54 protein-coding genes, 2 pseudogenes and 1 riboswitch (1 of these 57 cut by a window edge) are annotated in these 55,822 nt (G+C 68.8%); of the genes and pseudogenes, 27 read left to right on the forward strand and 29 right to left on the reverse strand.

Annotated elements, in window-relative coordinates; translation table 11 throughout:
• Positions 1 to 649: 649 nt before the first annotated feature.
• The 5 genes from AB0M65_RS05820 to AB0M65_RS05840 form a co-directional block, all read right to left on the reverse strand.
• Positions 650 to 1,402, reverse strand: coding sequence for a 16S rRNA (uracil(1498)-N(3))-methyltransferase (locus AB0M65_RS05820; protein ID WP_364022020.1), 753 nt, complete (start codon positions 1,400 to 1,402; stop codon positions 650 to 652).
• A gap of 3 nt (positions 1,403 to 1,405) precedes the next feature.
• Positions 1,406 to 2,569 carry a molecular chaperone DnaJ gene (gene dnaJ / locus AB0M65_RS05825; RefSeq protein ID WP_364022023.1) on the reverse strand — a complete coding sequence of 388 codons (1,164 nt, stop codon included), beginning with the start codon at positions 2,567 to 2,569 and terminating at the stop codon, positions 1,406 to 1,408.
• A 40-nt stretch (positions 2,570 to 2,609) separates the two neighbouring features.
• On the reverse strand, positions 2,610 to 3,635 hold the full coding sequence (gene hrcA / locus AB0M65_RS05830; RefSeq protein WP_364022026.1) for a heat-inducible transcriptional repressor HrcA: 1,026 nt from the start codon (positions 3,633 to 3,635) through the stop codon (positions 2,610 to 2,612).
• A 121-nt stretch (positions 3,636 to 3,756) separates the two neighbouring features.
• The gene (locus AB0M65_RS05835) at positions 3,757 to 4,620 is read right to left on the reverse strand and encodes an aldo/keto reductase (RefSeq protein ID WP_364022029.1); all 864 of its coding nucleotides are present in this window, start codon (positions 4,618 to 4,620) and stop codon (positions 3,757 to 3,759) included.
• Positions 4,621 to 4,852: 232 nt separating this feature from the next.
• A complete protein-coding gene (locus AB0M65_RS05840) occupies positions 4,853 to 6,349 on the reverse strand; it encodes a CoA-acylating methylmalonate-semialdehyde dehydrogenase (protein WP_364022032.1) in 1,497 nt (498 codons plus the stop codon).
• Between the two features lie 143 nt (positions 6,350 to 6,492).
• On the opposite strand from AB0M65_RS05840, the gene AB0M65_RS05845 reads away from it, so the two are divergent.
• Together AB0M65_RS05845 and AB0M65_RS05850 are read left to right on the forward strand one after the other, a co-directional pair.
• Positions 6,493 to 8,115 (forward strand): PucR family transcriptional regulator ligand-binding domain-containing protein, encoded by a 1,623-nt coding sequence (locus AB0M65_RS05845; RefSeq protein WP_364022035.1) that lies wholly within the window; start codon positions 6,493 to 6,495, stop codon positions 8,113 to 8,115.
• A gap of 59 nt (positions 8,116 to 8,174) precedes the next feature.
• Positions 8,175 to 8,540, forward strand: coding sequence for an SSI family serine proteinase inhibitor (locus tag AB0M65_RS05850; RefSeq protein ID WP_364022038.1), 366 nt, complete (start codon positions 8,175 to 8,177; stop codon positions 8,538 to 8,540).
• 157 nt (positions 8,541 to 8,697) lie between these two features.
• On the opposite strand, the gene AB0M65_RS05855 is transcribed toward AB0M65_RS05850, so the two are convergent.
• The 3 genes from AB0M65_RS05855 to AB0M65_RS05865 all read right to left on the reverse strand — a co-directional run bounded on the left by AB0M65_RS05855 (position 8,698) and on the right by AB0M65_RS05865 (position 12,382).
• Positions 8,698 to 10,170, reverse strand: coding sequence for a DUF4173 domain-containing protein (locus AB0M65_RS05855; RefSeq protein ID WP_364022275.1), 1,473 nt, complete (start codon positions 10,168 to 10,170; stop codon positions 8,698 to 8,700).
• A 491-nt stretch (positions 10,171 to 10,661) separates the two neighbouring features.
• Positions 10,662 to 11,702 carry a HAMP domain-containing sensor histidine kinase gene (locus tag AB0M65_RS05860; protein ID WP_364022041.1) on the reverse strand — a complete coding sequence of 347 codons (1,041 nt, stop codon included), beginning with the start codon at positions 11,700 to 11,702 and terminating at the stop codon, positions 10,662 to 10,664.
• Complete coding sequence (locus AB0M65_RS05865) at positions 11,699 to 12,382, reverse strand: response regulator transcription factor (protein WP_364022278.1); 684 nt, start codon at positions 12,380 to 12,382, stop codon at positions 11,699 to 11,701. Before AB0M65_RS05865 ends, AB0M65_RS05860 begins: the two co-directional genes overlap by 4 nt.
• Positions 12,383 to 12,624: 242 nt before the next feature.
• Between AB0M65_RS05865 and AB0M65_RS05870 the strand changes: the two genes are divergently transcribed.
• The 4 genes from AB0M65_RS05870 to AB0M65_RS05885 are packed head-to-tail and all read left to right on the forward strand — an operon-like array spanning position 12,625 to position 17,374.
• A complete protein-coding gene (locus AB0M65_RS05870) occupies positions 12,625 to 14,196 on the forward strand; it encodes an NCS1 family nucleobase:cation symporter-1 (RefSeq protein ID WP_364022044.1) in 1,572 nt (523 codons plus the stop codon).
• Positions 14,147 to 14,989, forward strand: coding sequence for a nitrilase-related carbon-nitrogen hydrolase (locus tag AB0M65_RS05875; protein ID WP_364022047.1), 843 nt, complete (start codon positions 14,147 to 14,149; stop codon positions 14,987 to 14,989). The genes AB0M65_RS05870 and AB0M65_RS05875 overlap by 50 nt, the downstream gene beginning before the upstream one ends.
• Positions 14,989 to 16,374 (forward strand): dihydropyrimidinase, encoded by a 1,386-nt coding sequence (gene hydA / locus AB0M65_RS05880; RefSeq protein WP_364022050.1) that lies wholly within the window; start codon positions 14,989 to 14,991, stop codon positions 16,372 to 16,374. The genes AB0M65_RS05875 and hydA overlap by 1 nt, the downstream gene beginning before the upstream one ends.
• A gap of 10 nt (positions 16,375 to 16,384) precedes the next feature.
• Complete coding sequence (locus tag AB0M65_RS05885; RefSeq protein ID WP_364022053.1) at positions 16,385 to 17,374, forward strand: TIGR03842 family LLM class F420-dependent oxidoreductase; 990 nt, start codon at positions 16,385 to 16,387, stop codon at positions 17,372 to 17,374.
• A 254-nt stretch (positions 17,375 to 17,628) separates the two neighbouring features.
• Here AB0M65_RS05885 and AB0M65_RS05890 read toward each other — a convergent pair whose 3' ends face one another.
• On the reverse strand, positions 17,629 to 19,125 hold the full coding sequence (locus AB0M65_RS05890; protein ID WP_364022056.1) for an FAD-dependent monooxygenase: 1,497 nt from the start codon (positions 19,123 to 19,125) through the stop codon (positions 17,629 to 17,631).
• Positions 19,126 to 19,299: 174 nt separating this feature from the next.
• Between AB0M65_RS05890 and AB0M65_RS05895 the strand changes: the two genes are divergently transcribed.
• Positions 19,300 to 20,766, forward strand: a complete 1,467-nt coding sequence (locus AB0M65_RS05895; RefSeq protein ID WP_364022059.1) for an alpha/beta hydrolase — start codon at positions 19,300 to 19,302, stop codon at positions 20,764 to 20,766.
• Here AB0M65_RS05895 and AB0M65_RS05900 read toward each other — a convergent pair.
• The 5 genes from AB0M65_RS05900 to AB0M65_RS05920 all read right to left on the reverse strand — a co-directional run bounded on the left by AB0M65_RS05900 (position 20,742) and on the right by AB0M65_RS05920 (position 23,870).
• Complete coding sequence (locus AB0M65_RS05900) at positions 20,742 to 21,098, reverse strand: hypothetical protein (protein WP_364022062.1); 357 nt, start codon at positions 21,096 to 21,098, stop codon at positions 20,742 to 20,744. The two genes, AB0M65_RS05895 and AB0M65_RS05900, sit on opposite strands and share 25 nt — an antisense overlap.
• A complete protein-coding gene (locus tag AB0M65_RS05905) occupies positions 21,080 to 21,304 on the reverse strand; it encodes a hypothetical protein (protein ID WP_364022065.1) in 225 nt (74 codons plus the stop codon). The genes AB0M65_RS05900 and AB0M65_RS05905 overlap by 19 nt, the downstream gene beginning before the upstream one ends.
• Before the next feature lie 27 nt (positions 21,305 to 21,331).
• Positions 21,332 to 22,567: a serine hydrolase domain-containing protein gene (locus AB0M65_RS05910; protein ID WP_364022068.1), complete on the reverse strand. Its 1,236-nt coding sequence runs from the start codon at positions 22,565 to 22,567 to the stop codon at positions 21,332 to 21,334.
• A gap of 10 nt (positions 22,568 to 22,577) precedes the next feature.
• Complete coding sequence (locus AB0M65_RS05915) at positions 22,578 to 23,378, reverse strand: siderophore-interacting protein (RefSeq protein ID WP_364022071.1); 801 nt, start codon at positions 23,376 to 23,378, stop codon at positions 22,578 to 22,580.
• Between the two features lie 78 nt (positions 23,379 to 23,456).
• A complete protein-coding gene (locus AB0M65_RS05920) occupies positions 23,457 to 23,870 on the reverse strand; it encodes an SRPBCC family protein (protein ID WP_364022074.1) in 414 nt (137 codons plus the stop codon).
• A 112-nt stretch (positions 23,871 to 23,982) separates the two neighbouring features.
• Between AB0M65_RS05920 and AB0M65_RS05925 the strand changes: the two genes are divergently transcribed.
• Positions 23,983 to 24,783 carry an AraC family transcriptional regulator gene (locus tag AB0M65_RS05925; RefSeq protein WP_364022077.1) on the forward strand — a complete coding sequence of 267 codons (801 nt, stop codon included), beginning with the start codon at positions 23,983 to 23,985 and terminating at the stop codon, positions 24,781 to 24,783.
• 114 nt (positions 24,784 to 24,897) lie between these two features.
• Here AB0M65_RS05925 and AB0M65_RS05930 read toward each other — a convergent pair whose 3' ends face one another.
• Positions 24,898 to 25,311, reverse strand: coding sequence for an SgcJ/EcaC family oxidoreductase (locus tag AB0M65_RS05930; protein ID WP_364022080.1), 414 nt, complete (start codon positions 25,309 to 25,311; stop codon positions 24,898 to 24,900).
• 113 nt (positions 25,312 to 25,424) lie between these two features.
• Between AB0M65_RS05930 and AB0M65_RS05935 the strand changes: the two genes are divergently transcribed.
• Together AB0M65_RS05935 and AB0M65_RS05940 are read left to right on the forward strand one after the other, a co-directional pair.
• Positions 25,425 to 26,099 carry a TetR/AcrR family transcriptional regulator gene (locus tag AB0M65_RS05935; protein ID WP_364022083.1) on the forward strand — a complete coding sequence of 225 codons (675 nt, stop codon included), beginning with the start codon at positions 25,425 to 25,427 and terminating at the stop codon, positions 26,097 to 26,099.
• A gap of 111 nt (positions 26,100 to 26,210) precedes the next feature.
• Positions 26,211 to 26,591 (forward strand): annotated as a pseudogene (locus tag AB0M65_RS05940) (hypothetical protein); the annotation flags it as partial.
• Between the two features lie 20 nt (positions 26,592 to 26,611).
• Here the strand turns inward: AB0M65_RS05940 and hemW are convergent.
• Positions 26,612 to 27,826, reverse strand: a complete 1,215-nt coding sequence (gene hemW / locus AB0M65_RS05945; protein WP_364022091.1) for a radical SAM family heme chaperone HemW — start codon at positions 27,824 to 27,826, stop codon at positions 26,612 to 26,614.
• An 81-nt stretch (positions 27,827 to 27,907) separates the two neighbouring features.
• On the reverse strand, positions 27,908 to 28,321 hold the full coding sequence (locus AB0M65_RS05950; RefSeq protein WP_364022094.1) for a VOC family protein: 414 nt from the start codon (positions 28,319 to 28,321) through the stop codon (positions 27,908 to 27,910).
• A 256-nt stretch (positions 28,322 to 28,577) separates the two neighbouring features.
• Here AB0M65_RS05950 and AB0M65_RS05955 point away from each other — a divergent pair, with 256 nt between their 5' ends.
• From AB0M65_RS05955 to AB0M65_RS05995, 9 genes and pseudogenes are all read left to right on the forward strand, one after another.
• Positions 28,578 to 28,664 (forward strand): putative leader peptide, encoded by an 87-nt coding sequence (locus AB0M65_RS05955; protein WP_360907593.1) that lies wholly within the window; start codon positions 28,578 to 28,580, stop codon positions 28,662 to 28,664.
• Between the two features lie 36 nt (positions 28,665 to 28,700).
• Positions 28,701 to 30,395 (forward strand): nitrite/sulfite reductase, encoded by a 1,695-nt coding sequence (locus AB0M65_RS05960; RefSeq protein ID WP_364022098.1) that lies wholly within the window; start codon positions 28,701 to 28,703, stop codon positions 30,393 to 30,395.
• Complete coding sequence (locus tag AB0M65_RS05965; protein ID WP_364022100.1) at positions 30,392 to 30,541, forward strand: Insertion element protein; 150 nt, start codon at positions 30,392 to 30,394, stop codon at positions 30,539 to 30,541. Before AB0M65_RS05960 ends, AB0M65_RS05965 begins: the two co-directional genes overlap by 4 nt.
• Entirely contained in the window at positions 30,538 to 31,233 is a 696-nt protein-coding gene (locus AB0M65_RS05970; RefSeq protein ID WP_364022102.1) for a phosphoadenylyl-sulfate reductase, read from the forward strand. Before AB0M65_RS05965 ends, AB0M65_RS05970 begins: the two co-directional genes overlap by 4 nt.
• A gap of 11 nt (positions 31,234 to 31,244) precedes the next feature.
• Positions 31,245 to 32,165 carry a sulfate adenylyltransferase subunit CysD gene (cysD, locus tag AB0M65_RS05975; protein WP_364022104.1) on the forward strand — a complete coding sequence of 307 codons (921 nt, stop codon included), beginning with the start codon at positions 31,245 to 31,247 and terminating at the stop codon, positions 32,163 to 32,165.
• Positions 32,165 to 33,427 (forward strand): GTP-binding protein, encoded by a 1,263-nt coding sequence (locus AB0M65_RS05980; protein ID WP_364022107.1) that lies wholly within the window; start codon positions 32,165 to 32,167, stop codon positions 33,425 to 33,427. The genes cysD and AB0M65_RS05980 overlap by 1 nt, the downstream gene beginning before the upstream one ends.
• A complete protein-coding gene (locus AB0M65_RS05985) occupies positions 33,424 to 34,173 on the forward strand; it encodes a sirohydrochlorin chelatase (protein WP_364022110.1) in 750 nt (249 codons plus the stop codon). Before AB0M65_RS05980 ends, AB0M65_RS05985 begins: the two co-directional genes overlap by 4 nt.
• A 165-nt stretch (positions 34,174 to 34,338) precedes the next feature.
• Positions 34,339 to 34,808: pseudogene (locus AB0M65_RS05990) on the forward strand (cyclase).
• Between the two features lie 75 nt (positions 34,809 to 34,883).
• On the forward strand, positions 34,884 to 35,657 hold the full coding sequence (locus AB0M65_RS05995; RefSeq protein WP_364022113.1) for an enoyl-CoA hydratase-related protein: 774 nt from the start codon (positions 34,884 to 34,886) through the stop codon (positions 35,655 to 35,657).
• Here AB0M65_RS05995 and AB0M65_RS06000 read toward each other — a convergent pair.
• The 3 genes from AB0M65_RS06000 to AB0M65_RS06010 are packed head-to-tail and all read right to left on the reverse strand — an operon-like array spanning position 35,654 to position 36,710.
• Positions 35,654 to 36,013, reverse strand: a complete 360-nt coding sequence (locus AB0M65_RS06000) for a barstar family protein (protein WP_364022116.1) — start codon at positions 36,011 to 36,013, stop codon at positions 35,654 to 35,656. The genes AB0M65_RS05995 and AB0M65_RS06000 overlap by 4 nt on opposite strands.
• The gene (locus tag AB0M65_RS06005) at positions 36,010 to 36,495 is read right to left on the reverse strand and encodes a ribonuclease domain-containing protein (RefSeq protein ID WP_364022119.1); all 486 of its coding nucleotides are present in this window, start codon (positions 36,493 to 36,495) and stop codon (positions 36,010 to 36,012) included. The genes AB0M65_RS06000 and AB0M65_RS06005 overlap by 4 nt, the downstream gene beginning before the upstream one ends.
• 11 nt (positions 36,496 to 36,506) lie before the next feature.
• Positions 36,507 to 36,710, reverse strand: coding sequence for a hypothetical protein (locus AB0M65_RS06010; RefSeq protein ID WP_364022122.1), 204 nt, complete (start codon positions 36,708 to 36,710; stop codon positions 36,507 to 36,509).
• A 58-nt stretch (positions 36,711 to 36,768) separates the two neighbouring features.
• Between AB0M65_RS06010 and AB0M65_RS06015 the strand changes: the two genes are divergently transcribed.
• The 3 genes from AB0M65_RS06015 to AB0M65_RS06025 all read left to right on the forward strand — a co-directional run bounded on the left by AB0M65_RS06015 (position 36,769) and on the right by AB0M65_RS06025 (position 40,647).
• Positions 36,769 to 37,734 carry a zinc-binding dehydrogenase gene (locus AB0M65_RS06015; protein WP_364022125.1) on the forward strand — a complete coding sequence of 322 codons (966 nt, stop codon included), beginning with the start codon at positions 36,769 to 36,771 and terminating at the stop codon, positions 37,732 to 37,734.
• A 182-nt stretch (positions 37,735 to 37,916) separates the two neighbouring features.
• Positions 37,917 to 38,960: an alpha/beta hydrolase gene (locus AB0M65_RS06020; protein WP_364022127.1), complete on the forward strand. Its 1,044-nt coding sequence runs from the start codon at positions 37,917 to 37,919 to the stop codon at positions 38,958 to 38,960.
• A gap of 208 nt (positions 38,961 to 39,168) precedes the next feature.
• Positions 39,169 to 40,647 (forward strand): amino acid permease, encoded by a 1,479-nt coding sequence (locus tag AB0M65_RS06025; protein ID WP_364022130.1) that lies wholly within the window; start codon positions 39,169 to 39,171, stop codon positions 40,645 to 40,647.
• Here the strand turns inward: AB0M65_RS06025 and AB0M65_RS06030 are convergent.
• Entirely contained in the window at positions 40,622 to 41,671 is a 1,050-nt protein-coding gene (locus AB0M65_RS06030; RefSeq protein WP_364022133.1) for a nitronate monooxygenase, read from the reverse strand. The two genes, AB0M65_RS06025 and AB0M65_RS06030, sit on opposite strands and share 26 nt — an antisense overlap.
• A gap of 154 nt (positions 41,672 to 41,825) precedes the next feature.
• On the opposite strand from AB0M65_RS06030, the gene AB0M65_RS06035 reads away from it, so the two are divergent.
• Together AB0M65_RS06035 and AB0M65_RS06040 are read left to right on the forward strand one after the other, a co-directional pair.
• Entirely contained in the window at positions 41,826 to 43,589 is a 1,764-nt protein-coding gene (locus tag AB0M65_RS06035; protein ID WP_364022136.1) for a family 20 glycosylhydrolase, read from the forward strand.
• Positions 43,590 to 43,647: 58 nt separating this feature from the next.
• A complete protein-coding gene (locus AB0M65_RS06040; RefSeq protein ID WP_364022139.1) occupies positions 43,648 to 44,094 on the forward strand; it encodes a pyridoxamine 5'-phosphate oxidase family protein in 447 nt (148 codons plus the stop codon).
• A gap of 51 nt (positions 44,095 to 44,145) precedes the next feature.
• On the opposite strand, the gene lepA is transcribed toward AB0M65_RS06040, so the two are convergent.
• Positions 44,146 to 45,987 (reverse strand): translation elongation factor 4, encoded by a 1,842-nt coding sequence (gene lepA / locus AB0M65_RS06045; RefSeq protein WP_364022142.1) that lies wholly within the window; start codon positions 45,985 to 45,987, stop codon positions 44,146 to 44,148.
• A 113-nt stretch (positions 45,988 to 46,100) separates the two neighbouring features.
• On the opposite strand from lepA, the gene AB0M65_RS06050 reads away from it, so the two are divergent.
• Entirely contained in the window at positions 46,101 to 46,688 is a 588-nt protein-coding gene (locus tag AB0M65_RS06050; protein ID WP_364022144.1) for a class I SAM-dependent methyltransferase, read from the forward strand.
• On the opposite strand, the gene AB0M65_RS06055 is transcribed toward AB0M65_RS06050, so the two are convergent.
• Together AB0M65_RS06055 and AB0M65_RS06060 are read right to left on the reverse strand one after the other, a co-directional pair.
• Positions 46,685 to 47,059: a VOC family protein gene (locus tag AB0M65_RS06055; RefSeq protein WP_364022146.1), complete on the reverse strand. Its 375-nt coding sequence runs from the start codon at positions 47,057 to 47,059 to the stop codon at positions 46,685 to 46,687. The genes AB0M65_RS06050 and AB0M65_RS06055 overlap by 4 nt on opposite strands.
• A 23-nt stretch (positions 47,060 to 47,082) precedes the next feature.
• On the reverse strand, positions 47,083 to 47,988 hold the full coding sequence (locus AB0M65_RS06060; protein WP_364022148.1) for an EamA family transporter: 906 nt from the start codon (positions 47,986 to 47,988) through the stop codon (positions 47,083 to 47,085).
• A 329-nt stretch (positions 47,989 to 48,317) separates the two neighbouring features.
• On the opposite strand from AB0M65_RS06060, the gene rpsT reads away from it, so the two are divergent.
• Complete coding sequence (gene rpsT, locus AB0M65_RS06065; RefSeq protein ID WP_076166631.1) at positions 48,318 to 48,578, forward strand: 30S ribosomal protein S20; 261 nt, start codon at positions 48,318 to 48,320, stop codon at positions 48,576 to 48,578.
• Positions 48,579 to 48,631: 53 nt separating this feature from the next.
• Here the strand turns inward: rpsT and holA are convergent, their stop codons facing one another.
• Positions 48,632 to 49,615, reverse strand: a complete 984-nt coding sequence (gene holA, locus AB0M65_RS06070; protein WP_364022151.1) for a DNA polymerase III subunit delta — start codon at positions 49,613 to 49,615, stop codon at positions 48,632 to 48,634.
• Between the two features lie 135 nt (positions 49,616 to 49,750).
• Positions 49,751 to 49,883: riboswitch (SAM riboswitch) on the forward strand.
• 11 nt (positions 49,884 to 49,894) lie between these two features.
• Between holA and thrC the strand changes: the two genes are divergently transcribed.
• Positions 49,895 to 51,160, forward strand: a complete 1,266-nt coding sequence (gene thrC, locus AB0M65_RS06075) for a threonine synthase (RefSeq protein WP_364022154.1) — start codon at positions 49,895 to 49,897, stop codon at positions 51,158 to 51,160.
• A 17-nt stretch (positions 51,161 to 51,177) separates the two neighbouring features.
• Here thrC and AB0M65_RS06080 read toward each other — a convergent pair whose 3' ends face one another.
• The 4 genes from AB0M65_RS06080 to octT all read right to left on the reverse strand — a co-directional run.
• The gene (locus tag AB0M65_RS06080; RefSeq protein WP_364022157.1) at positions 51,178 to 53,583 is read right to left on the reverse strand and encodes a ComEC/Rec2 family competence protein; all 2,406 of its coding nucleotides are present in this window, start codon (positions 53,581 to 53,583) and stop codon (positions 51,178 to 51,180) included.
• Positions 53,580 to 54,302, reverse strand: coding sequence for a ComEA family DNA-binding protein (locus tag AB0M65_RS06085; RefSeq protein WP_364022160.1), 723 nt, complete (start codon positions 54,300 to 54,302; stop codon positions 53,580 to 53,582). The genes AB0M65_RS06080 and AB0M65_RS06085 overlap by 4 nt, the downstream gene beginning before the upstream one ends.
• 147 nt (positions 54,303 to 54,449) lie before the next feature.
• Positions 54,450 to 55,295 carry a DegV family protein gene (locus tag AB0M65_RS06090; protein ID WP_364022163.1) on the reverse strand — a complete coding sequence of 282 codons (846 nt, stop codon included), beginning with the start codon at positions 55,293 to 55,295 and terminating at the stop codon, positions 54,450 to 54,452.
• A gap of 10 nt (positions 55,296 to 55,305) precedes the next feature.
• A protein-coding gene (gene octT / locus AB0M65_RS06095) for a diglucosylglycerate octanoyltransferase (protein ID WP_364022166.1) crosses the window boundary here: on the reverse strand, positions 55,306 to 55,822 show its 3' portion. It continues 209 nt past the right edge of the window; the window shows 517 of its 726 coding nt (coding positions 210-726); its start codon lies beyond the right edge, outside the window — the gene reads right to left on this strand; its stop codon occupies positions 55,306 to 55,308.

The raw sequence follows: 55,822 nt of genomic DNA on the forward strand, positions 1-55,822 counted from the left end.
CTCTTTCCCCCCCCGACGCTCTTCCGATCTCCACGAGCAGGTGAGCCAAGGACATGAAGGCCCCCTTCCTTGCGCCTAGCGCAAGGAAGGGGGCCTTCATGTACCTCCGGCGGGGCCGCGCGGCGCCGAGACCAAGCGAGCCGGGAGGGCAAGGACCGCGCGCGAGGGCAGGGGTCGGGTTCTCGTGAGTGATCTGGGTCGCTAGAACGACCCAAATCACTCACGACCGTCACCAGGCGAGGGCCGCCAGGCCCTACGCCGGTCACCTATCCACCTACGCACGCTTCGCTGTGCTTCGTGGCCGCCAACCGCCGCCGACCGCACCGTGGGGGGTCCGGGGGGCTCGGCCCCCCGGGCAGGCACGCGGAACCGAGCCGCGGCGCGAATTTGGGGCGTAGCAACGAAGCGAAGCGAAGTCCGCGAAGCCCCCAAATGAAGACGCCGCGGCGCGGTGGAGCCTGGGGGTCGCTCCACCGTCGCCGCGGCTCCGCCGGACCGAGGGGGGAGGTGCCCGGCGGGGATTCACGCGCGCGACTGGGTTGTTCTCCCCAGTGGCGCGCCGAAACCGTGTGTTGCGCGTCAGTTAACGAGAGTAACGGCTGTTTGTGTGATCGCGCCATAACTCGCCGCAAAATTGTGGGGTGTTTTTTTACTTCCAGCGGTCGGTGAGAACTCCTAGCGCGCCGAGGGCGACGGCTGCGGCGGTGGAGGTGCGTAAAACGGTGGGGCCCAACCGGATGGCGGTTGCGCCGGCGTCGGCGAGGGTGGCGAGTTCTTCGTCGGTGATGCCGCCTTCGGGGCCGACGATGAGGAGAATGTCGCCTTGTTCGGGGAGTGCGATCTCGGTGAGGCGGGTGGTGATGCCGGATTCGAGGATGAGGGCGCGGGAAACGGTCTGGACCAGTCCGGTGAGCTCGCGTGTTCCCACGGGTTCGGTGACTTCGGGAAGGTGGGCGCGGCGGGCTTGTTTGGCGGCGGCGCGGGCGGTGGTGCGCCAGCGGCCGAGGGCTTTGTCGCCGCGGGTTCCTTGTTCCCAGCGGGCGACGCTGCGGGTGGCGCGCCAGGGGATGATCGCGTCGGCGCCGGCTTCGGTGGCGAGTTCGACGGCGAGTTCGCCGCGGTCGCCTTTGGCGAGTGCTTGGGCGATGAGGACGCGCAGGGCCGGGGGTTCCTCGGTCCAGTGTTCCTCGATGGTGAGGGTGAGTGTCGCGTCGCGGCCTGCTTGGACGGCGTCGATGACGCAGCGCGCCATGCCGCCTTCGCCGTCGGAGAGGATGAGGTGTTCGCCGGCGCGCAGCCGCCGGACGGTGGCGGCGTGCCGGGCTTCCTCGCCGTCGAGTGTGGTGCGCCCGGTGGTGGGGAGCGTGTCGGCGAGGAAGACCGGCGGTGTCGTCTCCGGCATGGGTTACCGGTGGTTCTTGGCGCGCAGTTTGGAGAAGAGTCCGCCCTTGTTTCCGTTGGAGGAGAGCGAAGGGACGTCTTCGCCGCGCTGCTGCGCGAGTTCGACGAGGAGGTCGCGCTGGGCGTCGTCGAGTTTGGTCGGGACGACGACGTCGATGTGGACGTGCAGGTCGCCGCGGCCGTCGACGCGGCCGGAAGACCGCAGGCGCGGCATGCCCTTGGCGGTGAGCACGAGTTCGGTGGCGGGCTGGGTGCCCGGTTCGATGTCGAGTTCGTAGTCGCCGTCGATGAGTGTCTCGATGGGCACCGTGGCGCCGAGGGCGGCGGTGGTCATCGGGATGCGGAAGTTGCAGTGCAGGTCGTTGCCCTGCCGGACGAACACCTCGTGCGGTGCTTCGTCGATCTCGACGTACAGGTCGCCTGCCGGGCCGCCGCCGGGGCCGACTTCGCCTTGGCCGGAGAGCCGGATGCGCATGCCGTCACCGACGCCCGGCGGGATCTTCGCGGTGACGTTGCGGCGCGAGCGGACGCGGCCGTCGCCGCCGCACTGGCGGCAGGGGTCGGTGATGACTTCGCCGAAGCCGCGGCAGACCGGGCAGGGGCGGGCGGTGACGACCTGGCCGAGGAACGACCGCTGCACGGACTGGACCTCGCCGGCGCCGCCGCAGGTGTCGCAGGTCTTGGTGCCGGTGCCTTCGGCCGCGCCGGCGCCGCGGCACAGGTCGCAGACGATGGCGGTGTCGACGGCGATCTCGCGGTCGACACCGGTGGCGCAGTCCTCGAGGGTGAGGCCGAGGCGGATGAGCGCGTCGGAGCCGGGCTGCACCCGGCTGCGCGGGCCGCGTCCGCGACCGCCGCCACCTCCGGCGGCGCCGAAGAAGGCGTCCATGATGTCGCCGAGGCCACCGAACCCGGAGAACGGGTCGCCGCCACCGCCACCGCGTGCACCCGAGTCCATCGGGTCTCCGCCGAGGTCGACGACCTTGCGCTTCTGCGGGTCCGACAGCACCTCGTACGCGGTGGTCACCTCACCGAAGCGGTGCTGGGCGTCCTCCGACGGGTTGACGTCGGGGTGCAGTTCACGGGCCAGCTTGCGGTAGGCGCGTTTGATCTCCTGATCCGACGCGTTCTTCGCAATCCCGAGAATCCCGTAGTAGTCCCTCGCCACCGTCTTTGCCTTCTCCTTCTGTCTTCGACCTCAACGCGGCTCAGCGGCCGGAGAGGATCTGCCCCACGTAGTTCGCCACCGCGCGCACCGCGGCGATGGTGTTCGGGTAGTCCATCCTGGTCGGCCCGACGACACCCATCCCGCCCAGCAGCAGGTCGTCCATGCCGTAGCCGATGGACACCACCGAGGTGCTGCGCATCTGCTCGTCCTCATTTTCCTCACCGATGCGCACGGTGATCGCACCGGGGTTCCGGGCGGCCGCGAGGAGCTTGAGCACGATGACCTGCTCCTCGAGTGCCTCCAGTACCTGACGCAGTGATCCGGGGAAGTCCGAGACGTTGCGGGTGAGGTTCGCCGTGCCACCCAGCACCAGCCGCTCTTCCGGATGTTCTACCAGCGATTCCACCAGCACGGTGCAGACGCGGATGAGGTTGTCGCGCAGCTCGCCCGGTGCCTTGTCCGGCAGTTCGGCGACCGCCGCGGCGGCCTCGGACAGGCGGCGTCCGGCGAGCGCGCCGTTCAGGACGGTGCGGAGTCTGCCGACGTTCTCCTCGGTGATGACGTCCCCGAGGTCGACGGTGCGCTGGTCGACGCGGCCGGAGTCGGTGATCAGCACCAGCATCAGCCGGGCCGGGGTGAGCGGCACCACTTCCAGGTGACGCACCGCGGAGTTGGTCATCATCGGGTACTGGATGACCGCGACCTGCCTGGTCAGCTGTGCGAGCAGCCGTACGGAGCGGCGCAGGACGTCGTCGACGTCGGTGCCGCTGTCGAGGAACATCGTGATGGCCCGGCGTTCGGCCGTGCTCAGCGGTTTGACCTCGGCGATCCGGTCGACGAACAGCCGGTATCCCTTGTCGGTGGGGATCCGGCCCGCGCTGGTGTGGGGTTGTGTGATGTAGCCCTCTTCTTCCAGTGCGGCCATGTCGTTGCGCACGGTGGCGCTGGACACCCCGAGGTTGTGCCGGTCGACGATCGCTTTGGATCCGACAGGCTCCTGGTTGGACACGTAGTCGGCGACGATCGCGCGCAGCACTTCGAAGCGGCGCTCTTCCGCGTTGGCCATCGGCACCTCCCTCGGCTCGTCCTCACAACGAGTTTACGGAAGGCATCGTGCCCGGGGTGCCGAAGGACGCTTTCCCCGCATGGGATGAGGGGGAAGCGCCCTTGACCGCGTGGATCGGCGTTCAGCTCACGGCGGCCGACAGCGCGGCGAACTCGGCGTCGGTGAGCTCGATCGCGGCGGCGGCCACGTTGTCCTCCAGATGCGCGACCGACGACGTCCCCGGGATGGGCAGCACGACCGGCGAACGCTTGAGCAGCCACGCCAGCGCGAGCTGCGACGGCGAGACGCCGTGCTCCTTCGCGAGCGCGGTCAGCGGGCTGTCGTCCCCCGCGAGTCCGCCGGTGGCCAGCGGGAACCAGGGGATGAAGCCGATGCCGTGTTCGGTGGCGTGGTCGAGCAGCGCCTCGGCCTGGCGGTTGCCCAGGTTGAACAGGTTCTGCACGGACACGATCGACGCCGTCTGCTGGGCCTCGGCCAGGTCGGATACGCCGACCTCGGACAACCCGAGGTGCCGGATCTTGCCTTCGCTCTGAAGCTCGGCGAGCACGCCGACCTGGTCCGCCACGGGGACCGCCGGGTCGATGCGGTGCAGCTGAAGCAGATCGATCCGCTCGACGCCGAGGTGACGGAGGTTCAGCTCGACCTGCTGGCGCAGATATTCGGGCCGCCCGATCGCCGTCCACGCGTCCGGCCCCTGCCTGCTGAGACCGACCTTCGTGGCGATGACGAGGTCATCGGCGTACGGGTGGAGTGCCTTCTTGATGAGGTGATCGGTGACGAAGGGGCCGTAGGAGTCGGCGGTGTCGATGAGCGTGACCCCGAGTTCGACTGCGCGGCGAAGCACACGTACGGCCTCTTCGGGGTCCTTCGGGTCGCCCCAGACCCCGGGGCCCGTGAGCTGCATCGTCCCGTACCCCAGGCGGACGACGGGCAGGTCACCGCCGAGTGCGAACGTTCCGGAGCGGCGTGCGGGCTGTGCGGACATGGAGCCTCCTGAAGCTTCCCTCGGCTGACTCCGTCCACCCTGCGCCCTCCGGGGTGCTGAAGGCCAGGGTGGGGGCGCTTCGTCCCACGAGGTGGCCTTCGGAGGGCGCCCGCGAGTGTCATAAGGGGTCCCCATGGGACGAAATTTGTCCTATGGGGACCCCTCATGACACTTGACCCCTCATGACACTTGGCGCGGCATGACACTCGGCGCGGCAGCAGGGTGGAAACCGTCAGCTGTTGCGCGGGAAGCCGAGGTTCACCCCGCCTTGCGAAGGGTCCGGCCACCGCGACGTCACGACCTTCGTCCGCGTGAAGAAGTGGAATCCCTCCGGGCCGTAGGCGTGGCTGTCCCCGAACAGTGAGTCCTTCCACCCGCCGAACGAGTAATACCCGACCGGTACCGGGATCGGCACGTTCACGCCGACCATCCCGACCTCGACCTCGTTCTGGAACCGCCGCGCGGCCCGTCCGTCGTTGGTGAAGATCGCCGTGCCGTTGCCGTAGGGGTTGGCGTTGATCAGGTCCAGTGCCGCGTCGTAGCCCTCGGCCCGCGCGACGGTGAGCACCGGCCCGAAGATCTCGTCGGTGTAGACCGACATCTCCGGCGTGACGTGGTCGAACAGGGTGGGGCCGAGCCAGAAGCCGCCGTCCTCCCCGTCGACCTCGATGCCACGGCCGTCGACGACGAGCCGGGCACCCGCGTCGACGCCGGCCTCCACATAGGACTCGACGCGTTCGTGGTGCGCGGCGGTCACCAGCGGGCCCATTTCCGACGTCGGCCGCCTGCCGTCGCCGACGCGCAGATTCGTGATCCGCTCGGCGATCTTCGCGACGAGTTCGTCGCCGACCGGGTCGACGGCGACCACGACCGACACCGCCATGCACCGCTCCCCCGCCGAGCCGAAGCCCGCGGAGACGGCCGCGTCGGCGGCGAGGTCGAGGTCGGCGTCCGGGAGGACGACCATGTGGTTCTTCGCCCCGCCGAGTGCCTGCACGCGTTTTCCGTGCCTGGTCCCGGTTTCGTAGACGTACTTCGCGATCGGCGTGGACCCGACGAAGGAGATCGCCTTGACGTCGCGGTGTTCCAGCAACCCGTCGACGGCGACCTTGTCCCCGTGCAGGACGTTGAGGGCGCCGTCGGGCAGGCCGGCCTCGGCGAACAGTTCCGCGATGAACACGGCCGCGGACGGATCCTTCTCGCTCGGCTTGAGCACGACGGTGTTACCGCAGGCGAGCGCGTTCGGCACGAACCACAGCGGGACCATCACGGGGAAGTTGAACGGCGAGATCACGCCGACGACGCCCAGCGGCTGCGCGATCGAGTAGACGTCGACGCCGGTCGAGGCGTTCTCGCTGAAGCCGCCCTTGAGCAGCTGAGCCGCGCCGCACGCGTACTCGACGTTCTCGATGGCGCGCGCGATCTCGCCCGCCGCGTCGGATTCGACCTTGCCGTGCTCGCCGGTGACGATCTTCGTCAGTTCGTCGCGCCGCGCGGACAGCAGCTCACGGAAGGCGAACAGCACCCGCGTCCGGCCTGCCAGCGACGTCCCGCGCCAGCCCGGCAGTGCTCGCGACGCGGCGGCGACGGCGGCTTCGACGTCGTCCTGACCGGCGAAGGCGACCTTCGCGCGCACCTGCCCGGTGGCCGGGTCGAACACATCGCCGGACCGATCGCTGGAGCCCTCGAACGCTTTGCCGTCTATCCAGTGGTTGATGCGGTCGGTCACGGGTTCCATCCTCCTGATCGCCGGTTGCCTGCTCCCGGTCGAGTCTGGGTGCGCACGCCACACCGACGCCATCGGCAACGTGTACGGACTCCCGGTCCCGGCCGTACAGTCTGTCTCCTGCGTTCCGACCAGGTGGGAGGCCGATGTACCCGACCGTCGCCGAGGTGCTCGCGCTGCCGGTGCTGCGCCAGGGCAGACCCCATGTGGTGGCGGGTGCGGCGGGACTGGACGCCCCGGTTCGCTGGGCGCACGTCGCGGAGGTCGCGGACATCGCGCCGCTGCTGCGCGGCGGGGAGCTCGTGCTCACCACCGGGGTCGCGCTGCCGGACGACGGCGCCGCGCTCGCCCGCTACGTCGCCGATCTGGCCGGGGTCGGGGTGGCCGGGATCGTGGTGGAACTGGTCCGTCATTGGAGTGACAAGCTGCCGTCCGGACTGGTCGACGCCGCCGACCAGCACAGCGTTCCGCTGGTCACGCTGTCGAGGGAAACGCGGTTTGTCTCGGTCACCGAGGCGGTGAACGGGCTGATCGTCGACGCCCAGGTCGACGAACTCCGTGCGGCGGAACGGGTCCACGAGACCTTCACCGCGCTGACGGTCGCCGGCGCCGAACCCGCCGACATCCTGCGTGAGGTCGCCCGGCTCACCGAACATCCCGTCGTGCTGGAGACGCTTTCGCACGAGGTCCTCGCCTACGACACCGCGGGCACCGATCCCGGCGAACTGCTGCCCGGCTGGCCGTCGCGGTCACGGCCGGTGCAGGTCGGCGAGCGGACCGGGTTCCACGCCGCCGCGGGCTGGCTGGTCACCGTGGTCGGCGCGCGCGGGCACGACTGGGGACGGCTGGTCGTGGTCTGCGGGGATCCGCCGCCGCACCGGCACGTGGTGGTCGCCGAACGCGCGGCGTCCGCGCTCGCGTTGCACCGGCTGGTCGCCAAGGACACCGACAGTCTCGAACGGCAGGCGCACCGCGCGATACTGACCGAACTGCTGGCGAACCCGGTGCCGCCGGCCGAGCTGACCGCGCGGGCCTCCGCGTTGGGCGTCCCGCTGACGGGACGGCTGCTGGTCGGGGTCGCCGTACGGCCCCGGATCACCGCGACCACCCGTACCACGCAGTCGACTCCGGTGCTGCTGCGGGAACTCGCCGAGGCGACCGCGCTCGCCGCCCGGCGTGCCAAGGTGTCCGCACTGGTCGCCGCCGACGACACCCTCGTGCGCGCGCTGATCGCGTTGTCCCCGGAGGCCAACGTCGACGCGGTCCTGCGGCGGCTGGCCACCGACGTCCACGACGCCCGCTCCGGCGCCCCCGCCGTGGTCGCGGTGGGCACCACGGGCAGCGGGCCCGCCGAAGCGCGCCGGACGCTGGTCGAGGCCGCCCAGGTCGCCGCCGCCGCGCTCACCGAGAACGCCGAACGGGTGGTCCACCGCCTCGACGACGTCCGGCTGCGCGGGCTGCTGCACTTGCTGGCCGGGGACGAACGGCTCACCGCGTTCGCCGCGCGGGAACTCGGCCCGCTGCTGAGCCGGGACGCCGCGCAGGGCAGCAGGCTGGTGCAGGCACTGCGGCACTACTGCGAACACGGCGGCAACAAATCGGCGGCCGCGACCGCCGCGCACACCTCACGCACCGCCTACTACCAGCAGCTGGCCCGGATCGAGCAGGTGCTCGGGGTGCGGCTGGAAGATCCGGAATCAATGCTGTCCCTCTACGTCGCTTTGCTCGCACACGACCTTCGAGCGGGCGACGATCACACGTCCGAGTGAGCAAATCTCACCCAAGCGTGGAACACAGTCACCGGGTCACCTCAGCCGATAGGGTTGATATGGCTTTCTTCGAACCGATTGGCGCCTGCATGCTCGCGCTGGCCTGCCTCACCCCGGCACCGCCCGCCGAGTCCACGTTCCTGCTGACCAGCCACGAAACCAGTGGCCGGGTCGGCATCGTCTCGCTCAGCTGCCAGCCCACCGGGGGTTCACACCCGAAGAGCGACAGCGCCTGCGAGAACCTGTCCAAAGTGGACGGAAACTTCGACAGGCTACGCGGTGAACCGCGCGCCTGCACCTTGGAATACGCGCCGGTGGACGTCTCCGCCGTCGGCAAGTGGCGCGGCGAACCGGTCACCTACCGCACCTCTTACCCGAACCGCTGCGTCGCCGACACCGAGTCGGCCGGCGTCTTCACCTTCTGACCGGTTTCACAGCGGTGCCGCGAAGGCTTCTGCCCGGCAGGGCCGCTCGCGGCAGGTGACCGCCGGGCCTCCCCCTCGGTGGCCCGGCGGTCGCCGTTCACCACGGTCTTGATCGCCCTCACCCCCAAGAGGGCGATCAAGGCCGTGGTGTCACGGCTCAGCGACGGGGTGTGTAGGAGCACGCCGCCCCGCTCGCCGCGGCAACGGGGGTCTGACGCGCGAGGGACCGGCTCAGGTTCCCTTCACGCCAATCATCTTCCGAGATGCCCATCACGACCGGCCTGAGCACACAGGACCTCAGCGGCTCCGGCAACCGCTCCGCCGCCGGGACGACGTCGGCGGAAAACCCTGCCAGGTAACCGGTGTCGAGTGACTTGCCGTCCGCGACCCGGTCGATGTTGCGGTCGGCGATGAACCGTTCCGGATCCAGTACGGCCAGCGCCAGCAGCGCCGCGGCGGCGGCACCGATGGCCGCACGCGGCAGCCAGGCCGAGCGCAACGGGATCAGCGAAGCCAGTACCAACAAGAAGATCAGGCCGATCCAGAGTTCGCAGACCTCGACAAGCAGCCGCAGCACGGTGAACCCGTACGCCTGCTGGTATGTCCACATGCGACTCAACGCCGACGCGACCAGCACCAGGCTGAGCACGCTCAGCACGCCGAGCAGGCCACGCTGCCAGCCGCGGTCGGCGGCCGAGGACTTCGGCGCCCACCGCAGCGCCGCCGCGACCAGCAGCAACGTCAGTACGGTGATGGCGGACAACTGCCAGAACCCGCTCCTGGCGTATTCGGCCGAGGTCAGGTTGCCGGTGGCCAGGACGTACTCGGTGCCGCCGAACAACACGACCAGGCGAACCGCGACGAAACTCGCGAACAGGAACACCAGCACGCCCAGCGGCAGCGCCCATTCGAGCCGGTGCGCGAGCCGTTTGCGGGGTGCCTCGCCGGCCGCGGGCAACGGCGGCGCCGCCAGCAGATAACACGCGCCGGTGACGGCGAGCGTGGCCACCACGAACAGGAAGCCCCACCGCAGGAAGGTGCCCGGGTTCAAGTCGGGGATCACCGCGTCGACGACGTTCGCGAACGCGGCGTCCGCGCCCCGCAGCAGCGGGACGAACACGAGCAGCACTACCGCACTCACCAGAACCGGGACCAAAAACCTCGGCCTGGTGCGGTTTCCCGGCTGCTTGCCGAGCTTCACCAGCCCGCGCCCGATCCACGGGATCGAAAGCATCGCTTCGATCGGGACCGCGAAGACGTCGTAGAAGATCGTGTTCATGTTGCGCTTCCCGACCACCGCCAGAGATCCCGCGACGCAGGCGGCCAGTACGCAAAGCACATGCAGCCACAGCGACGCGCGGACCATGCCGACGGCGAGCAACCCGAGAGCGGCCGCCGCCCACAACGCGGCGGCCAGGCCGAAGTGCGGTTCGGCGTCACCACGGGCCCGCTTGTCGGCGAAGTAGACGGCCAGCGCGACGGCGAGTCCGGCGATGAACCAGCCGACGCCGGGACGGTCCAGCGGCAGCGCGACGGCGGTGACCAGCCCGGCCGCGACCGCCGCGGGCAGAACCGAGCCGGGCAGCGGGACGATCGACGACTTCGGCGGTGTCACCGGCCGCAACAGCATCGGCGGCAACGGCTTCGGCGGCGCTTTCGATGCTGCTGTCGGTGGCTTCGCTGCCGCTGTCGGTGCCGGTGACTTCGCTGCCGCTGTCGGTGCCGCTGGCGCTGTCGGCTTCGTCGCCGTCGAAGTGCCCGGCGGCGACGCGTGCGCTTGCTTTTCCTCTTGTTCTTCGCTCATCGAATCCTCCATTTGCGAAAGCACATACCACTGGTTGTGCGAGGTCATCGAAAGAAAGCGGACTGGGAGTTATCGAGGGGACGTCAAGCGGGGTCGTGAGTGGCAATGAGGGTCAGGGCCGTGAGGTCTCCTTGCGCCTAAGTACATGAAGGCCCCCTTCCTGTACCTAGGCGCAAGGAAGGGGGCCTTCCTGTACCTCAGGCGAGCAGCGGGCGCCGGTACCGAGGGGGTCGGGTCTCGTGAGCGTTTTGGGTCGTTAGAACGACCCAAAACACTCACGACCCACCCCGCCGGACCAGCCACCGTTGCCCCACCTCTCACTGAGGAACCGGGATGACGACGCGGATGACGCAACCCGGCCGCTCTTCGGGGGTCACGACGGCGATGCTGCCGTCGTGCAGGTCGACCACCCAGCGGGCGATCGCGAGGCCGAGGCCGGTGCCCCCGCCGCCCGCCCGCTCGCCGCGGGTGAACCGTTCGAACACGCTGTCCCGCTCCCCCGGCGGGATCCCGGGGCCTTCGTCCTCGACCTCGATGACGACGTCGGTCTCGCGAGCCTCCGCCCGCACCCTGACCTCGCCGCCGGACGGCCCGTGCCGGACGGCGTTGTCGAGCAGGTTCACCACGACCTGGTAGAGCCGTCCGCGGTCGGCGACGGCCATCGCGCCGGGTGGCTGGACGTCGACGGCGAAGCGCACGCCACGGCCGGTCGCGGCGGCGGTCACCCCGGCTTCGGCGGCGACCTCGTCGAGGAGCAGTTCGAGGTCGAACTCCTCCAGCTGCAACGGGAAGGCGCCGGCGTCGATCCGCGAGAGATCGAGGAGTTCCGACACGAGCCTGCCGAGCCGTTCGGTCTGCTGCAGCGCGGTCTTCAGCGTCGCCGGATCGGGTTTGGCGACCCCGTCGACCAGGTTCTCCAGTACGCCGTTCAGTGCCGTGATCGGCGTGCGGAGTTCGTGTGAGACGTTCGCGATCAGCTCACGCCGCCGCTGGTCGGAGGCGTCGAGATCGGCGGCCATCTGGTTGAACGCGTGCGCGAGTTCGCCGACCTCGTCCCGCGCGGTCGCCCGGACCCGGCGGGTGTAGTCGCCCTTCGCCATCGCGCGGGCGGCGGCGGTCATCTCCCGCAGCGGCCGCGTCATCCCATGCGCCAAGATCTGCGAGGTGACCACGGCGAGCACCATCGCGGCAATCGTGGTGCGCGGCGGCAGCCAGCCGATCTGCCAGTTGAAGAAAGCGAACGCGATACCGCCCGAGGACACCAGCAGGATCGCGAGTTTGAGCTTGATCGAGCGGACCGGGTCGAGCGGTCTCGGGAGCACGTCGATGATCCGGCCGAGTAACGGGGGCGGTTTCACGATCCGACCTCCAAGGCGTAGCCGACGCCGTGCACGGTGCGGATGAGGTCCGCGCCCAGTTTGCGGCGCAGTGCCTTGATGTGACTGTCGACCGCGCGGGTGCCCGAACCGGTGCCCGCGACGTCCCAGTCCCAGACCTCGCTCAGCAGCCGTTCCCTCGGCTGCACCGCCCTCGGGCGTTTCGCGAAGTGGACGAGAAGGTCGAACTCGATCGGCGTCAGCTGGGCGGTGGTACCCGCCCGCGTGACACGCCGCTGCTCGACGTCGATTTCGAGGTCGCCGAGCACGATCTTGGTGCCCGCTTCGCTCACGTCGGCGCGGGCGGCTCGTTCGACGCGGCGCAGCAGCGCGTGCACCCTTGCCGAGAGCACCCGCATGGAGAACGGTTTGGTGAGGTAGTCGTCGGCGCCGACCCCGAGGCCGATGAGCATGTCCGTCTCATCCGAACGGGCGGTCAGCATCAGCACCGGGACCGGGCGGCGGGCCTGGATCCGGCGGCAGACTTCCAGGCCGTCGAATCCCGGCAGCATCACATCGAGCACCACGAGGTCCGGCTCCCGCTCGGCGTCCACCTCGACCCCGGAAGGGCCGTCATGCGCCAGATCGACGGTGAAGCCCTCCGCGCGAAGCCGTGCTCCGATGGCTTCGGCGATCGTCACGTCGTCCTCGACGACGAGCACCCGGCGTCCTCCCAGTTCCATGGGGATGACTGTAAGCACCGGCCGTGGAGACCGTTCGGGTGAGCTGTGGAGATCCTGTGGAGATGTTTCAGCCGGTTTGCCGGATTACTACGGCCATATGTGTGACGCAGGTCATGCACTCCCGGGCCGTTGACCGCAATCGACAGTCTGCGTTTCGACGCCGCCAACAGTGAACAGTCTGCCAGTCCCACCCGCGCCGCACGGGCGAGCACGATTCCGCAATGGAGCCGACGGCACGCGGAACCCAGCTCGTGCATCCTGATGGCCGGGTCGAACTCGGCGAGGTCGAGTCCTTGAAGGACAGCCGCTTCTACAACGAAGAACTCGCCCCGGTCCCGGTCGAGAAACGCACCTGGACGACCTACACGTATTTCGCGCTGTGGATGGGCATGGCGCACAACATCCCGTCGTACGCGCTCGCGGCTTCGCTGATCGCGCTCGGGATGGACTGGGTGCAGGCGTTGATGACGATCACCATCGGCAACCTGATCGTGCTCGCGCCGATGCTGCTCAACAGCCACGCCGGGACGAAGTACGGCATCCCGTTCCCGGTGTTCGCCCGCGCCTTCTTCGGCATGCGTGGCGCGAACCTCGCCGCGTTGCTGCGCGCGTTCATCGCCTGCGGCTGGTTCGGCATCCAGACCTGGGTCGGCGGCGAGGCGATCTACATCATCGTCGGACGGCTGGCGGGCTCCGGCTGGAAGGACTCCGCCGTCGTCTTCGGGCAGCACTGGACACTGTGGCTGTCCTTCGGGCTGTTCTGGATCTTCCAGATGCTCATCATCTGGCGCGGGATGGAAGCCGTCCGGCGGTTCGAGAACTGGACGGCGCCGCTGGTCTCCGTCGGCTTCCTGATCCTGCTGGGCTACGTGCTGGTCAAGGCGGGCGGACTCGGCCCGATCCTGTCCGAACCCGGGAAACTCGGCTGGGGCCCGGACTTCTGGAAGGTGTTCGCGCCGTCACTGATGGCGATGATCGCGTTCTGGTCGACACTGTCGCTGAACATGCCGGACTTCACCCGCTTCGGCGGCAGCCAGGGCAAGCAGGTCCGCGGCCAGCTCCTCGGCCTGCCGACCACGATGACGTTCATCGCGATCGTGGCGATCCTGACCACGTCCGGCGGCAGTGTCCTCTACGGCGAGCAGATCTGGGATCCGGCGAAACTGGCCGACCGCTTCGATTCCCCGGTCGTCGTCGTGGTCGCGCTGATCGCACTGGTGCTGGCGACCGTGTCGGCGAACCTCGCGGCCAACGTGGTCAGCCCGTCCTACGACTTCTCCAACGCCTTCCCGAAGAAGATCACCTTCGCCGTCGGCGGGTTGATCACCGGCATCATCGGCATCGTCATCCAGCCGTGGCGGCTCTACTCCGACCCGAACATCTACATCTTCGCGTGGCTCGGCTTCTACGGCGGCCTGCTCGGGGCCGTCGCCGGGGTGCTCGTCGCCGGCTACTGGGTCGTCAACCGCACCAAGCTGAACCTGCGGGATCTCTACACCGAACGCGGGATCTACTGGTTCAACGGCGGCTGGAACTGGCGCGCGCTGGTCGCGACGCTGGTCGGCGCCGTGCTCTCGGTCGGCGGCGCGTACGGCGGGCCGTTCCCCGCCGACGGCCTGATCCCGTTCCTGAAACCGCTCTACGACTACAACTGGGTCGTCGGCCTGGCGGGCGCCTTCGTCGTCTACCTGCTGCTGGCCCTGCCCGAACGCAATCGCACCGCCGAAATCGAGGAGGAAGCCAGTGAGCGACCTGGTCCGAGCCGGATTGATCCAGCAGCGGTGGACGGGTGACAAGGAGTCCATGATCGCAGGCGCGGTCGAGGCCATCGGCAAGGCCGCGTCGCAGGGAGCGCGGGTGATCTGCCTGCAGGAGTTGTTCTACGGCCCCTATTTCTGCCAGGTGCAGGACACCGGCTACTACTCCTACACCGAAGGCATCCCCGACGGGCCGACGACGAAGCTCATGCAGGAGGTGGCCGAACGTCACGGCGTGGTGCTCGTCGTCCCGATGTACGAGGTCGAGCAGCCCGGCGTGTACTACAACACCGCCGCCGTGATCGACGCCGACGGAACCTACCTCGGCAAGCACCGCAAGAACCACATCCCGCAGGTGAAAGGGTTCTGGGAGAAGTTCTATTTCCGGCCAGGGAACATGGGCTACCCGGTGTTCGACACCGCCGTCGGCCGCATCGGCGTCTACATTTGTTACGAGCGGCACTTCCCGGAAGGCTGGCGTGCGCTGGGCCTTGCCGGGGCGAAGATCGTGTTCAACCCGTCGGCGACCAGCCGGGGACTGTCGGAGTACCTGTGGCGGCTGGAGCAGCCCGCGGCCGCCGTCGCGAACGAGTACTTCGTCGGCACGATCAACCGCATCGGCGTGGAACCACTGGGCGACAACGACTTCTACGGTCAGTCGTACTTCGCGGACCCGCGTGGCCAGCTGATCGGCGAGGCCGCCTCCGACACCGAGGAGGAGATCGTCCTCCGCGACCTCGACATGGGTCAGCTCGCCGAAGTGCGGGACCTGTGGGCCTTCTATCGAGACCGCCGTCCCGACAGCTACGGACCCCTCGCGGAGGCGTGATGACCACCCTCATCAGGGGCGGGCAGGTACTCAGCACGGCGGGCGCGTCCGCCGCGGACGTCCTCGTCGACGGCGAGACGATCTCGGCCGTCGGCGCCCCCGGCATGCTCGGACCGGCCGACGAGACCATCGACGCCACCGGGAAGTACGTGCTGCCCGGTGGAATCGACGCGCATACCCATATGGAGATGCCGTTCGGCGGCACGCATTCCGTCGACAGCTTCGGCACCGGGACGACGGCGGCCGCGTGGGGTGGCACGACCACGATCATCGACTTCGCCGTACAGGCCAAGGGCACGTCACTGCTGTCCACTATGGACAAATGGCATGAGAAGGCCGACGGCAACTGCACCATCGACTACGGCTTCCACATGATCGTCTCCGACGTCAACGATTCGTCGTTGAAGGAGATGGAGGCCTGCGTCGACGGCGGTGTCGGCAGTTTCAAAATGTTCATGGCGTACCCGGGCGTGTTCTACTCCACTGATGGCGAAATCCTGCTGGCCATGCAGAAGGCGCGGGAGATCGGCGCCACGATCATGATGCACGCGGAGAACGGCATCGCGATCGACCAGCTGGCCGCGCAGGCGTTCGCCGCCGGGAAGATCGACCCGGTACAGCACGGGCTCACCCGGCCGCCGGAACTGGAGGGCGAGGCGACCTCGCGTGCGATCCAGCTGGCCAAGGTGACCGGGGCACCGCTGTACATCGTGCATCTCTCGGCGTCACAGGCACTGGCGGCGGTCGCGGAAGCGCGCGACGACGGCCAGAACGTCTTCGCGGAGACGTGTCCTCAGTATCTCTATCTGTCCATTGAGGACCTGGCGAAGCCGGACTTCGAGGGCTCGAAGTACGTCGCTTCTCCCCCGCTGCGTGAGAAGTCGCATCAGGCGGATCTGTGGCGGGGGCTGCGCACCAACGACCTCTCGGTGGTGTCGACGGATCACTGCCCGTTCTGTTTCAAGGACCAGAAGGAACTCGGCCGCGGCGACTTCCGCGCGATCCCGAACGGGATCCCCGGCGTCGAGCATCGGATGGACCTGCTGCACCAGGGTGTCGTGGCGGGCGAACTCACCCTCGGCCGCTGGGTCGAGACCTGCTCGACCACCCCGGCGCGGATGTTCGGGCTGTACCCGCGCAAGGGTGTCATCGCGGCGGGTTCGGACGCGGACATCGTCATCTACGACCCCGCCGCGAAACAGACCCTGTCGGTCGAGACGCACCACATGAACGTGGACTACTCGGCCTACGAAGGACTGGAGATCACCGGCAAGGTCGAGACGGTGCTTTCACGCGGCCGCGTGGTGGTGTCGCCGTCGGGCTTCTCGGGCAGTACGACGCACGGGAAATTCCTCTCGCGCGACCTGAACCAGTACCTGAACTGAGGCGGTGGCCGTGGATTTCGGGGTAGTGCTGCAGACCGATCCGCCCGCACGAGACCTGGTGCGGCTGATGAAGGCCGCCGAGGACCAGGGTTTCCGCTACGGCTGGACGTTCGATTCGTGCGTGCTGTGGCAGGAACCGTTCGTCATCTACTCGCAAATCCTCGCGGCGACGTCGTCGATGATCGTGGGCCCGATGGTGACCAGCCCGGCCACCCGGGACTGGTCGGTGATGGCGTCGACCTTCGCCACGCTTAACGACATGTACGGCAACCGGACGGTATGCGGTATCGGCCGGGGTGACTCGGCGCATCGGGTCGTCGGTATGGCACCGTCCACTTTGGCCACCGTGCGTGATTGCATGCACGTGGTCAAGGAGCTCGCCGAAGGCCGGGAAGTCCTGCTGCGGGACAAGCCCGTGCAGATCCCGTGGATCCGCAACGGCAGGCTGGAAATGTGGATGGCCGGGTACGGACCGAAGGCGCTGAAGACGGTCGGCGAGCACGCCGACGGCTTCATCCTCCAATGCGCGGACCCGGTGATCGCCCGGTGGACCATCGGTTCCGTCCGCGAGGCGGCCCGCGCGGCCGGCCGGGACCCCGGCGGGATCACGATTTGTCTCGCGGCACCCGCGTATGTCGGCGATGACCTGGCGCACCAACGGGAACAACTGCGCTGGTTCGGCGGGATGGTCGGGAACCACGTCGCGGATCTCGTTTCGCGCTACGGGGATTCCGGTCCGGTGCCGCGGGAACTGACCGACTACATCCGCGAGCGGCAGGGTTACGACTACTCGCATCACGGGCGCGCCGGGAATCCGTCGACCGATTTCGTCCCGGACGAGATCGTCGACCGGTTCTGCCTCATGGGGCCGCCGTCGGCGCACGTGGAACGGTTGAAGGAACTGGCTTCGCTGGGCGTGGACCAGTTCGCGCTGTACCTCATGCACGATCAGCGCGAAGAAACCCTCAAACGCTACGGCTCGGAGGTCATCGGCCGCTGACTGCCCGCGTTTATCGAGGGGTAAGGCAAAGGTGGCGTGGTGTCCGGGCTCGCTGTGACCGACTTGTTCGCGGGGTCGGCGGCCAGAGCGAACACGTGACTCGCGTGCTCAAGCACGTAACTCGCGTGCCTGGACGCCGAACTCGGTGTGCGGGGTCTGAGCACGCGAGTTCCGTCTCTGAGCCCCGCAATTAGTCCTCTACTTGCGGTCCTTGCGCGTACAACTACCGCAAGTAGAGGACTAATCGCGTGGGGTCAGGCGCCGAACCAGGCGGCGAGGGCCTCCGGCAGGCCGTCGGCGTCGGCGTCACCGGCCCAGGCGAGGTAGCCGTCCGGGCGGATCAGGAGGACGTCGGCGGGCCGGTCCTCGGCCTTGGCGACGCGGACGTCGACGCGACCTCGGGCGAGGTCGGGAAGCTCCGGCCGTCCGGCGAGGTCGAGCAGGACCGGCCGCGCTCCCCGCAGCAGTTCCCCGACGCTGGTCGCACCTTCGTCGGTCTCCAGCGCGAAATCCTGGACGAACGTGCCCGCGAGCGCGTGCTGTCCCGAGCCGGGCATCGGGTATCGCAGGTCGGTCCCGGCGAGGTGAGCGGCCAACCGTCGCGCGGGCTGCTCGTCGTCGAGCAACTCCTCGAAGACCGCTCGGAGCGCCTCCGCCGCGGCGTCGTGCCCACGCCGCAACGCGACCTGTGCCTGCGACTGCAGCAGCGCACGGGCACCGGCGGCGTGTCGTTCCGCCTGGTAGGTGTCCAGCAGTCCTTCCGGCGCCCGGCCCTGGAGTTCGGCGGCCAGTTTCCAGGCGAGGTTGACCGAGTCGGACATGCCGACGTTGATCGCCGTACCGGTGGACGGCAGCAGGTGAGCCGCGTCGCCAGCCAGCAGGATCCGTCCCTCGCGGTAGCGCTCCGCCTGGCGGGCGGAGAACTGGTAGCGCGAGAGCCGGACCGGGTCGCCCAGCGGGACGTACCCGCCGAGCACGCGGCGGATGCTGTCGCCGAGTTCGGCCAGCGTCATCGGTACGTCGTCGTCGACCTCCCCAGGATCGTCTTCGGTGGTCTGGATGAACAAGATCCCCGGAGTGAGCGAGCCGAGCGCGAACACCCCGTTGCCGGTGCGGGTGAACCCCGCCTTGATCCGGCCCAGTTCCGGCGTCTCGATGTCGCCGTTGTCGTGCACGGTCAGCCCGTCCGGGATGCCGACCTGCCCGATCCGGTTGACTTCGGGGTAAGTGGTGCCGGGGAACGGGATACCGGCCATCGAACGGACAGGGCTACGCCCGCCGTCGCAGCCCACGAGGTACCGTGCGGTGACCTGATAGGACCCGTCCGGGCCGCGTACCTCGGCGGTCAGCGACTCGTCGTCCTGGCTCACGCCGACGACCTCGTGCCCGCGGCGCAGTTCCGCGCCGAGCCCGGTGGCGTGCTCCTCCAACAGCCCCTCCAGCAGCCGCTGGCGCACCGAAAGCGCCTTCAGCGGGGGCTCCTCGAACCGTGTGAGGTCGACGTGCACCCCACCGAACGGGAACCTGTCGGCCGGGACGGGGTCGGTGACGAGCGCTCGCAGCCGGTCCAGCAAGCCGCGGTACTTCAGCAGGTCCAGGATCTGTCCGCTGAGGCCGTGGGCCTTCGGTGTCTGCCCCTGTTCCGGCCGCCGTTCCAGGATCAGCGGGCGTACACCTGCCAGCCGCAGTTCCGCGGCCAGCATCAGACCGGTCGGGCCGGCACCCACGATGGTCACGTCGACGTCCGTCAATCTTCACTCCTGTTCGGCCTGAAATGGCTACGGCCGAGGATTCTGCGGTACCACCGGGGTCTTGCCGCAAGCCCCCCGGTGCGCTATATGTTGAACAGGGAGGGGGCACGCCCCACCCCCGTTCCGGGTACACGCACCAGGGACCGCGCGCCCGCGAGGCGCGACGCTGGGCCGGTGACCACCAGCAGAGTCCGCATCGCCGCTTTGATCACCCTCACCACGGCCGCCCTCGCGATCGCGCCCGCGGCTTCGGCCGCTCCCAAGGGCATCGACTGGGGCCCCTGTCCGGCAGGATCCCGGCCCGGCTACGACTGCGCCGAGATCCAAGTCCCGCTGTCCTATCAGGACCCGAACGGCCCGCGAGTCACCATCGCGCTCGGCCGCCTTCCCGCGACCGACCAGAAGAACAAACGCGGCACGATCTTCACCAACCCCGGCGGCCCCGGGAACCCCGGCCGCTTCACCAAGTTCCAGACACCGTCGCTGCACCGGCAGTTCGACATCGTCGGCTTCGACCCGCGTGGGGTCGGGGCGAGCACACCGGTCCACTGCTTCGCGAACGACGCGGAAACCGAGCCGCTCAAACGGGTGCTCGGCAAGTTCCCGATCACCGCCGAGCAGGAGACCCGGCATCTCGCCGACGTCCGCGAGGTCGCCGCGTCCTGCGGCCGTAACGCCGGGCCGCTGCTCGGGCATCTGTCGACCGCGAACGTCGCCCGCGACCTCGACAGGCTGCGTGAGGCCGCCGGTGAGGCGAAGCTGCGCTACTACGGCCTCTCGTACGGGACGTATCTCGGCGAGGTGTACGCCAACCTGTTCCCGCAGCGCGTCGGCGCGCTGGCGCTCGACGCCGTCGACGATCCGATCGCCTGGTCGACGGGCCACCGTCCGGCGGGCGCGAAGGTCCCGTTCAGTACCAGGCTCGGCGGTTTCCGGGACGCGGACCGCGCACTGAACGCGTTCCTCGACGTATGCGCGGCCGACGTCCGATGCGCGTTCCGCGAACCCGGCACGGATTTGCGGGCCAAGTACGACGCCCTCCTCGACAGGCTCGAAGCCGCGCCGGGCGCGATCACCTACCAGGACGTCATCGGGCGTACCCACAATGCGCTGACCGACGAAGCGAACTCCCGCTCACTGGCCGAATTCCTTCAAGGAGCGACAAAGCAAGCGTCGGCGAAGGCCATCGTGACGCCGTTCGATTCCGCGTTGGGTGGCGGCGGGACCATCTGCGCCGACACGACGAACCCGCGCGATCCGGCGGCCTGGCCTCGCGCGGCCCGCGAAGCCGACCGCGCGAGCCGCGGTTTCGGTTCCTACGACACGTATCTCTCGCTGCCGTGTGCCTTCTGGCCCGTCTCCGACCCGGCGCGTTACACCGGACCGTGGAACCGCCCGACCGCGCCGATCCTGTTGCTGGCCAACGGCAAGGGCGATCCCGAGACGCCGTACGCCGGTGCGAAGCGGACTGAGCGCATCCTCGGCAACGCGCGGCTCCTGACGCTGGACGCGTGGGGGCACGGCGCCGCGAACCGCAGCGCCTGTGTCGACGCGGCTCTCGACGGCTACCTTGCCTACGGACGTCTCCCGGCGCGCGACACCGTCTGCGCCCCGGATCACGCGCCCTTCGACGCCAGGTAGCTCATCGCGATCTCCGCGTCGGTCAGCCAGGAGGCGTAATCGGCGGGGTCGGAGAAGATCCGCGCGAACCGGTGCGCCACCTCGGGCACCGTTTGCGCGGCCTCCAGGGTGGCCAGCACGTGATCCGGCGGTGGCGCGAGCAGATCGTTGCTCAGCCGGGTCGCGTGCCGCGCCTTTTCCCAGTATTCGGCGAAGGTCGCGCGCAGGAACTCCTCGTCGAACGGGCGGTCGCCGTGGTCGAGGATGCGCCGTTCGTAGACCGCGGCCGCGTGCGCCGCCATATTCGCGCCCTGTCCGGCGACCGGGTCGTTCGTCACCGCGGCGTCGCCCATCGCCAGCACCTTCGCCCCCGACGGCAATGTCCCGACCGGTTCGCGCACTGATCGGGATCGGTGACGTCGTCCCAGACATCGAGCGGTCCACCCGGCACACCGAAGAACCCGAGGCCGAAAACGGGCCCCTCGAGGATCTCCGGTGCCCGTCCGTCCCAGAAGTTGATGCCCAGCGCGCGTTCCCGCCGCAGCGCGGGGGCGAACACGCATTGGTTCGAGATGAGCCTGCCCGCTCAGCCGATGAGTGCTTGGTACACCAGGTGACGGAGTTCGACGCGGATCGGATAGGTCGTCGACGGCAGCAACTGCGTGAAGAACAGCACGGTGATGCCCTCGTCCGGGTCGACCCAGAACGCGGTGCTCGCCGCCCCGCCCCAGGCGAATTCCCCCGCGCTGGCGGGAGTCTTCGCCTTGACCGGGTCTTCGAGCACGGAAAAGCCCAGTCCGAAGCCGAAACCGTGGTACGGCGACTCGGCGAACGTGGGCCGCCCATAGGTCTCCAGGTCCACGCCACCGGGCAAGTGGTTGCTCGCCATGAGCCGCACGGTGCGTGGGCCGAGCAGCCGGACGCCGTCGAGTTCGCCACCGCGCACCAGCATCTGCGTGAACCGGTGGTAGTCGCCCGCGGTCGACACCAGGCCGCCGCCACCCGAGAAGGCCGACGGCGTTACCCGGCCGATGGCACCCATCTCGTCGTGCCGCAGGGGTGCTTTGGTCTTCGGGTTGGGCACGTAGAGCGCGGCCAGCCGGTCGAGGACACCGGGATCGGCCTGGAAGCCGGTCTCGTGCATACCGAGCGGGGTGAAGATCCGTTCGGCGAAGAAGGCGTCGAGCGACTGCCCGGACACGACCTCGACGAGCCTGCCGAGGATGTCCGTCGCGACCGAATAGTTCCATTCGCTGCCGGGCTGGAACAGCAGCGGCAGCTTGGCGATCGCCTCGGAGACACCGGCAAGGTCGAGACCCGGCGCCGTCCCCCAGTCGAAGCCCGCCTCGCGGTAGATCCCGTCGACCGGATGCGAGCGGTGGAACCCGTAGGTCAGGCCCGCGGTGTGGGTGAGCAGATGCCAGAGGCGGATCGGCTCGGTGGCGGGTTCGGTCGTCATCCGGACGAACGAGCCCTGGATGAACACCTTCGGTTCCGAGAACTCGGGCAGCCAGCGGGAAATCGGGTCGTTGAGGTCGATGAGTCCCTCTTCGACGAGCATCATCGCGGCGACGGACGTGACCGGCTTCGTCATCGAGAAAACGCGCCAGATCGTGTCGGTCTCAACCGGCAGCCCGGCCTCGATGTCACGCTGCCCGTTCGACGCGAGATGCGCGACCTTCCCGTTCCTGGTCACCACTGCCAGGTACCCGGGGAGCTGGTTTCGCTCCAGGTAGCCGTCGAAGTGCCTGTCGATCCGCCGCAGCCGCTCCCCGTCGAAACCCACCTCGGCCGGGTCGACGTCCACCTTCAGCTCGATCATGTGACCGAGGTTACGCGTTCCGCTCGGCTTGTTTCTCCAATCGCCACGCCTCGTCGGTCTTGCCCGCACGCCAATATCCGGAGATCGACAGCAGGTCGCGCCGCACACCGCGCTCGTCGAGGAGGTGGCGGCGCAGGTCGCGGACGACGTCGGCCTCGCCGTGGACGAACGCCTGCACGACGCCGTCACGCCAGTCGAGCGCGCGGACGGCGGCCGCGAGGTCGTCACCCCGGTCGCGGTGCAGCCAGGTGATCCGCGCCTCGGCCTTCGTGGTGAGCGACTGCTCCTCGGCCTCGTCCTCCACGAGAATGAAGGCATGCGCGGGAACACCCGCCGTCATCGCCTCGAGTGACGCGGCGATGGCGGGCAGGGCGCTCTCGTCACCGGCGAGCAGATGCCAGTCGGCTTCCTCGCCCGGCGCGTACGCCCCGCCGGGACCGGAAATCAGCAGTTCGTCCCCCGGTTTCGCGGCGGCGGCCCACGGTCCGGCGACGCCCTCGTCACCGTGGTGGACGAAATCGAGCACGAGTTCGCCGAGATCCCGGTCGAACGCGCGGACGGTGTAGGACCGCATCCGCGGCCACTGCTCACGCGGCATCCCGGCACGCACGCTCGCCAGGTCGAGCGGTTCGGGGTAGTCGACGCCGGGCACCCGGAAGTGCACCTTGACGTACGCGTCGGTGAATTCGTTGGGCCTGAACGAGGCGATTCCTTCGCCCCCCGCCACGATCCGGACCATATGCGGGGTGATCCGCTCGGTGCGCAACACCCGCAACCGGATCGCCGATACCGGCTTCCGCGCCTCGGCCATCCGCGACTCCTTCCGACAAGGTTAGGTGAACCTAAGCGAGCGTACGCCCTTTCCGGGTCGACCCGTCCCGGAATTCCGTCAACGTTGACGGCCGAGGTCGTCCAGTGTCCGTTTGATCATGGTCATCGCCTGCGTCATGACCGCGGCCATCGGCCCGGCCAGCTCGTCGGGAAGCACGTCGCGGGTCCACACCAGACGGCAACGCCGGGCACCGTCGGCGATGACCTGCATGGCCGCGTTGTCGTGCGACGGCTCCACGCTGCCCCCGATGACGGTGTAGACGATCCGGCGCGAGTCGTGATCCACGCTGACCCGACGTTCTCGGACGAACGTGCCGTCGGCGAAGGTCACCACGCGGCAATCGGTCTCGACGCGGGTGTCCACGACGAACCCTGGCGCCATCCGGGAGGGACCGGTGCCGAAGTCGCCGAGCACCTCCCACGCCCGCTCCGCACTGGACTCGATCTGGATTTCCCGGGTAATGGAAGCCATGTCTCCTACCTCGTTCGACTTGCTGGACCAGAGCGCACATCCTGCGCCGGAGCGGCCTCGCCGTCTTGAAGATCCTTGCGGAATTGTCGTGGCCTTCGTTTAGCCTCCGGGCGTGCTGTCCTTCGTCGACCTCGTCACCCGTCCCGACTTCGCGGTCACGGCGGTGGACTGCCGTGACGATCACCCCGGCTGGTCGGCGGAGCAGTCGCGTGAGGACGTGCGGGTCGTGCTTGTGCGTGCGGGCGGGTTCCGCCGTCGCGTCCGCGGCGTCTGGTCGGATCTCGACCACACCGTCGGCTACCTCGGACTGCCCGGCGAGGAAGAGCACTTCGCCCACCCCGACGGCGGCGACACCTGTACCTCGATCAGCCTGACGCTCGCGCTGTGGCGCGCGCTGGCCGGCGATTCCCCGCGGCTCGACGGCTCGGCGCTCTACGTGGACGGCAGGCTCGACCTCGCCCACCGGCGGCTCTTGGGCGCCATCCGCACCGCGGACGCCGACTACGCCGCCGCCGAAGGACTGACGAACCTGATGGCCGAGATCATCCACCGGGTCGTGGTCACGACCGCTCCTGGCCTTGCCAAGAGCGGCGACCGGGAATTGGTGGCCGCGGCACGGGACGTGATCGGCGATGGTCATCCCGCCGCGGGCGGGCTGCTTCCCCTTGCCACCTTGCTGGGCGCCTCGCCCTACCGGCTGAGCCGGGCTTTCACCCGCGAACTGGGGGTGTCGCTGACCCGCTACCGCAACCGGATCCGGGTGACTCGCGCTTTGGACAGGCTGGAAGCAGGCGAACCCAGCATCGCCGTCCTGGCCGCCGATCTCGGCTTCGCGGACCAGGCACATCTGTGCCGGACCCTGCGGGAGCATTTGGGGCACACACCCACCGCGTTACGCGGACTGCTCGCCTGAACTCGGTGGTCCCGGCGCCGGACACCGTTGTGACGCCGACGCCGGGACACCCACCCGCTCGGCTCGGTGCCGGGCGGGTGTGATCATGCCGTCGGCCACCGACAGTTTCCGGCTTCACGCGGCGCCAGCGGCCGGATCACTCACCCGGGTGTTCTGGAACGACGCGACCCGCCAGCCGTCGGACTCCTTCACGAGGACGTACGTCAGCGTCGACTCGCGCCCCGGCTCGGGCTTGCCGCCCGCCAGCGACGAGCCGCCACCCGACACGACGATCGCGACGTCCGGCCGGATGAACCGGACCTTGGCGTCGCCGCCCCCACCGGTCAGCTTCGATCCCTTCAGCAGGCCCTCGAACAGGGAGCGGTGAGCGCTCTCGATGATCGCGCGGCCCGGCATGTTCATTCCGAAGAACGTCACATAGTCGGCGTCTTCGGTGAACTGCGCCGCGTACGCGGTCGCGTCGCCGTCGTTCCACGCGTCGACGAGCTTGCCCAGTACGGCCAGGACCTCGGTACGGGATTCGGTCATGATGTCCTCCAGTTGGACGAACGCTGTTCGTGTTACGAACACCGTTCTACAGACGAACGGCGTTCGCGTCAAGTAGAGTTCCGGATCGAACCCCGGATCAGGAGGCGAACAAAGTGAGCAGGCCCCGGCGTCGCGCCGAGAAACCCGTGCTGTCCCAGGAGCTCGTGGTCAAGACGGCACTGGAGCTCCTCGCCGCCGAGGGCATCGAGGCGGTGAGCATGCGGCGGGTGGCCCAGGCCCTGGAGACGGGCCCGGCGTCGCTCTACGCCCATGTCGCGAACAAGGAAGAACTCCACGAGCTGATGGTCGACCACGTCCTCGACTTCGGCCCGGTCCCCGAGCCCGATCCGGATCGATGGGCGGAGCAGGCGAAGGAGCTGTTGCGGGAAAACGTGCGCGCGCTGACGGCGTTCCCCGGCATCGCGAAGATCTCCTGGGCCATCCCCGTCCCGACGGGCGCGAACGCGCTGCACCAGGCGGAGGCGATGCTCGCGATCCTGCGGGCGGGCGGCCTCGACCTGAAGCAGGCACTCTTCGCCGCCGACGCGTTGTGGCTCTACACCAAGGCGTACGCCTACGAAGGCGCCGGCTGGCAACACGGCGACATCGACGTCACCGTGCAGGAGGAACGCGGCAAGCAGATGTACGACTACATGAAGTCGTTCCCGCCGGGGGCTTTCCCGAACCTGCTCGCCTCAGGCGAGTACTTCACCGCGGAAACCGCGCAGGAGCGGTTCGAGTTCGCGATCGACATGTTCCTCGCCGGCCTGACACGGGGTCATGAGTAGCAAGGACGGTTCTTTTGCGGGGTAAGGCAAACGTGGCGCCTTCGGGCTTCGGCGCCCGGGGTGGCGCCGCACCGCACTCGCGTGCTCAAACACGGAGCTCGCGAAACCGGCACCGACGAGAACGCCTTTCAGCCGGTGTACCAGTTCGAGCTGTTCATCGTGACGTTCATCGTCCTGTTCGGACTGATGGCCTACCGGCTCGGCGGCGGCCGGACAGCGAACGTGCTCAAGGCCGGGATCGCCTCGATCCTGGTGGTGATCTCGGGTGCGAACGACCTGACGTTCTGGGCGCTCAACGACGTCTGGTCCGCCGGGACGAAACCGGCCGAGCTGAAGTGGGCGTCGCATATGATCGTGTTCCTCGGCGGGCCGCCGAGTGTGCCGGCGGCGGTCGCGTTCATGCTGGTGCACCTGGTGCTGGCGGCGGTGATCGTCGCACTGCCGGTCGGCCGCTGGGTCGACCGCGCGCTCGGCGCCGGACCGGGGAGCTGAAAGGTGGAGCGTCCTTCAGCTCACGTCAACCTGCGTACCAGTCCGTCCGCCAGCAGGCGCCCGCGATCGGTGAGCACCGCACGGTCCTCAGTGTCCAAGGCGGACTGTTCCAGCAACCCTTCTCCGGCGGCGGCCCTGGCTTCGGTCCGGCCGTCGTCGTCGAGGGCGGAGAGCGGAAGTCCTTCGGAGAGCCGGAGTTCCAGCATCACCCGTTCCAGGTGCCGGTCTTCGTCGGTCAGCAGTTCGCGGCCGGCGGCAGGCGAGTCCCCGGCGGCGAGCGAGGCGGCGTAACGGGCGGGATGCTTGACGTTCCACCACCGGACGCCGCCGACGTGGCTGTGCGCGCCTGGTCCAGCGCCCCACCAGTCACCGCCGCGCCAGTAGCCGATGTTGTGACGGCAGCGGGCTTCCTCCGACGTCGCCCAGTTCGATACCTCGTACCAGCGCAATCCGGCCGACGCCAGTACGCGGTCGATGAGTTCGTAGTCGGCTGCGAGGACGTCGTCGTCCGGCGCGGGCAGTTCACCGCGACGGACGCGGCGGGCGAGCGCGGTGCCTTCCTCGACGATCAGCGCATACGCCGACACGTGGTCGACGCCCGCGGCGAGCACGGCGTCCAACGAGGCCTGGAGGTCTTCGACCCGCTCCCCCGGCGTGCCGTAGATGACGTCGAGATTGACGTGCTCGAACCCGGCGGCGCGGGCTTCCCCGGCGGCGGCGACGGGCCGTCCGGCGGTGTGCACGCGGTCGAGGATCCGCAGGACGTGCTGCGCGGCCGACTGCATCCCGAGCGAGATCCGGTTGTATCCGGCGTCACGGATGCCCTCGAAGAACTCCGGCGAGGTGGACTCCGGATTGGACTCCGTCGTCACCTCCGCGTCCAGCGCGAGGCCGAACGTGTCGCGGACGGCGTCCAGGACGCTACGGAGCCCGTCCGCGCCGAGCAGGGACGGCGTGCCCCCGCCGACGAAGACGGTGTCGACCGCGGGCGGCTTCCCGAGCACGCGCGCGGCCAGGTGGAATTCACGCTTCAAGCCTTCGAGCCAGGACTGCGGCGACGAATCACTGTCCAGTTCGCCGGCGGTGTAAGTGTTGAAGTCGCAGTAGCCGCAGCGTGTCGCGCAGAACGGGACGTGCACATAGACCCCGAACGGCCGGGTGCCGAGCCCTTCCAGCGCGCTCTCGGGGAGCGCGGACTCGACGGGCTTGGCATTCTCGAACGACAGTGCGGGCACACCCCAGTCTCCCTCACGCCGTGAAGGCCTCCTTCCCTACCCTGAATGTAGTGAGGAAGCTTTCACGGCACGCGGCGTCACTCAGGCCAACCCGTTCGCGGCCAGCCATTCAGGGGACGGCGGGATCGGCTCGATGATGTCGATGAGGAACCCGTTCAGGTCCTCGACGTAGAAGTGCCGCTGTCCGAATTCCTCGTCCACGAGTTCCGTGACGGTCTTGACTCCTTCCTCGACCAGCCGCTCGTACTCGGCGGCGGCGTCGGTGACCATCAGCCCGACCATCGACCCGGCGGACTCCTGCGTCCGCCAAGGCTCCGGCGTCGAGTGGTGACCCCGCTTCACGAAGCTCATTTCATAACCCGGCACGCCGACGTTGAGGCTGGAGAACCAGTCCAGCTCGATCGTCACCGTCAAGTGCAGGTGCCGCTTCCACCAGGCGGTGGTCGCGGCGATGTCGTCGACGACCACACAGGCGCCGAAGCCACTTAGTTGCATCCGGTGTTTCCTCCCCATCGAACCACTTGATACAGAGTACTCTAGGCGCAGTGGTTCAGCAGACGCAAGGGGATTCTGTTGGTGGGGCAGAACCTGGAGCGTCCTCCGTCACACCACTCGCCCGAGGTGATCTCCGGCGAGCCTCCGGCATGCCCCTTGACCTGCGGAAACTTGCGTCTCAGCCGGATGAGTGGACGCTGTTCCCAGCATTCGGACCGGCCTAGACCACATAGTGGGCGCGTGGCACGCTGAGCCCATGACCCGCGCCGGAATCACCCTCGTGGCCCGCCGCCACGTGGATCTCCGCCGCGTGGCGAGCGCGCTGTGTGCGACGAACCGCTGACTCCCCGCCACCACCACGATCTGCCGGAGGACTCCCATGTCGTCGCCCACGCGCGAGACCCCTGCCCGCACGCCCCGGGTCAAACAGAAACGCGGCGAAGGCCAGTGGGCACTGGGATACCGCGAGCCGCTGAACCCCAACGAGCGGTCGAAGAAGGACGACAACCCGCTCAACGTCCGGGCGCGGATCGAGAACATCTACGCCCACGGTGGGTTCGACTCGATCGACCCCGGTGACCTCCGCGGCCGGTTCCGCTGGTTCGGGCTCTACACCCAGCGCAAGCCCGGGATCGACGGCGGCCGCACCGCCACCCTCGAACCCGAAGAGCTCGACGACCGCTACTTCATGCTGCGGGTCCGGCTCGACGGCGGCGCGCTGACCACCCACCAGCTGGCCGTGCTCGCCGAGATCTCGCAGACCCACGCACGCGACACCGCCGACATCACCGACCGGCAGAACATCCAGTACCACTGGATCCAGGTCGAGGACGTCCCGACAATCTGGGACAAGCTGGAAAAGGCCGGGATGACCACGATGGAGGCCTGCGGCGACAGCCCGCGTGTCATCCTCGGCTCCCCCGTCGCCGGCATCGCCGCCGACGAGATCATCGACGGCACCCCCGCGATCGACGAGATCAAGCGCCGCTACATCGGCGACCCGCGGTACTCGAACCTGCCGCGCAAGTTCAAAACCGCGATCTCGGGCCAGCAGGACGTCGCGCACGAGATCCACGACATCGCCTTCGTCGGCGTGAACCACCCGGAGCACGGCCCCGGTTTCGACCTCTGGGTCGGCGGCGGCCTGTCGACCAACCCGATGATCGGGCAGCGACTCGGTGCCTGGGTCCCGCTCGACGAGGTCCCCGACGTCTGGGAAGGCGTGATCAGCGTCTTCCGCGATTACGGCTACCGGCGGCTGCGTGCCCGCGCCCGGATCAAGTTCCTGGTGAAGGACTGGGGCGCCGCGAAGTTCCGCCAGATCCTCGAAGACGAGTACCTCAAGCGGAAGCTGACCGACGGCCCCGCACCAGAGGTCTCCACGACCCAGATCGACCACGTCGGCGTGCACCCGCAGACCGACGGCAAGTTCTACGTCGGCGCCGCGCCGATCGCGGGTCGCGTCTCCGGCGCGACGCTGCTGGCGGTCGCCAAGGCCGCCGAGCGCGCGGGATCGAACCGCGTCCGGCTCACGCCGCAGCAGAACCTCGTGGTCCTCGACGTCCCCGAGGCCGAGGTCGGCGGGCTGAAGAGCGAACTGGCCGAACTGGGCCTGCAGGCCGAGCCGTCGCCGTGGCGGCGCGGCATCATGGCCTGCACCGGGCTGGAGTTCTGCAAACTCGCCATCGTCGAGACCAAGGCCCGCGCGCTCCAGCTGGTCACCGAACTGGAGAAGCGCCTCGCCGACATCCAGGCCGAGATCGAGAACCCGGTCACCGTGCACCTCAACGGCTGCCCCAACTCCTGCGCGCGGATCCAGACCGCCGACATCGGGCTCAAGGGCCAGATCGTCACCGACGAGGACGGCAAGCAGGTCGAAGGCTTCCAGGTGCATCTCGGCGGCGGGCTCGGGCTGGACGCCGGGTTCGGCCGGAAACTACGCGGGCACAAGGTGACCGCGTCGGAACTGACCGCGTACGTCGAACGGGTCGTCCGGGCGTATGTCGCCGGTCGCGAACCCGGTGAGCGGTTCGCCCAGTGGGTCACGCGGGCCGAAGAAAGCGTCCTGCAGTGACCGAACGAGCGACCCCGTACTACTGCCCTTTCTGTGGCGATGAGGACCTGCGGCCGGAAGAGGGCGGCTCCTGGCTGTGCTCGGGCTGCCGCCGGGTCTTCACCGTGAAGTTCCTCGGACTGTCCTTTCCGGAGGTGTCGCAATGACCGCCACTGCCGACTACAAGACCCTCGCCGAACGCGCGTCGAAGGAGCTCGCCGAGGCGACCGCGACCGAAGCACTGCGCTGGACCGCCGAGACCTTCGGCGACGACTTCATCGTCGCGTCGAATATGCAGGACGCCGTCCTCATCGATCTGGCCACCCAGGTCAAACCGGACGTCGACGTGCTGTTCCTGCAGACCGGCTACCACTTCCCGGAAACCATCGGCACCCGCGACGCGGTGCAGGCGGTCTACCCCGGCGTGCGGATCGTCAACGCCGAGGCCGCGCAGAGTGTCGCCGAACAGGACGCGGAGTACGGCCCGAAACTGCACGAGCGCGACCCGAACCTGTGCTGCCGGCTCCGCAAGGTCGTCCCGCTGCGCAACACCCTCGCGAAGTACTCCGCGTGGGTGACCGGCGTCCGCCGCGTCGACGCGCCGACCCGCGCGAACACCCCCATCGTCACCTGGGACGACCGCAACGGGCTGGTGAAGATCAACCCGATCGCGCCGTGGTCCGACGACGAGTTCAACGGCTACATCAGCGAACACGGGATCCTCGAGAACCCGTTGGTGTCCATCGGTTATCTCTCGATCGGCTGCGCGCCGTGCACCGCGAAGGTCGCTCCGGGGCAGGACGCCCGCAGCGGCCGGTGGGCGGGTCAGGGCAAGACCGAATGCGGCCTGCACGGGTGAGAAGGGACGAAATGACCACGCTCGAACCGGCGAGGGACGCTGCCCAAGACAACCTGGCGGCCTTGGAATCCGAGGCCATCCACATCTTCCGCGAGGTGGCGGGCGAGTTCGACCGGCCGGTGATCCTGTTCTCCGGCGGCAAGGACTCGACGTTGCTGCTGCATTTGGCGATCAAGGCGTTCTGGCCGGCGCCGGTGCCGTTCCCGTTGCTGCACGTGGACACCGGGCACAACTTCGACGAGGTCATCGACTTCCGCGACCGCGTGGTCGAGCAGCACGGGCTGCGGCTGGTCGTGGCGAAGGTGCAGGACTGGATCGACGACGGCAGGCTCGAAGAGCGCGCTGACGGGCTGCGTAACCCGCTGCAGACCACGCCGTTGCTCGACACGATCTCCGAGAACAAGTTCGACGCCGTCTTCGGCGGTGGACGCCGCGACGAGGAGCGCGCCCGCGCCAAGGAGCGGATCTTCAGTCTCCGCAACGCTTTCGGCCAGTGGGAGCCACGTCGGCAGCGCCCCGAACTGTGGAACCTCTACAACGGGCGGCACCGCCCCGGCGAGCAGGTCCGCGTCTTCCCGCTGTCCAACTGGACCGAGGCGGACGTCTGGAACTACATCGCCCGGGAAAAGGTCGAACTGCCGTCGATCTACTACGCGCACCGGCGCGAGGTCTACCAGCGTGACGGCATGTGGCTGGCCGAAGGCCCGTGGGGCGGGCCGCGTCCCGGGGAGGACCTGAAGGAACTGACCGTGCGCTACCGGACCGTCGGCGACGGTTCGTGCACGGGTGCCATCGAATCGACCGCCGCCACGGTGGACGAGGTCATCGCCGAGGTCTCGGCCTCCCGGCTCACCGAACGCGGCGCCACCCGCGCCGACGACCGGATGTCGGAGGCGGCGATGGAAGACCGCAAACGTGAGGGGTACTTCTGATGTCCAGCCTTCTCCGGCTCGCGACGGCGGGCAGTGTGGACGACGGGAAGTCGACCCTGGTCGGGCGGCTCCTCTACGACACGAAGTCGGTACTCGCCGACCAGCTGGACGCCGTCACCCGCGCCAGTGTCGACAAAGGACTGTCCACACCGGACCTCTCGCTGCTCGTGGACGGCCTGCGTTCGGAGCGCGAGCAAGGCATCACGATCGATGTGGCATACCGGTATTTCGCGACGCCGAGGCGCAGTTTCGTGCTCGCGGACACCCCGGGCCACGTGCAGTACACGCGGAACACGGTGACCGGGGCGTCCACCGCGCAACTGGCCGTGCTGCTGGTCGACGCACGCAAGGGCGTCATCGAGCAGACCCGCCGTCACGCCGCGGTGCTGGCGCTGCTGGGTGTCCCGCATCTGGTGCTGGCGGTGAACAAGATCGACCTCGTCGACTACGACGAGGCGACCTTCACCGTGATCGCCGAGGAGTTCGCCGAGCACGCCGCTTCCCTCGGCTACGAACGAGGCTCCGTGCTCGCGGTGCCGGTTTCGGCACTGCAGGGCGACAACGTGGCGGAGAAGTCGGACAAGACGCCGTGGTACTCCGGCCCGACCTTGCTGGAGCATCTGGAAACCGTGCCGGTGGCACCGGATCCGCATGATTCGGCGTTGCGTTTCCCGGTGCAGTACGTGATCCGGCCACGCACGGCCGAGCATCCCGACTACCGGGGTTACGCCGGGCAGATCGCGGCGGGCACCGTCCGGCCGGGTGACGAGATCGTCGTGCTCCCCCAAGGACTCCGCAGCCGGGTGGAGGGCATCGACACCGCCGACGGGCCGCTCGCCGAAGCCGGTGCCGGCACGTCGGTGACCCTGCTGCTCGCCGACGATCTCGACATCTCGCGTGGGGACTTGATCGCGGCGGCCGACCGGCAACCGCGGGTGACCGACGAAATCGCCGCGACGCTGTGCTGGCTCTCGGCGAAGGCCCTCAAACCGGGCGCGCGAGTGCTGGTGAAGCACGGCACCCGGACGGTACAGGCCATCGTCAGTGAACTCCACGCCCGCTTCGACGAGCAGACGCTGTCCAGTGTGGACGGTCCGGACTCCCTGGAGCTCAACGACATCGGCCGGGTCACCCTGCGGCTCGCCGAGGCGATCGGCGTGGACGACTACGGTGTCAGCCCGCGGACCGGCGCGTTCCTGGTCATCGACCCCCAGGACGGCGACACCCTCGCCGCCGGGCTCGTCGGCGAAAGGTTCGCATGACCCCAAGCCTCACTCCGCCACTGGTGGCCGTCGCCCACGGCAGCCGTGACCCGCGGTCCGCCGCGACCATCCGGGCCCTGCTCGACGTTTCCCGTGGCCTGGCACCGCGTCTCGACATCCGGGAGTCCTTTTTGGACCTCTCGGAGCCACTGCTGACCGATGCGTTACGCGGCCTGTACGCCGAGGGTCATCGCGAGGCCGTCGTGGTGCCACTGCTGCTCGGCGTGGCCTACCACGCACGCGTCGACCTGCCCGCGCTCGTCGCCGAGGTGACCGCGGAGTGCCCGGGGCTCGACGTACGTGTCTCTTCGGTGCTCGGTATCGACCCGCTCATCGAGACGGTCGCGCTGGACCGGCTCACCGAGGCGGGCGCCGACCTCGACGACCCGGAACTGGGTGTCCTGCTGGCAGGCGTCGGTTCGTCGAACGTCGCCGCGAACGACGCGGTCGCCGGGATCACCACTCGCTGGCACCTGCGGCGCGGACTGCTCGCGACTCCCGCCTTCGCGAGCGCCGCCCAGCCGGACGTCCCCGCCGCCATCACGCGGCTGCGGCTCCACGGCGCGCGGCGGCTGGCTGTCGCGGGCTGGTTCCTCGCCCCCGGCCTGCTGCCGGACCGGATCGCGCGACTGGCCCGCGAAGGCGACCCGTCGGTGGTCGTCGCCGGGCCGCTGGGCCCGGATCCACGGATCGCTGGGCTTGTCCTGGAGCGCTACGACGTCGCCGCCGCCCGGCTCGCCGCCTGACTAGACCGGCTTTGTCCCGTCCGGGCGCTTGATACCGATCTTCGGTGGTTCTCATTCCCAGTTCCGTGACGCCCCGCGTATGAGAACGGAGATTTCTTGACGGTAACTCTCTAAACGCTGCGCAGCACCCTTTCCTTCCCCATCGAATCCCCTGGTAGGTGGAACATGAAGGCTGCCATCCGTGCCCTCGTCTGCGCTTCGGCCGTTCTCGTCCCGCCCATCGGTCTCGCCGCCCCGGCTTCGGCGGCGACCACCGTCGTCTTCGACTGCGAGGCGAAGCCGCCGCTCGTCGGCAACCAGTCCCGATCCCGGCGAACTCCACCTGGGTGAGTGCCGACCTCACGGGCGGCTCCGGCATCGGCTCGACCCCGCCGAAGATCACCGTCTCCGGCAGCGTCGCGACGCTGAGCTTCCCCGGCCCGATCGCGGGCGGCTTCACGTTCGAACTGCCGACCGTGACCGCGCACCTCACCGCGGGTTCGTCCGGCACCATCGAGACGAAACTGGCGGACAGCGGCTACGGCGATCCGGGCCTGACCTTCACCGCCGTCGTCAGCGCCGGCTTCGAGGTCTCGGCGCCGACGTCGTGCTTCCCGAACCCGAGCCCGACCTTCACCACGACGACGATCGGCTGAGCCGTGCCTGCGCCCACCCTCTCGGGGTGGCGCAGGCCACTGCCCGGCCCGACTTCGCTGTGCGAAGGTGTGCCCATGGCTGACGAACTGGTGCACTACGACGTGGTGGGCGGCACCGCCACGATCACCTTGGACTCCCCGCACAACCGCAACGCGCTCTCCGCCCGGCTGCGGCGCGAACTGAGCGATTCGCTGGACATGGCGCAGGCGGACGACGCGGTACGGGTCATCGTGCTCACCCACACCGGGCCGGTGTTCTGCGCCGGGATGGACCTCAAGGAGGCCCGCGGCGCCGGTGCGGGCGACCAGGGCGTCAACGAGTTCCCGAAGATCCTCGAGCAGCTGTGGACCAGTCCCAAACCGGTGGTGGCCAAGCTCGCGGGCCCCGCGCGGGCGGGCGGCATCGGGATGGTGGCCGCGACCGACATCGCCGTCGCGGTACACGAAGCGACCTTCGCCTTCTCCGAGGTCCGGATCGGCGTCGTACCGGCCGTCATCTCGCTCACCGTGCTGCCCCGGCTCAACGCCCGCGCCGCGCACGAACTGTTCCTGACCGGCGACACCTTCGACGCGAAGCGGGCCGTCGAGATCGGCCTGCTGAACTCGGCCGTCGCCGCCGCCGAACTCGACAGCGAGGTCGACCGCTACGTCAAGGCGCTCGCCCAAGGCGGTCCGAAGGCTCTCGCGGCGACGAAGGAACTCCTCAGCAAGCCCCGCCCGGCCACCCCGGGCGAAGGCTTCGAGGCCATGAACAAGCTCTCCGCCGGCTTCTTCGCGAGCGAAGAGGGTCAGGAGGGCATCACGGCTTTCGCCCAGAAGCGTAGGCCGAACTGGGTTCCGGAGGGCTAGTCAGGCAGGACGACGGTGAGGCGCCGGGAGTCCGATCGATCACCGGTCGGCCCCAGCGCCCGCTGCGCGTCCGAAAGGACACTGCGCACGGCCAGGTACGCCTTCGGATCGCGCTCCCTGAGCACCGACGAACCAGACCAGATGAGGACGTGCTCACCCGGCGACAGCCAGGACAGGTCGGTGAGGCAGTCGTAGAGCGCGTCGAGGTTCTTCCCGAAATAGTCGGGGAACGACAGCGCTTCCGCGATCGCGTCCAGCGTCGAGGCCTTGTCGACCGTCTCGCCGCCGTCGAGCAGATGGGGATGCGCACCCCGCGCGAAGGCCTTTTCCGCCTCGCTCTTTTCCGCCGCGCTCATCGATTGCTGTCCACTACGACGAAGGACTTGTAGTGGTCGTCGGTGTAGTACAGCTCCTTGCCCGACCCGGTCACGAGCCGCTTGGCCCCGCGATCCGGGCTGCCCGGCGTCTTGACCGTGTATTCCCGGTAATAGCCGGAGTCCTTGGCGGGCAAGACCTTCTCCCGGTTCTGGAACAGGACGTCGTCGTTGCGGGGATACGGGTACGGCCCGCCCGCCTTGATGAGCCGCCAGGTATCGGCCGCCTGCGCGGGCAGCGCCGTGAGCGGTTTGACCGGGAGCCCGGACTCCTCGCCCGCGACCTTGCCCTTGACCCGGCTCGCCGCGGCCTCGCCGGACGGCCCGGCCGAAGCGGACGAACTCGCCGGGGCCGAAGCATTCTTCGTGTCGTCACCGCTGATGCCGTCCTTGACCAGCCAGCCGGCGAGTACCAGCACGATGAGGCCGATCAGGGCGGCGGTGATCCGCCTACGGTTGAACATGGTGCGCCAGCTTAGGAGGGCCGGTCGGGGTCGTTCGCATCGCGGGCCGCACCGAAGAGCCGGGCGACCTTGCCGAAGACCGCGTCGAGTACCCACGCGGCGGCAAGGCACAGCGGCACCACGACCACCATGACCAGCACGAACTGTACGGGGAACGGGGCCTGCGCCAGCCACAGCTCGACGCCATCCCACCAGTCAGCAAGCCCGTTGAACACGATGTGAGCCTACGCTCGCGGCCCCTGCCGCCGCCGTCAGGCCGGGTATGTTGCTGACATGTTCGCTGTTTACGCTTCCGAACCCAACGCCGAGAAGCCGCTGGACTCGCTCGTGATCGGCGAGCGTCCCGAGCCCGACGTGCCCGAAGGCTGGGTGCGGGTCAACGTCAAGGCCGCCAGCCTGAACATGCACGACCTGTGGACCCTGCGCGGTGTCGGCATCAAACCCGAGCAGTTCCCGATGATTCTGGGCTGCGACGGCGCGGGAACCCTCGACGACGGCACCGAGGTCGTCCTCCATTCGGTGATCAACGCCCCTGGCTGGCAGGGCGACGACACCCTCGACCCGAAGCGCAGCTTGCTGACCGAGAAGTACCAGGGTTCTTTCGCCGAACAGGTCGTCGTCCCGGCGCGCAACGTCGTGCCGAAGCCCGCGGCCCTGAGCTTCGCCGAGGCCGCGACCATGGGCACGGCCTGGCTGACGGCGTACCGGATGCTGTTCGTGAAGTCCGGGCTGCGGCCGGGACAGACGATGCTCGTCCAGGGCGCCTCCGGCGGCGTCTCGACCGCTCTCGTGCAGCTCGGGAGCGCGGCAGGCTTCCGGGTTTGGGTGACCGGGCGTAGCGAAGAAAAGCGTGCGCTGGCGGAGAATCTCGGCGCCCATCAGACCTTTGAGTCCGGCGCGAGGCTGCCGGAGCGGGTCGACGCGGTCTTCGAGACCGTCGGGAAGGCGACCTGGTCGCATTCGATGAAGTCCCTCAAACCGGGTGGGATCATCGTCGTCTCCGGCTCCACCAGCGGCCCGGATGCTCACGCGGAGTTGCAACGCGTGTTTTTTCTGCAACTCCGGATCGCCGGCTCGACGATGGGGACCAGGGACGAACTGACCGATCTCCTCGCTTATCTGGAGCTCACCGGGGTCCGGCCGCGGATCGGTGCAGAATTGCCGTTCACGGATGCCGAAACCGGGTTTAAGACCATGCTCAACGGGGAAACCTCAGGCAAGGTCGTATTCCGGCATTGATCGGAGGAGTGCCGACTCCCTCCCCAAGCGGCTCTCGCGCACATCTGCGCACGTCCCAGCGTTTTACGCAGGTCAAGCAGGTATTTTGCGGTCTTGTCAAGTGTCAAGAATGTTATGACTAGGCAAGCTTCTTAAGACCAAAGTTCGATCAAAATCCGACCTCTCGCGGTTAACCTTGAAGGATGACCGCAACGCAGCGGCCCGAACCGGCGGACCCGGGGGGCCGGACTTCCACCGATACCGACCCGATCCGCGTCTCGTTCCGGCGCTATGCCGGCGTCCGCACCAGAGTGCTCGAAGTCGTGCCGCAGCCGGTGGAATCCGCCGACCGCGCGCCCCGCAGGGTGCTCGGCAAGCGGACGGCCGCGCGCGGGCACGTCAAGCCGACGGCACCGAGACTGGTGCTGCTGCACGGGTACTGCGACAGCGCCGACACCTGGCGTCCGGTTCTGGAACTGCTCGCGGCCGCCGGCATCCCGGCGGTCGCGGTCGATCTACCCGGCTTCGGTGACGCTCAGCCACTGCGGCCGGGTCCGATGCTGCCGCAGCTGGACGCCTTCGCCGCGGCCGTGATCAAGGAGCAGGCCGTACTCGGCACGGTCGTGCTCGCCGGCAACTCGCTCGGCGGGACGATGAGCCTGCGTGCCGCCGAGAACCACCGGCTGCCGGTCGCCGGCGTGGTATCGATCGCCGCTCCCGGTTTCGTGGACAGCTGGCTCATCCGCGCCGTGGCCCGTTATCCGCTGCCGCTGCGGATGTACTCGGCCTTGCCGTTGCCGATCCCCGGTTTCCTCGTGCGTGCCGTCGCCGAGCAGATCGTGCCCCGGCTGCTCTACGCCGACGCCGCCGCCGCGGACGCCGCCCAGGTCCGCCGCTTCACCGCGTTGTTCCCGGACTACCGCTCCACCACCAGCCGGCTCGAGCAGGCGAGGCAACTCGTCGAGGAACTGGTGGACGCGTACCGGCTCGAAGAAGTCCGTATCCCGCTTCTGGTGGTCGTCTGCGGCAAGGACAAGCTGGTCAGCGCCGCTTCCGGACGTCAGCTGCACGCGCTGGTCCCGCACAGCAGGCTGTTGGTGCGTGAGGATTGGGGCCACTGCCCGCAGCTGGACGACCCGGTCGAGATCTCGGAGCTACTGACCTACTTCGCGGCGAGCGCGTCCAGGCCGTCGAAGATCGCTTCCCGGGTTGCCGCCGAAGTGAGCGCGGACACCGTCGCCGGATAGGTGCGATGTCCCGTCTGCCAGTACGTCCATGCCCCCACCGCCACTCTCAACGGAGCCGCTTCGCGGCACTTGCCTAGGGCGTGTCTGACAAATCTCGTTCGCGGTCTTCGCGCCCAGGCGGCCCCATCGAACAGATTTGCCAGACACGCCTTAGTCTCCATTCGGACTGTGACCCAGTCCGAAGGGCACAACCTGTTGGGAGACGACGATGTCCGCACCGCGCAGCCTGGGCTCAGGATCCGGGATATTCCGCCGCAAACCGATCGAGCAGATCCAAGAACTGAGTGACGGCGGTGGCGGGCTCCAACGCACGCTGGGCCTGCGTCAGCTGACCGCGATCGGGGTCGGCGGCATCATCGGCGCGGGGATCTTCTCCCTGGCAGGCGCGGTCGCGCACGAGACGGCCGGGCCCGCCGTGCTCATCTCGTTCCTCATCGCGGGTATCGCCAGCGCCGCCGCCGCGTTCTCCTACGCCGAGTTCGCCGGGCTCATCCCCCGCGCCGGCTCCGCCTACACCTATGGCTACACCGTGCTGGGCGAGATCGTCGGCTGGTTCATCGGCTGGGACCTGTTGCTGGAATACACGGCGATCGTGGCGGTGGTCGCGATCGGCATCTCCGGCTACTTCAACGAGCTACTGGGCTACCTCAACATCGACCTCCCGACGTGGATGCTGGGCGCTCCGGGCACCGAGAAAACCGGCATGGAACCGGGGTCCTACAAGATCAACCTGTTCGCCGTGCTCCTGTGCCTGCTGATCGCCTTCATCCTCAACCAGGGCATGAAGAACGCGGCCCGGTTCGAGACACTGCTGGTCTACCTGAAGGTCGGCCTGGTCCTGCTGGTGGTCGTCGTCGGTGTCTTCCACATCAACACCGACAACTACTCGAACTTCTTCCCGTTCGGCCTCAGCGGCGCGTTCACCGGTGCGGCGACGGTGTTCTTCGCGGTCTTCGGTTACGACGCCATGTCCACCGCGGCCGAGGAATCGACCGACTCCCAGAAGCACATGCCGAAGGCGATCCTCTACTCGCTCGCCATCTCGATGGTGCTCTACGTGCTGGCCTGCCTGGTTCTGACCGGCATGGTCAACTTCAAGGACATCGACAGCGAAGCCGCCTTCTCCAGCGCCTTCAACGGTGTCGGCATGAAGTGGCTTGGCATCATCATCGCGGTCGGCGCGATCATCGGTATCACCACGGTGCTGTTCACCTTCCTCATGGGCGCGAGCCGGGTCGGCTACTCGATGAGCCGCGACGGCCTGCTGCCCAAGTGGTTCGGCAAGACCCATCCGGTGCGCAAGGTGCCGAACCGGATGACCTGGGTGCTCGGCGGCGCGTCGGCGCTCATCGCAGGGCTGCTGCCGATCGGCGAGGCAGCCGAACTGACGAACATCGGCATCCTGCTCGCGTTCGTGGTCGTCTGTGTCGCGGTGATCGTGCTGCGCTACAAGCAGCCGGACCTCCCCCGGACCTTCAAGACCCCGGGTATGCCGGTCGTGCCGATCATCGGCATCGTCTTCTCGATCTGGCTGATCACGTTCCTGAACCCGGAAACCTGGCTGCGGTTCGCGGTCTGGTTCGCCATCGGGCTGGTCATCTACTTCGCTTACAGCCGTCATCACTCCGCGATGAACGCGAACGACGACGACGCGAAGCAGGTCAGCGGAGACGACTCAAACGCGTAGCGGCTTCGCGGGCTTCGATCTGGAGGCGGTCGACAATCGACGCCGCCGGGCCGGAGCCCGCGAGTTCGTAGGTCTGCCCCGCGTAAAGCGACATGACTTCGGGGTCCTCCGCCTTCCCCGCCGCCGCGCGGATGGGTTTGGTCAGGTTGTTGACCTCCGGATACGCCGACGGCGCGGTGGCCGAGAACTCCGCGACCGCGCGGTTGACCAGCGCGCGGGCCGGACGTCCGCTGAACGCCCTGGTGAACGTGGTCGGCCTGCCGCCGTCCGCGAGCGCCTGCCGGTGCCCCGGCTGCGTCCCGGCCTCGTCCGCGCGCAGGAACGCGGTCCCCAGCTGGGCCGCGACGGCACCCGCCGCCAGGACGGCGGCGATGTCGGCACCGTGCACCAAACCACCGGTCGCGATGAGCGGCAAGTCCGTCCGCGCCGAGACCAGGCGAAGCAGGCTGAGCACGCCGTACTGCGCTCCGCCGCCTTCGGCTCCTGGTTCGTCAGCGAAAAGCCCTCGATGCGCCCCGGCCTCGAAGCCCTGGACCACGAGCGCGTCCGCGCCGACCGCCACTGCCCGATCGGCCTCGGGCGGGCTGGTGACGGTGACCGCTACCTTGCTGCCGTTGGCATGCAGGCGTTCGACGTCTTCGGGCGAGGGCGTGCCGAAGGTGAAGGAAACGACCGGCGCCTTCCGCTCCAGGACGAGCTCCAGCTTCGCGACGTAGGCGTCGTCGTCCCATCGCGGTTCGCCTGGCTCGACGCCGTAGCGCTCGGCCTCCGCTCGCCAGCGCTTGATGTGCCCGCTGAGGTCCGTCTCGGCGGCTCCGCCCGGGACGAACAAGTTCACGCCGAACGGCTCACCGGTCAGCTCGGCCGTCTTCGCGATCCGGTCCGCGAGGGCTTCGGCACTGAGGTAGCCGCCCGCCAGGAAGCCGAAGCCGCCCGCCGCGGTCACCGCGGCCACCAGCTCGGGAGTGGTCGGCCCGCCCGCCATCGGAGCCGCGATCACCGGGAAACGCAGTTCTTCGAACACGGATCCGACGATAGCCCTCTCGGGGCGCCACGGAATGTGAGGTTGGAGTCACTCCCAGGATTCCTCTTGGTGGTCTAGACCTTTAACGCCGAAGGTGCGACGATCGGACCAGTCGTGACGCAGGTCACGTCTCTCCCGTCCCCAGGAGGCCCTGGTGAAGACCTTGAGAGCGCGGCTGAGCCGCGCCGTCGTCGGAGTGGCGCTGCTCGCCGGCGTCACCACCGCAGCCGCCCCGGTCGCCGACGCGGCCACTCCGGCACTGCAGTCGATCGTTCCCGTCCCGGTCTCGGCGCAAGCCGTCACCGGGTCCGACCACACCCTGACCACGAACACGAAGATCTACACCCCGGCGGGTTCGGCACCGGCCAAGGCCGTCGGCGACTACCTCGCCGAAGTCCTGCGCAAGTCCACCGGCTTCGCCCTGCCCGTCATCGACGCCCCGTCGGGAACGCCTGCCGACGGCATCTCACTCCTGCTGTCCGGCGCCAACCCGAGCGTCGGTGACCAGGGCTACCAGCTGAACTCGACGTCCGCTTCGGTCGTCCTGCGCGCGACGACGGCGCAGGGCCTCTTCGGTGGCGTACAAACACTTCGGCAGTTGTTGCCCGGCAAGGTCGAAAGCCCGACCGTCCAGGCAGGCCCCTGGACAATTCCGGGTGCCAACATCCTGGACTACCCGCGGTTCGGCTACCGCGGCGCGATGCTCGACGTCGCCAGGCACTTCCATCCGGTCGCGTCCATCAAGCGGTACCTCGACCAGCTGGCGCAGTACAAGATCAACAACCTGCATCTCCACCTGGCCGACGACCAGGGCTGGCGCATCCAGATCGACAGCTGGCCGCGCCTGACCACCTACGGCGGCAGCACCCAGGTCGGCGGCGGCGCCGGCGGCTACTACACCAAGGCGCAGTACACCGAGATCGTGAACTACGCGGCTTCGCGGTTCATCACGGTCATCCCGGAGATCGACATGCCCGGGCACACCAACGCCGCCCAGGCCTCGTACGCCGAGCTGAACTGCAACAACACCGCCCCGCCACTGCGCACCGACACCGCGGTCGGCTACAGCTCGCTGTGCATCTCGAAGGAGGTCACGTACACCTTCGTCGCCGACGTCATCCGGGAGATCGCCGCACTGACCCCCGGCCCGTACTTCCACCTCGGCGGGGACGAAGCCCAGGCCACCACCGACGCGGACTACCGCACCTTCATGAACCGTGTGCTGCCGCTGGTGGCCGCCAACGGCAAGCAGGTCGTCGGCTGGCACGAGATCGGCAAGGCCACCCTGCCCGCCACGGCGACCCCGCAGTTCTGGGGCACGACGACGTCCAGCACGGAAGTCTCGAACGCCGTCGCCCGCGGCAGCAAGGTGATCCTGTCCCCGGCGAACAAGGCGTATCTGGACATGAAGTACAACTCCAGCACGCCGATCGGGCTCTCGTGGGCGGGCTACATCGAGGTACAGGACGCCTACAACTGGAACCCGGGCACCTACCTCTCCGGCGTTCCCGAATCGGCCGTCCGCGGCGTCGAATCCCCGCTGTGGACCGAAACCGTGGTGACCCCGGCGAACATCGACTACCTCGCCTTCCCGAGGCTCCCGGCGCACGCCGAACTCGGCTGGTCGCCGTGGTCGACGCACGACTGGAACGTCTTCCGGGTCCGCCTCGGCGCGCAGGCCCCGCGCTGGCAGGCGCAGGGCATCGGCTACTACGCGTCGAGCCAGGTCCCCTGGGAAACCGGTTCGACCAACCCTGGTACCTGCTCACTCCCCGCCTGGGACCGCGCTTCCGCCTACACCGGCAGCACGAGCGTCTCCCACAACGGGCACAAGTGGTACGCGAAGTGGTGGACACAGGGCGAAGAGCCCGGCACCACCGGCCAGTGGGGCGTTTGGCGCGACGACGGCACCTGCTGAGCCCGGTCGTTCGCCCGCTCGGCCCCTTCACCGGGCCGGGCGGGCTACGGTGGGGTCCATGGCCGCTGATCTCGAACTCGTTCGCACTCTTTCCTTGCGTGAAAACGGACTCGCGACCGTCGCCACGGTCCGCGCGGACGGCACCGTGCATTCCTCGGTGGTGAACGCCGGGGTGATCGAAGACCCGGTCACGAAGGCATTGGGGATCGGTTTTGTCGCGATGGGCGGGGTGAAGAAGCTCGACCTGTTCCGCCGGGCGGGCCACGCCACGATCACCTTCCGCCGCGACTGGGAGTGGGCGGCGGTCCAGGGAACCACCCACCTCATCGGCCCGGACGACCCGGACCCCGGCTTCGACCCGGCCGGGCTCCCCCGGCTGCTGCGCGACGTCTTCATCGCGGCGACCGGGACCCACGACGACTGGGACGAATACGATCGCGTGATGGCCGCCGAACGCCGTGTCGCCGTCTTCGTCACGGCGAACCGTGTCACCGGAAACCGCTGACACGCGAAAGGCCGCCCGACAACGCTTCGGGCGGCCTTTCGCCAGTCTTGCCTACTTCTTCTTGTTGCCAGAGTCCTCAGTGGACAGTGCGGCGACGAAGGCCTCCTGCGGCACCTCGACCCGGCCGACGGTCTTCATCCGCTTCTTGCCTTCCTTCTGCTTTTCCAGCAGCTTGCGCTTACGCGAGATGTCACCGCCGTAGCACTTCGCGAGCACGTCCTTGCGGATCGCGCGGATGGTCTCGCGGGCGATGATGCGGGCACCGATGGCGGCCTGGATGGGCACCTCGAAGTTCTGGCGCGGGATCAGCTCGCGAAGCCGGTTCACCATGCGGTTGCCGTAGTTGTAGGCGTCGTCCTTGTGCACGATGGCGGAGAACGCGTCGACACCCTCGCCCTGCAGCAGGATGTCCACCTTGACCAGGTCCGCCGCCTGCGAGCCTGCCTCCTCGTAGTCCAGCGACGCGTAGCCGCGCGTACGCGACTTCAGCGTGTCGAAGAAGTCGAAGATGATCTCACCCAGCGGCATGTTGTACCGCAGCTCGACCCGATCCTCGGACAGGTAGTCCATGCCGAGCAGCTGGCCGCGCTTGTTCTGGCACAGCTCCATGATCGTGCCGATGAACTCCGACGGCGCCAGGATGCTCACCTTGCTGACCGGCTCGAGCACCTTGTCGATCTTGTTCCCGGTCGGCCAGTCCGAGGGGTTGGTGACGTGGATTTCCTTGCCGTCGTCCTGCACGATGTCGTAGACCACGTTCGGCGCGGTGGAGATCAGGTCGAGGCCGAACTCGCGCTCCAGCCGGTCGCGGGTGATCTCCAGGTGCAGCAGACCGAGGAAACCGCAACGGAAGCCGAAGCCGAGTGCCACCGAGGTCTCGGGCTCGTAGTCCAGCGCGGCGTCGTTGAGCTGGAGCCTGTCCAGGGCCTCGCGCAGCTCGGGGTAGTCCGAACCGTCCACCGGGTAGAGACCGGAGTAGACCATCGGCTTCGGCTCGCGGTACCCAGCGAGCGCCTCCTTCGCACCGTTGCGCTCGGAGGTCACGGTGTCACCGACCTTGGACTGGCGGACGTCCTTCACCCCGGTGATCAAGTAACCGACCTCGCCGACCCCGAGCCCCTTGCTGGCCTTGGGCTCCGGCGAGATGATCCCGACTTCCAGCAGTTCGTGCGTGGCACCGGTGGACATCATCTTGATCCGCTCGCGCGGGGTGATCTTGCCGTCGACGACCCTGATGTAGGTCACGACGCCCCGGTAGGTGTCGTACACCGAGTCGAAGATCATCGCCCGTGCCGGAGCGTCCGCGTCACCCTGCGGAGCGGGCACCTGCTTCACGACCGCGTCGAGGAGTTCACCGACCCCGACGCCGGTCTTCGCGGACACACGCAGCACGTCCGAGGGCTCGCAGCCGATGATGTGCGCGATCTCGGCGGCGTACTTGTCCGGGTCGGCGGAGGGCAGGTCGATCTTGTTGAGCACCGGGATGATCTGGAGGTTGTTCTCCAGGGCGAGGTACAGGTTCGCGAGTGTCTGCGCCTCGATGCCTTGTGCGGCGTCGACCAGCAGAACGGCCCCTTCACACGCTTCGAGCGCGCGGGAGACCTCATAAGTGAAGTCGACGTGGCCGGGGGTGTCGATCATGTGCAGGACGTGGTCCTGACCGGCGACCTTCCAGGGCAGGCGCACGTTCTGCGCCTTGATGGTGATCCCGCGTTCCCGCTCGATGTCCATGCGGTCCAGGTACTGCGCACGCATGGCCCGTTCCTCGACCACACCGGTGAGCTGCAGCATCCGGTCGGCCAGGGTCGACTTGCCGTGGTCGATGTGCGCGATGATGCAGAAGTTCCGGATGAGCTCCGGGGGCGTGAAGGTCGTGTCGGCGAACGTCGTCAACGGGTTTCCTCGCGAAGGTCGGGGTGTGCCACCTCTATGCTCCCATGCCACTCCGGGTGCGAGTGGGGGTCATCCCCGATGCGGCCCGTGGCGGGCTGTGGTGCCCTCGAAGTATGAGTAATTCACTGACCCAAATGCTCGAAAAGACGTTCGGCCATCCCAGGGGACTGCTCGGCCGGTTCGGTGGCCTGGCGATGGCGCACGGCAACGCCGCCACCGAACTTCGCGTCGTCGAACTGGCGTCGATCGAGTCCGGGGAAACCGCCCTCGTCGTGGGCCCCGGCCCGGGTGTCGGCCTGCAGGCAGCCGCGGATCGCGCCGGTCGCACCGTCGGCGTCGATCCGTCCCCGGAGATGCTCGCCCGGTCCCGCCGCAGATGCGGCGACAAGGTGGAACTGCGGCATGGGACCGCCGATTCCACAGGCGAGCCGGACGGGAGCGTGGACGTGGTCCTGACCATCAACAACGTGCAGCTGTGGGAAGACCGGACGGCGGGCTTCGCCGAGCTGTACCGCGTACTTCGGCCGGGCGGGCGGCTACTGCTGTCGTCGCACGAGAAGTGGCTGCCGGTTTCCCGGCACGAGCTGGCCGACGAAGCGGCCGCCGCCGGCTTCACCGACCTGCAGACCTGGACCTGGGAACCGCCGGGGTTCAGCGCCTCGCTCGCCGCTCAGCTGCGCGCGAGCAAACCCGCGGCCTAACGCGGGTCGGTGCGCAACGGATGCTCACGCGGCACCTCGACCAGCACGATCCTGGTGCCGTCCGGGTCGGCGATCCACGCCTCGTCCAGGCCCCAGGGTTCCCGGCGCGCTTCCCGGACCGGGTCCACCCCCTTGGTGGCGAGCTCCTCGATCGACGCGGGCAGGTCCCGGACCTGCAGCCACAGGACGACGTCGGGGGTCGGACCGGTCTTGCCGGTCCCGACGATCTCGATCGACCCGTTCCCGGCGAAGAACACCGTCCCGCCGGGGAACTCCTTGTCGATCGCCAGGCCCAAGGTGTCCCGATAGAACGCCGTCGACACCTCGAGGTCCTTCGGGTGGATCAGCACCCTGCTGCTCAGCACGTCCATGACTCAATCCCTACCGGATGTGCTCAGGCCATCGCAATCGCGGTGATGCCCGCCAGCACCACCACCGACCCGATCAGCCTGCGGACGGCGTTGGCCTCCTTCAGCACCAGCCAGGCGGCAAAGCCGCCCAGGACGATGCTCAGCTCCCGCGCGGGTGCGACGAGGCTCACCGGCGCGATCTGGAGGGCGTAGAGGACCAGCAGGTAGGCGACCGGCGAGAGCACGCCGACTATGAGCACTTCGCGCTTGTGCTCGCGCCAGAGCCACGAGACGTCTTCGCGATCCTTCAGCGCGTATGGCGCCATGAGCAGGATCTGCAGGATCGCGCTCGTTCCCAGATAAACAATCGGCGGGACGCCGAGACCGGTGACCGAATGCGCGTCCCACAGCGTGTAGGCGGCGATCGTGAGCCCGGTCAGCAGCCCGTACGCCACGCCCTTGCGGCGAGCGGAGCGGTCGGCGGCGGCGGCGTTCGCCGGTGCCCGCCCGGTACCGATGACCAGTACCCCTGCGATCACAAGGAACGCCCCCACCAGGCCGAGCGGCCCGGGGCGCTCACCGAGCAGCACCACGGCCGCGAGCACCGAGATCAGCGGTCCGGTACCGCGGGCCAGGGGATACACGACGGACAGATCGCCGACGGCGTAACCCCGCTGGAGGACGACTCCGTAGGCGATGTGCAACACCGCGGTGACCACGACGGCGAGCAGCCACGTCCACTGTGGACGTTGCGGCTCCACCGCCAGCGAAACCGCCATGACGGGGACGAGCAGGATCGCGGAGAGGCAGGAGTAGGCCCAGACGAACCGGGCTCCGCCCCGGCGGAGCCGCTTGGCGGCCAAGTTCCAGCCCGCGTGGATGATCGCGGCGGCGAGGACGAAAAACAAAGCGGTGGCGTTCACTGCGGACCTTTCACGTTTTCCGCGCATACGGAAAACCCGGTCCTCCAGGCTTTTGTCCCGTCAGATGAACGGCGGCGCTTCCGGCCCCGCCGATGGTGCCGCTCGGACCGGCCCCGCCTGTCCCTGATTGTGTGTTTCCTGAGCGGGCAGGCGGCGGAACCCTAGGCACTACGATCTTCACCGTACCGCAGCAACCCACCCGGAGGGGGCCGCGTTCCGCCCCGGGACGGCTGTTAAGCTGGCCCCTCGTCGCCGTGTGGCATTCCGTCATGGAGGAAACCCGCGCCGCTCCCGAGCGCGCTGGGCCGGTCACAGCGCGGTGGCGAACCACCGAGAGATCCAAGAGGAGCGCCCCCGTGGCCAACATCAAGTCGCAGATCAAGCGCATCACCACCAACGAGAAGGCGCGTCAGCGCAACCAGGCGATCCGGTCCTCGGTGAAGACCGCGATCCGCAAGTTCCGTGAGGCCGCCGACTCCGGCGACAAGGCCAAGGCCCTGGAGCTTCAGAAGGACGCGGCCAAGAAGCTGGACAAGGCCGTGACCAAGGGCGTCCTGCACGCCAACCAGGCCGCCAACAAGAAGTCCGCGATCGCGAAGCGCGCGAACTCTCTCTGATCGGCTTTAGAAAGGGCCCCGGCGACGCGAGTCGCCGGGGCCCTTTCGTATGTTCAGCGACCGACGCCTTGGGCCTCGACGACTTCGAGGACTGCCCGCTCCAGCGCGTATTCCGGATCGGCGGCGACACCTTTGACTTCGGCGTTGAGCCGGGCGACGACCCGCATCGCGGTGGCGAGACCGTCCTGGCCCCACCCTCGGGCCTGCCCCTGTGCCTTACGGACCTTCCACGGCGGCATCCCCAGCTCACCCGCCATCTGGTTCGGGTTCCCGCGACCAGCGCCGGACACCCGCGCGATGGTGCGGACGGCGTCGGCGAGGGCATCCGCGACCAGCACATGCGGCACTCCCAGCTGCATCGCCCAGCGCAGTGACACCAGCGCCGCCGTCCTGTCTCCCGCGACGGCCTTCTCGGCGACGGCGAACCCGTTCACGTCCGCACGACCCCGGTGATAGCGGCGCACGGCCTGTTCGTCGACCGTTCCCCCGGCGTCCGCGACGAGCTGGGTCGCGGCCGACGACAACTCGCGAAGATCCGAACCGACGGCATCGATCAACGCGAGCACGGCCGCGCCGTCGATCTTCCCGCCGACCCGGCGAACCTCGTTGCGGACAAAGGATTCCCGCTCAGCGGCCTTCGTCAGTTTCGGGCACTCGACGACCTCCGCCCCGGCCTTCTTCAGTGCCGCGGGCAGCGCCTTCGCGGCCTTGCTCCGGCCGCCTCCGCTGTGCACGACGACGAGCACGATGCCGTCGGCGGGGGCTTTGACGTAGGCCATCACCCCGTCGGCGAGCTCCTGCGAGATGTCCTGCGCGGATTCGAGGACGATGACCCGGTCCTCGGCGAACAGCGAAGGACTGACCATCTCCGCGAGTGCGGGGACTGTGAGGTCCGACACCCGGATCCGCGAGAGATCCGCCGTCGGATCGGCCGCTTTGGCCGCGTCGGAAGCGCTGCGGATCGCGCGTTCGATCAGCAGCTCTTCCTCACCGAGGACCAGTACCAGCGGCGATGGGGCGGAAGCTTGCGTCGTCACGGTCACGATCCTGCCACTCCTCCTCTCGTGTGCTTTCTCCGGTGATGTGTTCCGGACACGGTGGCCCCACCCGAGGCCCATGTCGTACGGTGTTGGCGAGGCGACGCGATTACACGCGTGCCGACAATTGAATACCGCTCATCCAGAGGGGCAGAGGGAACGGCCCGATGAAGCCCCGGCAACCGGCGTCAGCCTGTCATCCCGCGATCGCGGGGTAGCTGACGAACACGGTGCCAATTCCGGCCCGCCCAGGCGGGGCAGATGAGGAAGGACCTCGCGATGACCGCAACCCTCGGCACGACCTCCACCACCAAGACCCCGGATCTCGGACCGGCCGTCGAACTGGTGTCGAAGGAAGAGGGACACCGGCAGCCACTCGCCCCCGAATTCGTCTCCGCGGAGGACTTCTCGCCGCTCGAGGTCGCCTACGACTTCGGCCGCGTGCGCCGCGAAGACATCGAAGCCGGGCCGAAGAACATCTGGCGCTACAAGAAGCTCCTCCCGGTGCCCTCGAACGTCGAGGAGATCCCCAACACCGAACCCGGCGCCACCCGGCTCATCCAGGCCGACAGGCTCGCGAAAGCGTTGGGTGTCAAGAAGGTTTGGGTCAAGGACGACACCGGTAACCCGACCCACTCGTTCAAGGACCGCGTGGTCGCCGTCGCACTGGCGGCCGCCCGCGAATTCGGGTTCGAGGTGCTCGCCTGTCCGTCGACCGGCAACCTGGCCAACGCGGTCGCCGCCGCGGCGGCCCGCGCCGGCTGGCGGTCGGTCGTGCTGATCCCGAAGACCCTCGAGCGCGCCAAGATCCTCACCACCGCCGTGTACGACGGCGACCTGATCGCGGTCGACGGCAACTACGACGACGTGAACCGGCTCGCCACCCAGCTCGCCGCCGAGCAGGAGAGCTGGGCGTTCGTCAACGTGAACGTCCGGCCCTACTACTCCGAAGGCTCCAAGACACTGGCCTTCGAGGTCGCCGAACAGCTCGGCTGGCGGCTTCCCCCGCAGATCGTGGTGCCGATCGCCTCCGGTTCCCAGCTCACCAAGGTGGACAAAGGATTCCGCGAGTTCGGCCAGCTCGGCCTCGTCGACGAAACGCCCTACAAGGTGTTCGGCGCGCAGGCCACCGGCTGCTCCCCCGTCTCGGCCGCCTTCCGCGCGGGCCACGACGTCATCCAGCCGGTCAAGCCCGACACGATCGCCCGGTCGCTGGCGATCGGCAACCCGGCCGACGGCCCCTACGTCCTCGACGTGGTCAACCGCACCGGCGGCGCGATCGAAGACGTCACCGACGAAGAGGTCGTCGAGGGCATCCGGCTGCTCGCCCGTACCGAAGGCGTCTTCACCGAGACCGCCGGCGGGGTCACCGTGGCGACCGCCAAGAAGCTCATCGAAACCGGCAAGCTCAACCCGGACGAGGAGATCGTCTTGCTGATCACCGGTGACGGCCTCAAGACCCTCGACGCCGTCGAGGACAAGGTCGGCCCGAAGGCCACCGTCAGCGCCTCGGCCGACGCGGTCCGCGAAGCCCTCGGCATCTGAGTTCCCGCCGGCCCGCCTCAAGAACGAGGCGGGCCGCGGGGCTCACCGCGGCGCACCAGGGCGAGCCCTCGCGTGTCGGTGACGACAGCGGTGTCGCCGTCCGTGTCCGTCCTGGCGATCGACGCGCCGACGGCCGTCAGATTGTCCAAAGTGGACTTGTTCGGATGCCCGTACGTGTTCCCGGCGCCGACGCTCACCAGCGCCGCCCGTGGTGCGACGGCGTTGAGGAAATCCGGTGCCGTGTACCGGCTTCCGTGGTGCGGGACCTTCAGGATCTCGGCGTGCAGGTCCGCGCCTTCGGCCATCAGGTCGGCCTGCGCGGCGAGTTCGACGTCGCCGGTGAGCAGGATCCGGCCGGCCGGAGTCGCGGCTCGCAGGACGACCGAACCGTTGTTGATCACCGTGCCATCTTGTTCGACCGCCGATCTTCGCGTGACGTAGCGCGGCCCGAGGACGTCCAGGGAGAGCCCCGGCCAGTCCAGTCGTTGCCCGATTCCCAGTTCCAGCAAGGGGATCCCGCGACGTGCGGTCTCGTTGGCGACCTGCTGCCACGCCCACGCGGGAGCCCGGCCCGGCCCGACGGCGACCGCCCCGACCGAGCGGCCTTCGAAAACGGACTCGAGACCGCCGATGTGATCGGCGTGCAGATGACTCAGCACGATCAGCGGAACCCGGTCCACACCGAGCCGGCTCAGGCACTCATCCACCGGCCCCGGCTCCGGCCCGGTGTCGACCACTACCGCCCTCCCGTGCTCCGCCGTGGCGAGAACGACGGCATCTCCCTGCCCGACGTCGCAGGCGACGGCATTCCATGACGCCGGTGGCCAGGCCGGGGCCAGTACTCGCACCGGGGCGAAGACGAGCAGACCACCGGCCAAGGCGATGGCCAGCAGGATCCTCGCGTGGCGCAGCCGGACGGCGATCAGCAGCACGACCAGCAACCCGGCCGCCAGCACCCCGCCCCACCAGCCGCCCGGCCAGTCCACGGCGGCACCCGGCGCCCTGGCCCCGTGACGGGCCACGGTGATCAGCCAGCTCGCTTCGGGCTCGGTCAAGCGGACCAGCAGTTCGCCCGCCGACGGCCACCACGGTCCGACGACGGTGGCGAGCACGCCGAACACGGTGGCCGGGGCGACCACCGGCGCGGCGAGCACGTTGGTCACCACCGAGACGAGACTGACCGTCCCCGCCATCCCCGCGATGACCGGCACCGTCATCACGAACGCGGCCAGCGGGACGGCCAGTCCCTCGGCGTAGCCGGACGGCACACCGCGCTCGACCAGCCACTCGGCCCAGCGCGGTGCCAGCAGTACCAGCCCGGCCGTGGCCAGCACTGAAAGGGCGAAACCGAAGTCGACGGCCATCGCGGGATCGGCGACGACGAGCCCGGCCACCGCGAAGCCCAGCGCGGGCAGCGCCGAACCCCGGCGCCCCAGTGCGAGCGCCAGCAGTCCGACCGCCCCCATCACTCCGGCGCGGAGCACGCTGGGCGCGGGCCCGGCGAGGACCACGAACCCGGCGAGCCCCGCCGCGGCCGCGGCGGCGGAGGTCCGCGGACCGATCCGAAGCGCCCTCAGCAGGAGAAGGATCGAGCCGCAGACGATCGCCACGTTCCCACCGCTCACGGCCATCAGGTGGGACATGCCGGAGTCCGTGAACTCCCGCTCGACCCTCGGGGACAGTGTGCTCGTGTCCCCCACGACCAGTCCGGGCACGAGACCGGCCTGCTCCGCCGGGAGGACGGCGCACAGCTCCCGGAGCCCGGCGCGCAGCGATTCCGCGGATCGCTGCCACCAGGGCGCCGGACCGAGGTCTGACGGCGGGCCTCGCACCGAGAGGACCGCGACCGTCAGTTCGGCTCCCTTGGCCGGGGCCAGCCTGCCGGAGGCGGTGACCTGCTGCCCGGGCAGCAGGGCCGTCCACCCCTCGGCGGGAGCGAGCAGGAGGATCCGGCCTGCCGAATCCACCGCCCGCTCGTCGGCGACCACGGCATCCACCGTCGCGGCGACGACCACCAGACGGGTGCCTGCCTGGCGATCGGCGTATCCGGCACCGCGGACCGGACGTGGCCGCTCGATGACCGCCACCCTCATCGTGGTGTCACTCCCCCGTGCGGCGGCGGCACGGAGGTCATCGTGTTCGGCCGCCCGGATTCGCAGCGCGACCGGGCCTGCCGTGAGCACGCCGAGGACAGCCAGCGCACCCAGGCCCGCCACCCACCGGGACGCCTTCCGGCGGGCACGGACTCCGAGAGCGATCGCGAGCACCACGGCGGCCGCACCGCAGAGCATCGTGATCCACCAACCGCCCAGCAGCCCGGAAAGGGTGCCGAGCCAGGCCATCGCCGCGGCCGGTATCAGCCGCAGGTCTTGTCCTCGCCACGACGCGGTGTCCACTTCGGACGGATCGGCGGACGGGTTCATCCGACGGACACCAATTCCCGGACTTTCTTGAACTTACTTTCGCCGATCCCTTCTACGTCACGGAGTTGCTCGACCGTGGTGAACCCGCCGTGCCCGGACCGCCAGTCGACGATGCGTTTCGCCATCACCTCGCCAACCCCGGGCAACGTGTCGAGTTGCTCGGCCGTGGCCGAGTTCAGATCGAGCTTTCCGGGTGGTGTCCCCGGTCCGGCCGCGGCCGGACCGGGGACACCTACGGCCACCTGCTCGCCGTCAGTGAGCCGCCGGGCCAAATTCAACCCGGTCAGATCTGTTCCGGGCTGTGCCCCACCGGCCGCCGTGAGGGCATCGGCGACCCGTGCGCCCGGAGGGATCGTGACCAGGCCGGGGTGGTGGACCCGGCCGACGACGCTGATCACCAGAGGCGCCTTGGCCGCCGCGGCGGGGGCGTCTCCGACGGCCTTGGCCGACGGCAGGGGCGGCGGGGTCTCCGCCCCTGGCCGGTGTCCGAACAAAGCGATCGCGCCGGTCACGATCACGGCCACCGCGACCAGCACGGCCGCCACGGCGAACCACCGCCGTTTCACCGGAATCCCGTCCGCCGTGAACCGGGCAGGCACCCAGCGGCGCACGAGCCTGCCCGCGGGCGGGCCCTGGGTGGGTGGCGACAGCTGCGCGGTCAGCCACGCCAGCCTGGCGTTGGCGGAAGAGCCCGGTGAGCGGGCGGTTTGGTCGAACACATGAGCGACGTTACGGAGCGGGGGTGGCGGGCGGCAGTGGCGAATCGGGGGGCTGTGGATAAGTGGGGTGTTGTGGACAACCCGGTCCCGGCCAGAGCCAGTTTCACCGGTTTCCGTCGGAGGCGTATGGGATGCTCGCGGGTTCTCCTAGTGCGCCCGCTGGATCACGACACCGAGGACACCGGGCCCGGTGTGGGCCCCGATGACGGCGCCGACCTCCGACACCACGCAGCCTTCCGGGCAGCTGATGGCCTCTTCGAGGCGGTTGGCGAGCTCGACGGCACGCTCCGGTGAAGCCAGGTGGTGGACGGCGACGTCGGCGCGTCCGCCGTCGGCCGCCTTCACCGCGAGTTCGACCAGCCGCGCCACCGCGCGATTCATCGTCCGGACCTTCTCCAGCGGCTGGATCTTGCCTTCGGACATATGGAGCACGGGTTTCACCGCGAGTGCCGTGCCGAGCAGGGCGGCGGCCGGGCCGATCCGCCCGCCGCGGCGCAGGTATTCGAGGGTCTCGACGGCGAACAAGGTCTCCGAACGGTTCACCGCGTCGACGGCGGCCTCTTCCACTCCAGCCGGGTCGGCGCCGTCCGCGGCGGCGCCGGCCGCACGAAGCGCGGCGAAACCGAGCCCCATCGCGGTGCTCCGCGAATCGACGACGCGCACCTTGTCCTGGCCGACCTCCTGAGCGGCGAGCACCGCCGCCTCCCAGGTCCCGGACAGCTCCCGGGACAGGTGTACCGACACGACGGCGTCCGCACCCTTGGCCAGTGCCGCGCGGAACACCTTGACGAATTCGGCGGGGGTCGGCCGGGACGTCGTCACGAGGCTGCGCTTCCCGAGTGCTTCGGCCAGGGCTGCGGGCCCCATCTCGACGCCGTCGAGGAAGACGACGCCGTCCACGAGGACGTGCAGCGGGACCACCCGGATCCCGTTCCGTTCGGCGAAGCCTTCCGGCAGGTGGGCGGTGGAATCCGTGACTACGGCGACCGACACGGCAGCCAGCCTACGTTGCCGCGGGACGCAGCACCGGAGCCATCAGGCGGGCCATTTCCGCGCCGACGGCGGCATGCCCTTCCCAGCCCCAGTGCATACCGTCGGGATTCCCCCGGCCACTCAGCACGTGCTCGCCGACGACGGCTTCGAGATCGAGAAGAGGGATGTCCGCACGGCGTCCCCAAGCGGCGATGGCCGCGGCGGCACCGGGGCGGGCGGTGTGGACGCGGCCGTACGAGTCGGACCGATGCACGGACGGCAGCATGCCGAAGATCGGCAGTTCCGGTCGCAGCACCCGCAGGGCTCCGACGGCTTCGTCGAGGTAGCGGACGGTCAGCTTCGCCGGAAGGACCGCCGGACGTCCCCGGAAGGCGACCGCGAGCCGGGGCTGGGCGGCCAGATACGTCTTGCGCACCACCCGCCGCAGCGGGTCGGGACGCAGGTAGCGGAGTCCGGTGCGCAGGTAGGTGGGCAACGGCGAGGGCAGCGTGTCCATGCTCCCGACGGCCAGCACCACGGCGTCGACA

It is taken from the genome of Amycolatopsis sp. NPDC051071 (assembly GCF_040682875.1).
In the GTDB taxonomy this organism is placed as follows: domain Bacteria; phylum Actinomycetota; class Actinomycetes; order Mycobacteriales; family Pseudonocardiaceae; genus Amycolatopsis.

What these genes read in the sequence shown, in the direction of transcription:
- AB0M65_RS05930 (WP_364022080.1), bottom strand. Translation starts at nt 25,311, where the DNA reads ATGACCGAATCCCGTACCGAGGTCCTGGCCGTACTGGGCAAGCTCGTC.
- cysD (WP_364022104.1), top strand. Translation starts at nt 31,245, where the DNA reads ATGACCACGCTCGAACCGGCGAGGGACGCTGCCCAAGACAACCTGGCG.
- AB0M65_RS05870 (WP_364022044.1), top strand. Translation starts at nt 12,625, where the DNA reads ATGGAGCCGACGGCACGCGGAACCCAGCTCGTGCATCCTGATGGCCGG.
- AB0M65_RS05960 (WP_364022098.1), top strand. Translation starts at nt 28,701, where the DNA reads ATGTCGTCGCCCACGCGCGAGACCCCTGCCCGCACGCCCCGGGTCAAA.
- AB0M65_RS05835 (WP_364022029.1), bottom strand. Translation starts at nt 4,620, where the DNA reads ATGTCCGCACAGCCCGCACGCCGCTCCGGAACGTTCGCACTCGGCGGT.
- AB0M65_RS06020 (WP_364022127.1), top strand. Translation starts at nt 37,917, where the DNA reads ATGACCGCAACGCAGCGGCCCGAACCGGCGGACCCGGGGGGCCGGACT.
- AB0M65_RS06040 (WP_364022139.1), top strand. Translation starts at nt 43,648, where the DNA reads ATGGCCGCTGATCTCGAACTCGTTCGCACTCTTTCCTTGCGTGAAAAC.
- AB0M65_RS05995 (WP_364022113.1), top strand. Translation starts at nt 34,884, where the DNA reads ATGGCTGACGAACTGGTGCACTACGACGTGGTGGGCGGCACCGCCACG.
- AB0M65_RS05950 (WP_364022094.1), bottom strand. Translation starts at nt 28,321, where the DNA reads ATGCAACTAAGTGGCTTCGGCGCCTGTGTGGTCGTCGACGACATCGCC.
- AB0M65_RS05985 (WP_364022110.1), top strand. Translation starts at nt 33,424, where the DNA reads ATGACCCCAAGCCTCACTCCGCCACTGGTGGCCGTCGCCCACGGCAGC.
- AB0M65_RS05845 (WP_364022035.1), top strand. Translation starts at nt 6,493, where the DNA reads ATGTACCCGACCGTCGCCGAGGTGCTCGCGCTGCCGGTGCTGCGCCAG.
- AB0M65_RS06025 (WP_364022130.1), top strand. Translation starts at nt 39,169, where the DNA reads ATGTCCGCACCGCGCAGCCTGGGCTCAGGATCCGGGATATTCCGCCGC.
- AB0M65_RS06015 (WP_364022125.1), top strand. Translation starts at nt 36,769, where the DNA reads ATGTTCGCTGTTTACGCTTCCGAACCCAACGCCGAGAAGCCGCTGGAC.
- AB0M65_RS05855 (WP_364022275.1), bottom strand. Translation starts at nt 10,170, where the DNA reads ATGCTGTTGCGGCCGGTGACACCGCCGAAGTCGTCGATCGTCCCGCTG.
- AB0M65_RS06000 (WP_364022116.1), bottom strand. Translation starts at nt 36,013, where the DNA reads ATGAGCGCGGCGGAAAAGAGCGAGGCGGAAAAGGCCTTCGCGCGGGGT.
- AB0M65_RS06050 (WP_364022144.1), top strand. Translation starts at nt 46,101, where the DNA reads ATGAGTAATTCACTGACCCAAATGCTCGAAAAGACGTTCGGCCATCCC.
- AB0M65_RS05955 (WP_360907593.1), top strand. Translation starts at nt 28,578, where the DNA reads ATGACCCGCGCCGGAATCACCCTCGTGGCCCGCCGCCACGTGGATCTC.
- AB0M65_RS05920 (WP_364022074.1), bottom strand. Translation starts at nt 23,870, where the DNA reads ATGGCTTCCATTACCCGGGAAATCCAGATCGAGTCCAGTGCGGAGCGG.
- AB0M65_RS06060 (WP_364022148.1), bottom strand. Translation starts at nt 47,988, where the DNA reads ATGCGCGGAAAACGTGAAAGGTCCGCAGTGAACGCCACCGCTTTGTTT.
- AB0M65_RS05970 (WP_364022102.1), top strand. Translation starts at nt 30,538, where the DNA reads ATGACCGCCACTGCCGACTACAAGACCCTCGCCGAACGCGCGTCGAAG.
- AB0M65_RS05910 (WP_364022068.1), bottom strand. Translation starts at nt 22,567, where the DNA reads ATGATCGAGCTGAAGGTGGACGTCGACCCGGCCGAGGTGGGTTTCGAC.
- AB0M65_RS05900 (WP_364022062.1), bottom strand. Translation starts at nt 21,098, where the DNA reads ATGGGCGACGCCGCGGTGACGAACGACCCGGTCGCCGGACAGGGCGCG.
- AB0M65_RS06055 (WP_364022146.1), bottom strand. Translation starts at nt 47,059, where the DNA reads ATGGACGTGCTGAGCAGCAGGGTGCTGATCCACCCGAAGGACCTCGAG.
- thrC (WP_364022154.1), top strand. Translation starts at nt 49,895, where the DNA reads ATGACCGCAACCCTCGGCACGACCTCCACCACCAAGACCCCGGATCTC.
- hydA (WP_364022050.1), top strand. Translation starts at nt 14,989, where the DNA reads ATGACCACCCTCATCAGGGGCGGGCAGGTACTCAGCACGGCGGGCGCG.
- AB0M65_RS05820 (WP_364022020.1), bottom strand. Translation starts at nt 1,402, where the DNA reads ATGCCGGAGACGACACCGCCGGTCTTCCTCGCCGACACGCTCCCCACC.
- AB0M65_RS05850 (WP_364022038.1), top strand. Translation starts at nt 8,175, where the DNA reads ATGGCTTTCTTCGAACCGATTGGCGCCTGCATGCTCGCGCTGGCCTGC.
- AB0M65_RS05915 (WP_364022071.1), bottom strand. Translation starts at nt 23,378, where the DNA reads ATGGCCGAGGCGCGGAAGCCGGTATCGGCGATCCGGTTGCGGGTGTTG.
- hrcA (WP_364022026.1), bottom strand. Translation starts at nt 3,635, where the DNA reads ATGGCCAACGCGGAAGAGCGCCGCTTCGAAGTGCTGCGCGCGATCGTC.
- AB0M65_RS06080 (WP_364022157.1), bottom strand. Translation starts at nt 53,583, where the DNA reads ATGAACCCGTCCGCCGATCCGTCCGAAGTGGACACCGCGTCGTGGCGA.
- AB0M65_RS06005 (WP_364022119.1), bottom strand. Translation starts at nt 36,495, where the DNA reads ATGTTCAACCGTAGGCGGATCACCGCCGCCCTGATCGGCCTCATCGTG.
- AB0M65_RS05980 (WP_364022107.1), top strand. Translation starts at nt 32,165, where the DNA reads ATGTCCAGCCTTCTCCGGCTCGCGACGGCGGGCAGTGTGGACGACGGG.